Genomic DNA, 47,697 nt, shown 5'->3' with positions numbered 1-47,697 from the left:
GACCAGATGAACAACCCCTGCTGGGCCACATACGGCTGGTACAGAGTATGCAGGGCAAGTGCCATACCGACCGACGCGCCGACGGGACTGACGCCGTTGGACTGGTTGAAAATCCGCACGCCCTTGCTAAACAGATCCTGATACATCTGGTTATTGAGCAGTAGACTGTTGTCGGTAGTGCCGGCGGCCGCTACCTGCAAGAACGCGCCGGGAGCCACACCTGAAATACTCCCCGCCAGAACCTCCGCCACTTCCGTGCCATGGCTATTGCCGTTGGCGCCGCCGACGCTGTAGACCGTCTTGCTGATGCGTCCGGCCAGTTGCGGATCGCTGGTATCGAAATCGGTATCGACTATGCCGACCGTGATGCCGGCGCCAGTCAGGCCTTGGCTACGGGCAGCCTTGATATTGCTGGGATCCAGCACGTTCAGCATGACTGGCGGTGGCGGCGTTGCGATCGCTGGCGCTGTTGCTGCGGCATTGCCGCTGCCGTCGGCAGGTGGCGTAGCTGCCGCTGGCGGAGTGCTTGGGGCCGACGCTGCCGGGGGATTCGGATTGCTGCTGCCCCCCCCACCGCCGCCACAACCGGAAATCAATACTAATCCAGCAACAGAGATAATCGACAAGGATCTCCGACGAGACAATTCTTTGTCCATAACGACTCCCCCATATGTGCACTAACTTCAATCCGGCCAAGACCGGCATATCGGCTTGCTGCATTCACACATTCAGTCGCGCATTACTAGTAAGAATTTCTTTTAATTTCCTTTGTGCAATTTATTATGCTCGAGTTTATTGCAACATTCCCCTGTTTTTGTTCATTTATAGAAATTGTTTCTTTATAGATACATATTTAATCCGGCAAGTTGTTGTCGTAGAAAGCGTACCTGAGAGGGGATCGTGAGGGGACTTTTCGGCTGACATGATTTCCAACAGCGTCCTGGCCGCCAATGACTCAGAAAATTTATGGTTCGCCAACTTTAATACCGTAATTGCGACTGCTTTTGTTATTATTACTTTCCGGTAACCTTACCTAAATCCAAAGACACATATGCCGCCTCAAGAGGGCAGCATGTGATCGAAAAATCTCAGGGGATAAACATGACGTTTACAGAGTCAATTAAAGTCTGCTTTTCCAAGTACGCCGACTTCAATGGCAGGGCTTCCCGCTCCGAATATTGGTGGTTCGTGCTTTTTACGGTGTTGCTGTCGTTCGCCGCCAGTGCGATCAGCGACAAGTTCAGCCTGCTTGTTTCAGTTGCCACGTTGCTGCCATCCATAGCGGTTGCAGCGCGACGCCTGCATGACACGAATCGCAGCGGCTGGTGGCAGCTGATCGCATTTCTCCCGATCATCGGCTGGATTGTCATCATATATTTCCTGATTCAGGAAGCAAAAGAGCCGAACAATTTCGGTGCGGCACCGATGGTTCCAAACCTTCCGGAAACCTGAAACGACGCCGGCAACCGCCTCCTCCAAGCGTCGAGGCAGTGCGGTAACGACGGGAATTTCGTCGAAATTCCCGTCCCCATCTTCCCCGCAGGAACCCATGAAATCCGTTCTCCTAGTTATCGATGTCCAGTATGGTTTATTTGATGAAACACCGCGCCCGTTCGAAGCCGATGCAGTTGTAGAGCGCATCAACATCTTGACGGCCAGAGCCCGCGCTGCAGGGGTGCCTGTGGTGTTTATCCAGCACGAAGCCGGCGATATCGAATACAACTCCGCACACTGGCAACTCCAGCCCGGATTGCAGGTAAAGGAAGGCGACGTAAAAGTGCGCAAGACCACGCCGGACTCCTTCCTCCGCACTGAACTCGAAGCATTGCTGGCGTCATGGCACACTGAACACGTCGTGATCTGCGGTTACGCTTCGGAATTCTGCGTCGACACCACCACCCGCCGCGCCGCCGCACTCGGTTATCCTGTGACGCTGGTATCCGACGCCCACACCACCCACGACAAGGCGCATGCGACCGGGCTGCAGATACGCACGCATGAAAACGCGACGCTGCCCAACATCGAGAGTTTCGGCCCGGAAATCAAGGCGGTTGCCACCTCTGAATTGCATTTCACAAATTAGGCGCACAGGCAGGGAACCGTAAATGAAAAAACGCCGCAAACCTTGTATTTATCTGGTTTGCGGCGTTTTGTTTGCATTTACTGCAATGTATAGTGGTGCCCGAGGCCGGACTTGAACCGGCACACCCTTACGAGCGAGAGATTTTAAGTCTCTTGTGTCTACCGATTTCACCACTCGGGCAATTCTGCGGTTCCCAAGAAACGCGCAAAACATATATCTGCAGAGACTACCTGCGATACGGGACAGGGCCGCATTCTAACAGGTTCTTATTGCCAAGACCATCCTGAAGTCGGGCATTTTCCCAGCCATCATGTCATAACCAGTTTTCCAGCCGCAAAGCAGCAACTCTTTCAAACTCACGCATGTTATTCGTTACCAGTGTCAGCCCCTCGCTACGTGCGTGTGCTGCGATATGTAAATCATTTACCCCTATTGACGTTCCGCTGCGCTCGAGATTGGCGCGTATATCACCGTAATGGGCGGCGGCCTTGATCGTGTAATCTAAAACCTCCAGTCGAGAGCAAAAATCTTCGACGATACGTAAATTATGCTCTGGTTTGGCACTTTTCTCTGCGCCATGGATTAACTCGGCAGCGGTAACCACCGACAGCGACATTTGTCCGGAATGCGTATTGAAAACCTCCATCACTTCAATTGGACGACGCTTGATGACGTAAATAACAATATTGGTATCAAGCATGAATTTCAGCATTAAAACGTCTCTCTCTCTTGCTGTACCTGTTCAGCACGTACGCTCATGAAGTCATCAGTGACATTTTCATAATCTATGAAAAAGCTATCCCAAGTATTCATCAGAGGCGCAATCACTCGCTCCTTGCCTACAGCACGCACAGTGACTTTCTTTACGTTTTCAGGAAAGCGCAATTCTGCCGGCAGACGTACAGCCTGGGTACGGTTATTAACAAAAACAGTGCTTTGAGACATAGCTATCTCCTCGATTCATGTATATAGCCAAAGTATATAGCACATTCAAAACAAATTTCAAGGTCATCCCAATTTCGGAAAACAACACCCAGTACACACTGACATCAAGCTGAGCGAGGCCGACATGCCTGCACGTTCACCACATGCGAACCCGACCTGTCACTTTTGATAGGTTATCAAAAGGAGATTATTTACCTATTCTTGACTCAATTACGTTGCCCCGTTACCTAATGCCTTTTTTGGCCGGCAACGCCCTTCAGCCGCAAGTCTATTTCCCACGGTAACGATGCACCTCAATTCAAAGCAATGCCAACCTCTCCGGCGCGTTGGATGGCTTGCGCGCTGCAGCACAAAACCGGACCGACACGAGCCCATGACATTCTGATGCACGTACCAGGGTCACCATAATGAAAAAAATCAGCTACGAACAAGCGTCCGCCATAATGAACCTGCTGGTCGTACGCAACAGGACAGCGAAAGCGGACTGGATGATATCGAGCTATCCGCATATGCGCGGAGTGCTGGTAGAGGCCGTTGAAGCACTCGATCACTATGGCTGGAAATGGTGGAGCAAGCAGCCTCGCGATTTTACCCAGATACAGTTGAAACTCGTTGACATTCTGCACTTCACCCTGTCCCACATCTTGAGCGAAAACGACGGCAACCTGGATGCCGCTGCCATTACGCTTGTAAAGCGCTCCGACCCGGAGTTATCCAGCTGCCATTTCGATGGCCGCGAGTATGTAATAAGTAAATGCGACATTCCTCAACTATTAGAATTGATCGCCGCATTTGCTGTCAGTCGACGCAATAACTTGCCCTTGCTTGAGGTGACTTTTCACGCGTCTGGATTGGATTGGAACAAGGTCGTGAATCTATACACGGTCAAGCATGTACTGTGCATTTTTCGACAGAATAACGGATACAAGGAAGGCCGCTACGCCAAGATCTGGTGCGGCAAGGAAGATAATATCCATCTGCTTGAACTTGCCTCCACCCTTGATTCATCCGCTTCGGATTTCCAGCTTCAGTTGTATCAGCGGTTGGAAGAGCGTTATGTTTCGCTTTCGTCGGCGTTGGCGACGCCTTTAAAAAGTGGGCAGTGTTCGTGACGTATTTGCAAGCCATCCATATTGGCGTTGGCCAGAGCCCTGACCCTGGCCTCATATGCGCTAGCCCATGAACTTAGTCGTTGAGTAGTACTGTAAGCATTACCCGTTCCATGACCAGCCTGCGTAATATCTTCAAGAGTCACTCCCAACGCTTGACGCGCTGCTGGATCAGTTAAATCCAAAATATTATTAATGGAAATCTCATTGGTCACTAACACTTTACCCGCTAAAGGATTTACAGAGCCGGGCGAATAACTAGCAACTTCTGCGGCGGCAGTTTGCGATGTTGTTCCTGAGTAAATCGCCCCAACTCCTTCCGGAGAATAACGGAAATTAGCTTTCACGTTGCCCGGATATATTTGAAAAGTTCCTTCAGCAAATTCGGGGGAAGCATATCTATAAACTTTACCTGTGTAGTCAATACTGCTCGAGCCATCATATGTACCTCTCGCCCAAGCATAGGCCGCAGCCTCAGCATTAACCGCTCGAGTCGAGATAAAGCTCATAATTCCGGCCGGGGCGAGTCCGATTGCGGCATACGTATATGCAGCCGCCTGCGGACTTAGTCCCAGTGATTGAAGTGCCTGTTCTCCATATGTTACCGTGGGTTGCCCTGCCAGCTTCCCGCTACCGGCCACCAGATTGTCGGCTAAGACTGTTCCCGTCAATGCCGCCGCCGCACATCCAAGTCCTGTCGTACAGGCGAGTCCATCGCCAACTAATCCAGCTATGGAAGCCCCTGCTTGAACGGCACCTTCAAGTCGAATGCCTAGGCGACTTTGGGTCGCGGGATCACCAACGTACTGATCAAAACCGGTGTATTTAAACAAAGTGTCATAGCTCCGCCCCTCCCAGCCCTTTTGACTTGCTAACAATAACTTTTCATTTGTCATGCTCGCTCCGGCATCCTGCAAGGCTTTTAAATACGGATAGCTAGGATCGTCAGTAGGCACGCCATCTGCACAATGCGCCATTGCACAAGCCGCTGCTGTCAGTCTCGCTTCTTTTTGCGGGTCGCCGTTAGCCAATTTTTATCAGCGCCTTCGGTCAATAGAGGTACTTGGGTCGCAGCCATATATTTTTATCGCCTTCTTGTTTTCATATTGGGGATGTGGCTGCGCCCGCCACTGCCGGTGCGATGTTAACCGTCTGCCTGCCGCTACCGGCGGTATTGACCGTGGTAGCAGTTCCGCCGTCGCTGACGATGCCTGCAGCCCAGGAAAATCCGGATGTGCCAAGGCACAAACTGATCAGCAGCGCTAATGGCTTCCTGCATGCAATTTTTGTAAATCCGGCACGGCTGCTAACTGCAGATGCTGCGCACTGCCCCCACTTCCCCATGCATTACTTTCTTGATATTCATCGAATGGGGGAGATACTACGTGGCAACATGACAAGTGGACAACTGGAAAGTTCTTTGCTTGTTGAAAATTGGCAATAATTAACAAATATGTCAGATAAATGCCACAAAGAAATAGTATTTAAATAACATTAAAGTGTTATTCGAATAATTATTAAATCTGAATAGAAATTATGCAGCTGCCGCTGCCGGCGGTGCCGATGTCCCACTAGCCGCCCCCAAAGACAGCAAACGCTGCGCCATGCAAAAAACAAACAGCAGCACGCCGATCACAATCTTGGTCCACCATGAACTCAATGTGCCGTCGAAGGCAATCAAGGTCTGGATCAGACCGAGGATGAGCACGCCGGTCAGCGTGCCGGCGACGTAGCCGTAGCCGCCGGTGAGCAAGGTGCCGCCGATCACCACGGCGGCGATAGCATCCAGCTCCGTACCCTGCGCATGCAAGCCGTAACCGGACAACATGTAGAACGAAAACAGGACGCCGGCCAGCGCCGCGCAAAATCCGCTGAAGGCGTACACCAGTACTTTAGTGCGCCCCACCGCCAACCCCATCAGCAGCGCCGACTGCTCGTTGCCGCCGATGGCATACACTGCGCGCCCGAAGCGCGTGTAGTGAGCGATGTAGATTGCCACCGCAAGCATCAGCATCGCGATCACCACGCTAGGCGAGACGAAGGCGCCAAGAAATTCGATGCGGGCTTGCGACAGGGTCACATACAAGGGCTGGTCGATCGTAATCGAATTGATGCTGATCAGGTAGCACAAGCCGCGCGCCAGAAACATGCCGGCCAGCGTTACGATGAATGACTGCAGTTTGAAAAAATGTATCAATGCTCCCATCAGCGCCCCGAATGCGCTGCCGATCAGGAGCACGCAGCCGATCACCAGCAACGGCGGCCAATGCCACGACTGCAGCAGGTAGGCAGAGATCATGGTGGTCAAGGCCAGCACCGAACCGACCGACAGATCGATGCCGCCGGATAAGATGACAAAGGTCATGCCGATGGCAATCACCAGCAGGAAGGCGTTGTCGATCAGGAGATTCAACACCACCTGCAAAGAGAAAAATCCGTTATAGGTGAACGATCCCAAGGCAAACATCACGACCAGCAAGGCTACTGTCGCCAGCGAAGTGAAGTAAGGAGACGACAGTGACTTGCGAAAGAATCTCATCGTAGATTTCATTTCTTTTTACCGTTAGAAGAGCGCGACCGGCCAGCGCCGCCAAACAGTTCCGTCCCCAATCCGCGAAACTCCGGCGATTGCGAAAGGCACACCGCGAACACCACCACCGACTTCACCACCATGTTCACCTCCGGCGGCACGCCCATCGAATAAATCGTATAGGTCAGCGCCTGGATGATCAACGCGCCGATGACGCTGCCGACCAGGCTGAATTTTCCACCGGCCAGAGAAGTGCCCCCCAGCGTTACCGCCAGGATCGCATCCAGTTCCAACAGCAGGCCGGCGTTGTTGGCGTCTGCGCTCTTGATATTGGAACTGATCATCAATCCCGCGACACCAGCGCAGGCGCTGCAAAACATGTAGACGAAAAAAATCAAGGCGGCGGTCCTGATGCCGGCTAGCCGCGCCGCCACCGGGTTGATGCCAACCGTCTGGATGAATAAGCCCAGCGCGGTTTTACGCATCAGCAGCGCGACCACAATAAATACGCCTATTGCGATAAACAGAGAAAACGGCAAACCGAACAGATAGCCGCTGCCAATATAGAAAAACGGTTTGTAGTACACCGTGATGATCTGGCCATCGGTCAGTAATTGCGCCAGTCCGCGCCCGCCCACCATCAGGATCAAGGTCGCTATGATCGGCTGCAAACCGAGTGTGGCCACCAGGAAGCCGTTCCATACACCGCACAGGATGGCCCCCCCCATGGCGGCGGCAAGCGCCCATATCATGGGTATCCGGCTGGCATATTCCGGTACGCCGTTGTGCATTTCCATCGTGCCGCCTATCAGTAGTGCGGCTACGGTGCCGGAGATGGCCACCACCGCACCCACGGATATATCGATGCCGCGCGTCGCGATTACCAGGGTCATGCCGAGCGCGGTCAGTATCAAAGGTGCGGCACGGTTGACGATATCGATCAGGCTGCCGTACAGATGACCGTCTTTCCATTCAAGCCGGAAGAATCCCGGGATCATGAAAAAATCGACTGCCAGCAGCAGCGCCAATGCTGCCAGCGGCCGTAACAGCGGGTGACGCAGCAGCAACCGCAAAGATGTTAATGAATCTGAGGCGGCCTGGTTCTGCAACGTGGCGCCGGATAGCGGATCGTGATTCATCGGATCGTGATTCATCGGATTGGAATTCAATGGAATGCTCATTCGCACTCTCCTGCAATCACCTGCAACACCGATTCGTCGTCGAGCTCGCCACGCGAGTACTCGCCGCAGGCCTGGCGATCGCGCAATACCAGCATGCGGTCGCTGCAGCGTAGCACCTCGGGAATTTCGGATGAGATGAACAGGATCGCCATACCCTTGCGACACAAGGCGATGACGTGATCCATGATCTCTTGCTTGGCGCGGACGTCGATGCCGCGTGTCGGCTCATCTAGTATCAGCATGGCGGGATCGGTGGCAAGCCAGCGCGCCAGCAAGGCTTTCTGCTGGTTGCCGCCGGACAGGGAGCTGATCGGCGTCTCGATATCCGGCGTCTTGATGCCTAGCCATTTGACGTAATCGTTGGCGATCGCTTGCTGGCGCTTGCGCGGAATGACGCGCAGCAAACCGGCGCGCGCTTGCAGCGCCAGGATGATGTTTTCTCGTACCGACAGCGCAAGTATCGCACCTTCCGCTTTTCTGTCTTCCGAACAAAAACCGATGCCAGCTGCGATGGCGTCACGCGGCGAGTTGAATCTGACGGCTTTGCCTTTCACCGATATGCTGCCGCTATCGGCTTTATCGGCGCCGAACAGCAACCGCGCGGCCTCGGTTCTACCGGAACCGAGCAAACCGCAAAACCCGAATACCTCTCCAGCCCGAAAATCCAGATCCAGCGGCGCAAGTATTCCTTTGCGGCCCAGTCCGCACGCCTGCAACACAGCTTCGCCGGCGCCTGTTGCGCGTGGCTCTTTATCTGCGCCAGCTACCTCCGCCGCTGGCTGCGCCTGCAAGCCAACCATTTTATTCACCAGATCGAAACGACTCAACGCGCTGGCCATGTATTCGCCTTCGAGAACGCCGTTCCGCAATACCGTGATACGGTCTGAAATTTCGTAGGTCTGTTCCAGGAAATGCGTCACGAACAGGATCGCCATGCCCTGCCCTCGCAGCTTGCGCAAAACGTCAAACAACAAACGAACTTCGGCCTCATCCAGGCTGGAGGTAGGCTCATCAAGAATCAGGACTTTGGCAGAGACGCTCAGCGCACGTGAAATCGCCACCATCTGCTGGATCGCCAATGGATAGCGGTCCAGGGAAGCCGTCACATCGATATGGATTTGCAGGTCGCCTAGCAGACGCTGTGCCTGCTGCTGCATGGTTTTCCAGTCTATGCCAGTGTATTTTCTGGGATAACGGCCGATAAAAATATTCTCAGCCACCGACAAGTTCGGACACAGGTTGACTTCCTGATACACCGTGCTGATGCCAAGGTTCTGCGCCTCATGGGTGGAAGACGGCTGTATGGCATGGCCGTCCAGGCGAATTTCGCCGCTGTCGGGTGCATAGACACCGGTCAGTACTTTAATGAGAGTGGATTTTCCGGCGCCGTTTTGCCCCATCAGGGTATGCACTTCCCCGGGGTACAGACGTAAAGCGACATCGCTAAGCGCTTTGACGCCGCCGAATGCTTTATAGATACCGTTTAATTCCAGCGTCGGTGAAACCCCGCCGTTCACTGCTTGAGCAGAAGCGCCTGTTACCGTTTTATTCATCCGCTTGCGATCCCGAATTTCTCACGCGCAGTCCTGGAGACCTGCGCATGCCTGCAAAACGCCACGCTAATACGGCGGACGGGCTAGCCGCCCGCCGCCGTGCGTATCAAACTACAGCAAACTTGAGCAACAAAATTAGTACTTGCGGTTCGGGAATTCCTTAGCTGCCACTTCTGCCGGGAATACGCTTTCTTCCGTCGTAATGCGCTTAGGAACGGTCTCGCCGGCAAGCACTTGTCTGGCCACCTTCATGAGTTGCGGGCCCAACAACGGGCTGCATTCGACGGTGACGTTAAGCTTGCCAGCCATCATTGCCTCAAACGCGCCTTTGACACCGTCGACCGAGATCACCAGGATATCCTTGCCAGGCTTCAGACCCGCCTCTTCAATGGCCTGGATAGCACCGATCGCCATGTCGTCATTGTGTGCGTATAAAACATTGATTTTTTTACCATCGGTCTTGAGGAAGGCTTCCATCACTTCCTTGCCTTTGGCGCGGGTGAAATCACCGGTTTGCGAGCGGATGATTTTCAGATGGGGATTAGCGGCGATGGTTTCAGCAAAACCTGCCTTGCGGTCGATCGCAGGGGCGGAGCCGACGGTCCCTTGCAGTTCAACGATATTGATATCGCCCGCGGGCATGGTCTTGGCCCGTTCCAGCAACCAGCGTCCCGCGCGGCGGCCTTCTTCAACGAAATCGGAACCGATGAAAGTTACATACAGAGACTTGTCGCTGGCGTCGACCGCACGATCGGTAAGGATCACAGGGATCTTGGCGGCTTTTGCTTCACGCAGGACAGTGTCCCAGCCCGATTCAACTACCGGAGAAAATGCAATGACGTCCACCTTTTGCGCGATGAAGGAACGAATCGCCTTCACCTGGTTTTCCTGCTTTTGCTGCGCATCGGCGAACTTGAGCGTGACGCCGGCCTGTTTAGCCGCATCCTTGATCGATGCGGTATTTGCGGTGCGCCATTCGCTTTCGGCGCCAACCTGGGAAAAGCCAAGCACCAGCGGTTTTTCAGCAAATGCGCTGCCGGCAATTCCCAATCCGAGGCCCAGGTAAAGGGCTGCGCTCAATATAGTTCGGCGTGTCATTTTCATTGCTAGTCTCCGTTATTATGTTTTTGGATAGATAAAATCTTTGAAGGGCGCACCCATACTAGGAGCTAAACCGGCCATTTTCCAATGAATTTTTTGAGGTTTCAGATACATGTTTGAGTATCTGTGCGGCAATGCCGGGGCATTCGCTTGTCGGCTGACACAGATAGATCAGGCGCATTTTGGACAAAAAAAAGCCCGCTAACTTTCGTTGCGGGCTGAATCCAAACCTTGAGAGGTGTTGGAGGAGACAGAGACACTATATCGCACCGCAGCATATCAGTCTGCTTGATTGTCGTGATACCAGATATTCACCAGCCAGATAGCGTGATAATTAAATAGTGTGAAGTAGTGTGACGTGGTGCGGGATCACGAGTTACCGGGTTACTTACGCGCCGCGTCCAGTATCAGGCCGGCCAGGCGCTCGTAGTTGCCGTCGAAATGATGGCCGCCGGTCAGTTTCAGCAATTTGACGCGGCTTGCATCCAGGCTCGGGCAGGCGGAATCGGTTTCTTCGCTACCGTAGATGCACATTGCCAGGCCGGCAGGCAGTTTTGCGACTTCGGGCGGAATCGGCAGGCCATCATTGACGGAGCTGACCCAGTTGGTCAGATGGAACTGGAAATCGGCTTTTTTACCCAAACCCATCATGGCTACCAACGGCACGGACGCCAGCGCCTTGCCCGACAAGCGGCTAGCCACAAACGGCAAGACATCGGCTCCTTGCGAATAACCGATCAATATCACTTTGCTTTTCTTCCAGCGCGCCATATAAAACTGCATCAGGCGCTCTACATCTTTTGCGGTCGATGCCGGCGTACGTGTGCTCCAGAAATAGCGTAGCGAATCAATGCCGACTACCGGCACACCGCGCTTCGAGAGTGCGGTCGCGACATCACGGTCGATCCCGGCCCAGCCGCCATCGCCGCTGATCAGGATAACCATGGTGTCGGCATCACGGCCACGTTCTGCCTGAGGTTGATCTGGCGCGGCAACCTCCACTACCGGCAAATCGGACACCGCCGCAGGTGGCGTTTGTACCGCCACCGCTTGCTTCGCATTCAGGTTGGTATACACCGTTTTCAACTGTGCCAATCCACCTTGATCCGTGCCGGGCACCGTGATCACCTCTGCGCCAGCGACACTGCTGGCAAAGGTGCGCGTAACGCCAGCTTCGCAATGCCCTGCCCCGGCGGCTTTTTCATCGAGCAAGATGCGCCAGGCTGCGGGCAACCTGGACACCGGCAACAGATCCACGCCCTTGCCTTTTGCGTGCGGTTTGAAATGCACGTTCTCGCCCTTGCAAAGCGGTTTGCGCAAACTCAAGGCGGGACAGAATCCCAGCGATACGGCGCCGCTGAAAGTGTTCGCAGGCGCCTGTGCCAACATGGCGTAAGCAAAGCTGGCGCCGGAACCTTCGCCCACCAGAAGCGGCGGATAATATCCCGGCACTTTTTCATAGGCCTGCACGAAGCGGCTCAGGTTTTCCAGATCGCCGTCTGGAAATGCGCAGTCGCCGCCGTCGGCATTGAGGCTGGCAAATAGCTGCGGCGTGCTGATGCCTGCCACCAAAGCGCCTTGCTGCGCCAGGGCTCGCGCCTTATCGGCGGCGCTCTTGTCCCAGCCGGCGTCGCCGGAAAGCAGCAAGACGACGCCATTGATTGCTGCCGCTGGCCGGTAGACTTCAATATTCTTGAAGCGGCCGTGGCTTAAGCTGTGGTGCGCGTCGTTGGCGCTCGCTGCGCTTGCTGTATTTACTGCATTTGCCGCATTGCCGATGAGCGCCATTGCGCACAGCGCCAGGCATATGAATTTCTGTTTCCGATTCAGATTTGGACTCATTTACTGATGGTTCCCTTGAGGCCGCCGCTGATCAGCGCGGCGGTGTCGGTGAAAGCAAACAACGGTCCCAGGCCGCCCTTGGTTACCAGGTAACGCGCCTCCCACACCGGATCGAACTTGTCTTTGAAATTGCGCAGGCCACGGAAATTATAGAAACGCCCGCCGTGCATGAACAACATGCGGCCAAAGCGCTGCCAACGCGGCGCCAGCTGATGATCTTTCATGCCCGACATCGGCGCCATGCCCAGTCCAAAATGCTGAAAACCCCGCTCCTTGAAATACAGCATCAATTGAGAGAACAGGAAATCCATGGTGCCCGGCGGCGCATCCGGCAATTGCCGCATCAAATCGATGGCGGCTTCGATCCGCAATACTTCGGGACACATCAAACTGGCGAAGGCGATGATTTTACTCTCGCGGCGAATCACGGCAACCGGCTGACGCAGGATATAGGCTTCATCGAAACCACCCAGCGAAAAACTCTTTTCGCGCGTGTCTTGATCGGCCAGCCAGGCATCGGAAACCACTTTGAGTTGATCCAGCAATGGCGGCAACTGTTCAACCGCCAACATCTCGAAACTCAAGCCTTCGCGCTCGGCCCGATTGACGCCATGCCTGAGATTGGCGCGGCGCGGGCCTTGCAGGTTGAATTGATCCAGCGGCACGTAAGCCTCTTCACCCAGCTTATACACCCGCAAACCGGCATCCAGATATAGCGGTAAAGTTTGCGGCCGCACTTTGTAAAATGCCGCACGGCCGCCATGGCCATCGGCCAGTTCGATAAAGCGCCAGATCAGCTCCGACCATTCTTTCTGTTCGCCGACCGGATCGGACAACGCAACCCACGAACGCTTGTGCTTGGCAAACATGATGAAACTGTTGCCTGACGCAGAAAACAGCAGGCTTTTATCGCCCATCAAGGCCAGGCAGGCATCAGCCGCCGGCTGCTTGCGAACAATCTCGGCGGCACGCTGCAATTCTGCTTCGCCCGGACGCTCGGCGATACCCGTGGAGCGCCGGAACAATTGCCACAAGCCCAGGCCGAGGGCCATCACAGCCACCACCATCAGCGTCCGCATCGAGCGCGGTGCATAATCGTCAAACGCAAATTGCCACCACATGCGGTCGGCAAAATCAATATCGCGATAGGCGAACAACAATATCCAGCCGCAAGCCGCGAGCACGCAGGCAACCGCAATCAGCCAGCCCGGTTCGAAGGTTTGTGAAAACAAAGACGAGCGGCGGTCGAATTGTTTGCGCGAAATCACCAGCAGCGAGGCCAGCAGGAACAGCACGATGAATTCGGAAATCGCGATACCCTTAGGTAGCGCCAGGATCCCGGCGATCACTGTCAGCACCAGCGACGCCCACCAGGCCGCATCGAGCCGATGCAGCAAACCACGCGCCAGGAACAGCATCGCCAAACCGGCTACGCTGCCGATCAGGTGCGATGCTTCCACTACAAACAGCGGCACATGCAGTCTCAGCAGTTCTTCTGCATGACGGGTGGCAGGCGTCACGCCGGATATCAGCAACATGGTGCCGGTCACCAGTGTCAATGCAGTGAGCAGCCATGGCGACAATTTCACCGCCGCGCGCGCCACCGGTGCGCCGACGCCGGCGCGCATTTCAAATGCTGCGAGCAAGACCGTTGCCAGCAACAGCGGCAGCAGGAAGTAGACACCCCGGTACAACAGCAAGGCGGCGGCGATATCGCTGGTTGGCGCGTGATTGGCGCAAGCCAGCAAGATCACTGCTTCGAATACGCCGACGCCGCCCGGCACATGGCTGATCACGCCTAGCGCCATGGCTATCGCATAGAACGCGACGAAGGTCGACAAATCGATCATGCCGCTCGGCAGCAAGAACCACAGGGTCGCCGCTGCCGCGCTCAGATCCACCGCAGAGATCAGCAATTGGCGCAGGGCCAGGCCGGCCTCCGGCAAACGCAAATTCCAGCGCCCGAACAGCAGCACATCACGGCGCACGCGGCACAGGAGGATAAAAGCGGCGACGCCCAGCAACACCAGGCCGGCGACCGCCCGTAACAGCCAGCTCGGAATATGCGCCAGCGCCTGGACCTGCGGTGCGCCCCACAGCAAGCCGATGGCGCCGAAAGTAGTCATGCCGAGGCCGAACGCGCCGGCATTGAAGGCGATGGCCTGCGCCACCTGAGACGCTTCGACGCCGCTCGCGGTGTACAAACGCATGCGTATCGTGCCACCGGTCAGCACCCCGAGCCCAACGGTATTGCCGAGTGCGTAGGCAATGAATGAGGTCAAACCGATGGTGGTCCCTTTGACCTTGGCGCCCACGTATCGCAAGCTCGACACATCGTAGCCGGCCAGCGACAGATAACTGACCGCGGTCGCCAGCACCGCCAGTATAAGATTGCTCAGCGGCGTATGCCTGACCGCATGCACGATGCTGCGATAGTGCACATCGGCGAGCAAGGTATGCAGGGACTTGAATACCATGGCGCCCAGAATCAGCACCACCAGCACCGTCAGCCAGAAGCGCCAGCTTACGCCCGTCTTCTGGACAACAGGAGTGACGCCAGCATCAACTTCAGGTGTCGGATTGTCAGTTTGGGATGGGGATGAGTGATGTGCCATGAAACCTTTATCTATCCGGCTGAACCTCGATCAGTTCAGCCGTTGACTGCTGTAATAACTGATAAGAGCCAGTTTACAAAGCAAGGTTCGCTACAGCAAGTAATAAATTGACAAAGAAAAGTCCTGCAAAAACAAAAAAACCGCATCAGCACAAGGCTAGAAGCGGTTTTTTGTACGTTCCCGAAATTGCAGAACATGTTCTTGGAGGAGGCGGTGGGAGTCGAACCCACGATACAGGTTTAAGCCCATATGCTTCCTTAGCAGGGAAGTGCCTTCGACCACTCGGCCACGCCTCCAAACTTAAACGGCTTTTTTACAACGCCGCGTTAAGGACACGAATAATAACTTTTCATGCGGTTTTGGTCAATAACGCCATGCAAGATTATCAGCTTTTTTCGAAAATTTTTTCGATTAAGCGCGATTAAGTGCAATTACGCGCTTTCCAGCCCAAAAGCCTTGTGCAAAGCACGCACTGCCAGTTCCATGTACTTCTCGTCGATCAGTACCGAGATCTTGATTTCGGAGGTCGAAATCATCTGGATATTGATACCCTCTTCGGCCAGGGTACGGAACATTTGGGAAGCGATGCCGACATGGCTGCGCATGCCTACGCCGACTACCGACACTTTCGACACCTTGGCGTCGCCAGTGATGCTGGCAGCACCGATGTGCGCTTTGACCTTCTCGTTCAAGACATCCAGCGCCTTGGCGTACTCGCCGCGCGGCACGGTAAAGGTAAAGTCTGTTTTGCCGTCGACCGACTGATTCTGGATAATCATGTCGACTTCGATGTTGGCGTCAGCAACTGCACCAAGAATCTGGTAGGCGATGCCCGGGCGATCTGGCACGCCGAGTACGGTGATCTTGGTCTCGTCGCGGTTGAACGCGATGCCGGTAATGGTGGCTTGTTCCATCTTGGTGTCTTCCTCAAACGAAATCAGGGTGCCGGAAATTGCTTCTTCTTCCAACGGCATTAATGGGTCAGTCAGCGAAGACAGCACGCGGGTTGGCATCTTGTAGTTGCCGGCAAATTCGACCGAGCGAATCTGCAGCACTTTAGAGCCCAGCGATGCCATCTCCAGCATTTCTTCAAAGGTTACAGTCTTCAGGCGACGCGCATCCGATACTACGCGCGGGTCGGTAGTGTAGACACCATCGACATCGGTATAGATCATGCACTCTGCGGCATTCAGCGCAGCGGCTACGGCGACTGCCGACGTATCGGAACCGCCACGGCCCAGGGTCGTGATATTGCCCAACTCATCGACACCCTGGAAACCGGTGATGATCACCACTTTGCCGGCGTCCAGGTCTTGCCGCACCTTGACGTCGTCAATCGAGCGAATCCGGGCTTTGGTGTGGGCCGAGTCGGTTTCAATGGCGACTTGCCAGCCTGCGTAGGAGACTGCGTCCTTGCCTATCGCATGCAGGGCCATGGCCAGCAAGGCGACCGATGCCTGCTCGCCGGTAGCGGCCAGCATATCGAGTTCGCGTGGATCGGGCTGGGCGGTAATTTCTTTTGCCAAGCCCAGAAGACGGTTGGTTTCACCGGACATCGCGGAGGGCACCACGACGATTTGGTGGCCGGCGTCATGCCATTTGGCAACGCGCAGTGCGACATTCTTGATGCGCTCGGGTGAGCCCATCGAAGTGCCGCCGTATTTGTGGACAATTAAAGCCATAGGGAATGTAGGTGGGTGCTAGAAGCGGGTGTGGTGCAAAAAATAAAATCAACCCTTTAATGTACCCGCAACGGCCGATTATGACAAGAGGCTTACCAGAGAGAAAATGCGGCCGGCGGTGTCGTTCAGCTTAAGACGCCTTGCTTAAATACAACATCATCAGCTTGCCAGCGCAGGCTGACATGCGGCCCCGGCTCGCTTGCCAATTGCAGGCAATCCATGCCAATGCCTGCCGCAAACAGAATCTGCTTGCCGCTGCTTACCAAGGGCAGGCGTTCACGCTCCCAAGGCGGCACGTCGAAAGCCTGGTAATGATATTTGATGCTTTTTGTGGGACGATTCAATGCCAGCTTGAGCCGCTCGCCACCGGAGCGATATTGAATTTGCAACGGATGCGCGCGCAGCCAGTCGGCAGCAATACCCTGCTCCGCCTGGTCAAAATGCAGCACGCCGCCGAACTCAGGGAAATGCATCTCAGCTTCGCCGTTCCAGCGAAACGCTTGCGGTCCGATCTCAGAACGATCGATATCGTCGCGCGGCGTCAGGAACACGCGGTTCCTGTGACGGCGGATATGGCAATCCGGATGCGTCACGCACAACTGCGCATCGGCTTTAGCTTCCAGCAATTGCTGGCGCATTTCACTCAGCCAGGCGCTGGACGGCATACGCAAATGATGCAAGCCGAACCAGTAACGCAGAAGATTATCGATCCGCTCGCCCCTCAACTTCCGCACGTGTTCCAGATCGAGGCATGTGCCGTCGGCACAGATGGCCATGTCTTGCGCCGCCAGATCGATCAACAAGCGTTGGGTAGTCTGCATATGCCCGGAACTGCGCGAGAAACGCTCCTGGAATCCCGGGAAGTATTGGCTTAGCACCGGCATGACTTGCTGGCGCAAGGCGTTGCGGGCATAGCGTGGATCGTGATTCGATTCGTCTTCGATATACGTCAGCTGTTGAGTTGCGGCATATTTTGCTACATATTCTTCCAGCGCTGCACGCGACACTTTCAGCAACGGCCGCGCCATCAGCAATGTGGCATCGCCCAGCAAAGTCGGCGCCGTGTTCCAGCGATCCATGCCCGACAAGCCGGCAGCGCCGGAGCCGCGCAATAATTGCAGCAGCACAGTCTCGGCCTGGTCATCCAGGTGATGCGCGGTCAACAGCAAAGGAACCTGATGTTGGCGGCACAAATCGCCCAGCGCGGCGTAGCGGCTGATGCGGGCCGCTTCTTCTACGCCGCTCTTGTCGCGGTTGCGCAATTCGATACCACGGGTATCGAATTCGACATTCAGCTTTGCGCACATTTCTGCACAATGGATTTGCCATTGATCTGCATTCGGGCTGATGCCGTGGTGGATGTGAAAGGCGAATAGCTTGATGCCATGCGCGCTGGCGTACTGTGCGGCCGCATGCAGCAGGACGCTGGAATCCAGCCCGCCGCTATAGGCAATTGCCAGCCGCGCCGGCTGCTCTTGAACCGTGGCAGGAAACGCTTGCGCGATCTCCGCCAGGGTAGCTTCCAGGTACGCGTAGATACTTATACTTGCAGTAGATGAATTCGACACGCCTATTCTGCAGCCAGTACTTCCTTGAACTTACCGTAGCTCATCAGCTTTTCATGACGCGCGTTCAACAGATCCTTGGTCTTGACACCTTGGAACTGGCGCAAGGTATCTGCCAGTGCGCGCTTCAACAGGGAAGCCATCTGCTTCGGATCGCGATGGGCGCCGCCCAATGGTTCGCTGACGATCTTGTCAATCAGGCCGACTGCTTTCAAGCGATGCGCGGTCAGGCCCAGGGCATCGGCGGCATCGGAAGCCCGCTCAGCGGTTTTCCACAGGATCGAGGCGCAACCTTCAGGCGAAATCACCGAATAAGTCGCGTACTGCAGCATCAGGACTGCATCGCCGACCGCAATCGCCAAGGCGCCGCCGGAGCCGCCTTCGCCGATGATGGTGGCGATCAGCGGCACTTTCAATTCCGCCATTGCGTACAAATTGTGGCCGATAGCTTCCGACTGTCCGCGCTCTTCAGCATCGATGCCAGGGAACGCGCCGGGAGTATCGACAAAAGTGAAAATCGGCAGGCCGAATTTCTCTGCCACTTTCATCAGGCGCAAGGCCTTGCGATAACCTTCCGGCTTCGGCATGCCGAAATTACGCAATGCGCGCTCTTTCGTGTCGCGCCCTTTTTGATGGCCGATCACCATGCAAGCCTGGCCATTGAAGCGCGCCAGGCCGCCAACTATCGACTGGTCGTCGGCGTAGGTACGATCGCCGTGCAACTCATGGAAATCGGTGAATATTTCATTCACATAATCCATGGTGTACGGCCGTTGCGGATGACGTGAGATCTGAGAGACTTGCCAAGGAGTCAGTTTTGCGTAGATATCCTTGGTCAATTGCTGACTTTTTTTCGACAAACGGTCGATTTCTTCCGAAATATCTACCGCGGAGTCGTCCTGGACAAAACGCAGCTCTTCAATCTTGGCGTCTAACTCGGCAATCGGTTGTTCGAAGCCGAGAAATGTTGTTTTACTCATATTATTCCCTTGATTAAACTGCCACTGCCGATAATGTTACCGAAATAAGGTTACCTAAATAAGGTTACTTAAAATTAACATCGGCAATGACTTAATATTCTGCAGATACCGCATCCAGGCTACGCCATAGATACCAGGTCGCTACGGTGCGCCACGGCTCCCAGTTGGCCGATACTTCGCGTGCATCGCTACGCGAAACCGGCTCTCCTGAAAAATAATTGACACTAATGCCCTTGAGCAACCCCAGGTCATCCAAAGGCAAAATATTGGGCCGGAGCAAATTAAATATCAAAAACATCTCCGCTGTCCAGCGTCCGATGCCACGAATTTGCGTCAAATCCGCGATGACATCCTCATCGTCCATCTCCTGCCACTGCTCGGCATTGACCCTTTTCGCCTTGAAATGATCGGCCAGATCAAGAATATAGTCTGCTTTACGCTTAGACAATCCGCAAGCTGCAAGTTGCTCGGGGCCGGCTTTTAATACCTGGGCGGGAGTGGTCTTAGGACAGACTAACAGAAATTTTTGCCATACGGATTCCGCTGCCTTGACCGAAATCTGCTGGCCGACCACCGAGCGTGCCAGCGTGGTAAACGCCTCGCCGCGGCCAACCAGATGCAGGTCGCCGAATTGCGGAATGAGCTTACGCATGATGCGGTCACGCTTCATCAACTCAACTTTGGCATCTTCCCAATATGAAGGCACAAAGAAATTGTTGTCGACAGCTATCGCTTTTTGCATACGCTTACGCCCTTCGCCATTCGGTTTGACCACCGGGCTTATCTTCCAGCAAGATGCCATCGGCTTGCAGTTCCTTACGGATCCGGTCTGCTGCAGAAAAATCCTTGGCTATTTTTGCTGCTTGACGAGCTTGAATTTTGAGTAGGATATCTTGCTCTGACAAAGCAGCTTGTGCAATGCCATTTCCGACAACTTCATTACCGGCGAGTACACGGCCTTTCAAATAATCTTCAGGAGCACGCTGCAACAGACCCAGTACGCCGGCCAATGCCTTGAGCTGGCGTGCGGCTGCCGGCGAACGATTTTTGTTAACCTCATTGGCCAGATCGAACAAAGTTGAAATGGCCATAGGCGTATTGAAATCGTCATTCATGGCTTGCGCGACACGCTCGGCGTGGGCCTCGCTCCAGTCCAGCGGCAAGGCATCCGCCGCCACTTCCTTCAGCGCGGTGTACAAGCGGGTCAAGGCATGCTTGGCGTCATCCAGATTGGTGTCGGCATAATTCAATGGACTACGGTAATGCGCTCGTAGAATAAAGAAGCGCACTACTTCCGCATCATATTTTTTCAGGACGTCGCGAATCGTGAAAAAATTTCCCAAGGACTTGGACATCTTTTCATTGTCGATCCGCACAAAGCCGTTGTGCATCCAGTAATTGACGAACTGGTGGCCATGCGCGCCTTCCGACTGCGCGATTTCATTTTCATGATGCGGGAACTGCAAATCCTGGCCGCCGCCGTGAATATCAAACTGCTCGCCCAGCAATTGCTCCGCCATGGCAGAGCACTCGATATGCCAGCCCGGCCGGCCATGACCCCAGCGCGAGTTCCATTTAACTTCTTCCGGCTCACTCTCTTTGGCGGCTTTCCACAAGACGAAGTCGAGCGGATCGCGCTTGCCGAGATTGACATCGACGCGTTCGCCGGCGCGCAAATCGTCGAGCGACTTGCCCGACAACTTACCGTAGCCGGCAAAATCGCGTACTGAATAGTTGACGTCGCCGTCGCTGCCCTGGTACGCGAGGCCTTTATGCTCCAGCTTTTCGATCAGGGCCAGCATCTGCGGCACGAACGCCGTCGCGCGCGGCTCGTGATCCGGCTTTTGCACACCCAGCGCGGCAGCATCATCGTCCATGGCTTGAATGAAGCGGCCGGTCAGTTGCGAGATCGTCTCGCCATTCTCGACGGCGCGCTTGATGATCTTGTCATCGATGTCGGTGATATTGCGCACATAAGTAACGTCCAGCCCCGACTGGCGCAGCCAGCGTTGCACCATATCGAACACCACCATCACCCGTCCATGACCAAGATGGCAATAGTCGTAGACCGTCATGCCGCAGACGTACATGCGGACCTTGCCCGGTTCGATTGGAGAAAACAGCTGCTTCTCACGCGCCAGCGTGTTATATATTTTCAGGTCGCTCATGGGAAGTTACGGCTTAGGGCACAGAAATAAAGCACGGAAATATTGCACGCCGTTCCATCCGCCTGCACGCTTACCGTGCGAGACGTCAGGACAACTGAATAGCCAAAACTCTTTTGCAGTGCTTAGTTTGATAAAATGTTGCTTTTCGCCGCAGTATATCATTACTGAAATCCGAAAATGCAGCACATGAGACACGAAAACGGGTCCACTTACAAGAAGGAACTTTGATGCCAACACCCCTACGCTTGACTTTTCGCTTGCCACGCCGCAGCTTTACACTGGCGCTTGCCTCTACATTAACTGCTGTTTGCCTGCTAGGTAATCCGTCGTTTGCCAGCGCTGCCGACAAGCCGCATGTTTTGTTGAAAACCAATATGGGCGACATCGTCATCGAGCTGAATCCGGAAAAAGCGCCGAAGACAGTCAAGAATTTTTTAAGCTATGTGAACAGCGGCCACTATAACGGCACCATTTTCCATCGCGTCATCGACAATTTCATGATCCAGGGCGGCGGCATGACCACGGACATGCGTGAGAAACCAGCGCCGAACAAAGTCGAAAACGAAGCCAAGAACGGCCTCAAGAACGTGCCATACAGTGTTGCCATGGCTCGCACTGCGGATCCGCAATCGGCTGGCGCGCAATTTTTCATCAATGTGAACAACAATGAATTCCTCAACTACCCGGGCCGCGACGGCTGGGGTTACGCGGTATTCGGCCAGGTTATCAAGGGCACTGACGTTGTCGACAAGATCAAGAAGGTGAAAACCGCCTATCAAGACGTGCCGACTACCCCGGTTATCATCGAATCGGCTACAGTAACCAAATAAAACCGGCTTTTTACTGCCTTTTTTCAACTTCTTCAACCTCCATCAATCTATTTAATAGGAAATACCATGGCTGTCCTTCTCACCACCAACCACGGCACGATCAAAATCGAACTCGAGGCAGAAAAAGCGCCAAAGAGCGTTGAAAATTTCCTGGCCTATGTCAATGCCGGTCACTATAACGGTACGATTTTCCACCGCGTAATCCCTGGCTTCATGGTCCAGGGCGGCGGCTTCGAACCTGGCATGAAACAAAAGCCTACCAACGATCCGGTCGAAAACGAAGCCAAGAACGGCCTCAAGAACGAGCCGTACACCCTGGCGATGGCACGTACCTCGGCGCCGCACTCTGCTTCTGCGCAATTTTTCATCAACGTCAAGAACAACAGCTTCCTCGACTATCCAGGTCAAGACGGCTGGGGCTACTGCGTATTCGGTAAAGTAGTTGAAGGCACCGATATCGTCGACAAGATCGAAAACGTAAAGACCACGCGTACCGGCATGTTTGCCGACGTACCGGTGGATGACGTCATCATCGAAAAAGCCGAAGTAGTCGCTTAATCCAAGCTTAGCTTCTTCTTTTAGCGCATCCTATGACAGCTTCAGTCTCGAACCAATCCGGCGCCGCAGTTGCGTTGTTTATATCCGACCTGCATTTGCAGGCGGCACACCCGCGTACTACCCAAGCCTTCCTGGATTTTCTGCGGGAGCAGGCAACGCGGGTGCAGCAACTGTACCTGTTAGGCGATTTGTTCGAGTACTGGGCTGGCGACGACGATCTGGAAACGCCGTATAACCGCGAAATTGCCGAAGCGATCCGGCAAGTCAGCGATAACGGCGTGCAGGTTTTCTGGGTCGCCGGCAACCGGGATTTCCTGGTTGGCGAAAGCTTCGCGCAAGCGGCCGGCCTGACTCTGTTGCCTGATCCATCGGTAATTACCGTCGGTGGCCGCCGCCTGGCAATCGCCCATGGCGATGCGCAATGCACCGACGATCTCGCCTACATGGAGTTTCGCGCGCAGGTGCGCCAACCGCAATGGCAAGCGCAATTCCTGGCGCTGCCGCTGGCACAACGCAAGGCAATCATTGCCGGCGTTCGCAAGGAGAGCCAGGAAGAACAGCGCCACAAATCCATGGAAATCATGGACGTCAATCCGGCGGCTGTGGCCACCTTGTTTGACACTACCGCTACCACCACCCTGATTCACGGCCATACCCACAGGCCGGCACGCCACCATTCCGGCGGCGACGGCGAGGCCGCCCGTACGCGCTATGTGCTGCCGGATTGGGAGTATGACGTCAAGGCGCAGAGAGGCGGCTGGATTGCGATTGATGCGAGTGGCGTGATTCGGCGCTTTGGCCACGATGGCCACGAATTAGCCGATTGATTAGCCGATTGAACCGCCCGCTGAGCGATTAGTCGAACTGTCGCTTGAACTCGGCAAACTGCGCCGACAAATCATCCATCTGGCGCCGCAGGCTGACAACTTCTTCTTCAAGCTGGGCGATCCGGTCCTGGCTTCCACTTCTCACCACTGAGGCGCTGCCGGCCATGGCATCTGCCATTGCCTGCTGCTCCAGGATTTCCTCACCCGCCAACAAATGGGCATAGCGCGATTCCTTGGTGCCGGGCGCCTTCGCCAGGCGCGCCACCAATGGCGGATACTTATCGACCAGGAATTGCAAGGCCGTTTCAACCTCGCCGACAGAGGCGAAATCATGCAGCCTGCCACTACGGCTACGCAACTCGCCCGCCGTCTGAATCCCGCGCAGCATCAAGGTAGTCAGTACCGCCAGCTTGTCTTGCTCCAGCAGCCATTTGACGCGCATCCGGTGTTCGTATTTGGCCACCCGGGCGCCGGCCTGATTCACTTCCACCACCAGTTTGCGCAGCATCAGGCGCTGCAACACATCCAGCACCGTCGACTCGGCGATAGCCATCACCGGATCGCGACTGGACAACTGGTTGCAGCCATTGGTCAGCGTATTCAGGGACAAGGGATAGTTGTCCGGCGTCAGCGCTTCTTTTTCTGCAAGAACCGCCAGCACGCGAATTTCAAACTGATCGAGAAATTCATCGGAGCGGCCAGAATCCGCCGCCCGCTCACCATCATTATCGCCTGCCGGAATACCGTCTACTTCTTGATTCATCACACTCTCTCCTGGCTCACTGCGACCGTCTTGCTCAACCAGCTTATTCCACCAATTTATTGAGCTGGTCCGGATCAAATTTCTCGAGCTCAGGCAAGCTTTCGCAAGCGATGCCCGACTTCTTCAACAAGGCAATGATGCGGTCAATCTGATGCTCCTGCGCCGCGGCGTTGTCGATCAAACCGTGCAAAGCCTTGGACAAAGGATCGTCGCCGTTGGGCGTGACGCCGTAAGCTGCAAACATGCGGGCCGCAGCTTCATCCTTGCCGTTGTTGCTTTCTTTCTGCACGATGCGCGCAGGGTTGCCCACTGCAGTCGCTCCCGGCGGCACTTCCTTGACCACTACCGCATTGGAACCGATCTTGGCGCCCTCGCCCACGGTGAAACCGCCCAGCACCTTGGCGCCGGCGCCAATGATCGCTCCGCGCGCCAGTGTTGGATGGCGCTTGGCACCCTTGTTCAATGAGGTTCCGCCCAAGGTCACGCCTTGGTAAATGGTGCAATCGTCGCCGACTTCAGCAGTTTCGCCGATCACCACGCCAAAACCATGGTCGATGAATACGCGCCGGCCGATGGTTGCGCCGGGATGGATTTCAATTCCGGTCAACGTGCGGGCGATCTGCGAAATAAAACGTCCCGGCCATTTGAAGCCGTTATGCCAGCAATGATGCGCCCAGCGATGCAGGATGATGGCATGCAAGCCGGGGTAGCAAGTCAGAACTTCCCACTGGGTGCGAGCGGCGGGATCACGTGCCATGATGTTGGCAATGTCTTCACGAATGCGGCTGAACATAAGGATGTCGAATCAATGCGGAGGCGTAATGTTATTCCAAATTACGCCTGCCGTCTTTTACTGCGAAAGTCCGGAAAAACCGGCAGGCCGGTTTCAGGCTGGACTGGGAAACCCTGAATTGCCGCCATGCATGAAAAACCGGCGGCCTGATTCAGAATGGGTAAGGCGGAATGGAATCAACAACCCTTTACCATACGCTGGCGACGGGCTTCATACAGGCAGACGCCGGACGCGACCGACACATTCAGGCTTTCGACAGAACCGAACATCGGCACGTTGACCAGCACATCGCACGTTTCGCGCGTGAGGCGACGCATGCCTTCGCCTTCGGAACCCATCACCAGCGCTGCCGGGCCGGAAAAATCGGCTTCATACAAGCCTTTTTCGCCGTCTTCGTCAGTGCCGATCAGCCAGATTTCACGTTCCTTCAATTCGCGCAAGGTACGCGCCAGATTGGTCACGGTGATGTAGGGAACGGTTTCAGCGGCGCCACTGGCGACCTTGGCGGCAGTGGCGTTCAAGCCTACCGCACGGTCTTTCGGTGCGATTACGGCATGCGCGCCGGCGCCATCCGCCACCCGCAGGCAGGCGCCCAGGTTGTGCGGATCGGTGATGCCATCGAGAACCAGCAACAGCGGTGGCCCGACAATCGCATCCAGCAACTCATCCAGGTTACGTGCCAGCGACAACTCGCCGGCTTTTGCTACCACGCCTTGGTGGCGGCGCGTGCCGACGATATTCGACAAACGCGCGTCATCCACCGGAATCACGCGTACGCCAACCGCTTTGGCGGCATTCAGCAGATCTTGCATGCGGCGATCGACGCGGCTGGCATCCACATAAATCTCTTCCACCGACGATGCTTCGTGACGCAAACGCGCGGTGACGGCGTGAAAGCCGAAAATCATTTTACTTTTCATATTCTATCTATCAGGGTCAATCTATTACAGGGTCTATCTTTTGCAAGACTATCTTTTACCGGGTTTATCTTTTACCGGGTCTATCGTTTACGCTTACTGGACTTTGTGAATGCCTTCGGTGCACGCGTCTTTTCAGAAACGATTGCCGTCTTGGCATTCTTGGCTTTGGTCGCCTTACCTGGGCTGGTGGTCTTGGCCGCAGTGGTGACCCCACCGGTTTTTTTCGGTGGCGCCGCCTTGGCGCCACCCTTTGGTTTAGCGCTGCGTGCTTGCGCATTGTCCGCACGCCGTGCTTCATTTTTGAGTACGGTTTTAATACCTGGCTCGTTGACTAGGCGCAGATCGATCTTGCGTGCATCCAGGTCGACCCGGCTCACTTGCACCGTTACCCGGTCCGTCAACTGATAACGGATGCCGGTACGTTCGCCGCGCAATTCGTGACGCGCTTCGTCGTATTGGAAATAGTCGGCGCCAAGTTCGGTGACATGCACCAGGCCTTCGATGTACAACGCATCGAGCTGCACAAAAATGCCGAACGTAGCGACGCCGGAAATAACGCCGGTGAATTCTTCGCCCAGCTTGTCGCGAATGAAATAGCACTTGAGCCACGCTTCGACATCGCGCGAAGCCTCGTCGGCGCGCCGCTCATTGGCGGAACAGTGCACGCCGAGCGCTTCCCATATAGCCAGGCTGCCTTCGTTTTTCTTCTTGCCCGCGGCCTTGTCCTCCGCCTGCTTCTTGCGGCCTGCAGGTGACAGCATGGTATTCAGGGCGCTGGTGTCCAGGCCCTTAGGATCATAGCGCTTGCCTTGCAGGATCGCCTTGATCGTGCGATGTGTCAGCAAATCGGGATAACGGCGGATCGGGCTGGTGAAATGCGCATACGATTCATACGACAAACCGAAGTGACCGATATTTTCCGGGCTGTAGACCGCTTGCTGCATGGAGCGCAGCATCATGGTTTGCAGCAGCAAGGCATCCGGCCGTGCCTTGATCTTCGGCATCAGTTCGGCATAGTCGGAGGCCGCCGGCGTATCGCCGCCAGCTAGCGTCAGGCCTACCTGCTTCAGGAAGGTGCGTAGTATCGCCAGCTTTTCCTTGGTCGGATGCGCATGGATCCGGAACAGACCCGGATGCTTGTGACGCTCCATCAGGTCGGCGGCGCAGACGTTGGCCGCCAACATGCATTCTTCGATCACCTTGTGCGCATCGTTGCGGGTGCGCGGCAGGATTTTTTCGATCTTGCCGGCTGCATTGCAGACGATATAGGTCTCGGTGGTTTCGAAATCGATCGCGCCGCGCGCCTGACGCGCTTGCAGCAATGCGTGAAAGACTTCATACAAATGCAGCAAGTGCGGCACCAGGCCGGGACGCTTGGCTGCTTCCGGACCCTTGGTATTACCCAGGATGGCCGCCACTTCGGTGTACGTCAGGCGTGCCGCGGAATGAATCACCGCGGGATAGAACTGGTAAGCCTTGATCTCGCCCTTGGCGCTGATCACGGCATCGCACACCAGCGTCAGGCGATCGACGTCGGGATTGAGCGAACACAGGCCGTTGGATAATTTCTCCGGCAGCATTGGAATCACGCGGCGCGGGAAATAGACCGAAGTGCTGCGCTCCAACGCATCGACATCCAGCGCATCGTTAGGTTTGACGTAATGACTGACGTCGGCAATCGCCACAATCAGCCGGTAACCGTTGGCGCGGCCGATCTTGACCGGCTCGCAATAAACAGCATCGTCGAAATCGCGGGCGTCTTCGCCGTCGATCGTTACCATCGGCACGTCGCGCAAATCGACGCGATCAGCCAGGTCGGCGGCACGTACTTCGCCCGGCAGCTTGGCAGCCAGCTTCTTGGCGGCTTCGGAGAATTCATGCGGCACGCCGTATTTGCGCACCGCAATTTCGATTTCCATGCCCGGATCGTCAATATCACCCAGGATTTCGACAATCTTGCCGACCGGCTGGGTAAAACGCGAAGGTTGTTCGGTCAGTTGGACGCTCACCACTTGACCAGCCTTGGCCTTGCCTGGCGAACCTGCCAGGATGATGTCCTGTCCGATGCGCTTATCTTCGGGAGCGATCACCCAGACCCCGTTTTCATTGAGCAAACGGCCGATCACATGGGTATTCGCGCGCGATACCACCTCGACAATCGTTCCCTCGGGACGGCCGCGACGGTCGGTGCCGATGATGCGCGCCTGCACCCGGTCGCCATGCAGCACTTTCTGCATTTCCTTTTCAGGCAGGAAAACATCGTCGCCACCCTCGTCCGGAATCAGGAAACCGAAACCATCACGATGGCTGCTAACACGCCCCTCGATAAAGCCGGGTGAGTTGGTCAGTTTGTAGATGCCGCTGCGGTCGGGCTTGATTTGCCCGTCGCGTTCCATGGCATTCAGGCGGCGCGTCAAACCATCCATTTCATCGGGTTTGACATTAAGCGCGGCGGCTAGAGCGGCGGCGTTTTGCGCCTCGGAAGAGGTTCGCAGAAGGCCGAGAATTTCCTCCCGGCTGGGGATTGTGTAGGAATATTGGCTCAAAAGGCTATTTTCAACAGGTTGTTATTCATCAAGGCTTAGTGTAACGGAGGATTGTGACATTCTCCTAACCAAGCAATTTATATCTGCATATCGTTATGACTGAGTTGACTTATTTTCAGGTTAGCTTATAATCTTGCTCTCTCAAGCCCACGTGGCGGAATTGGTAGACGCGCATGGTTCAGGTCCATGTGCCGCAAGGTGTGGGGGTTCGAGTCCCTCCGTGGGCACCATATACCATAGACTAGACCCCTCCGGGGGTCTAGCTCTCCGCAAAATTCCCTGCATTGCCGAATTAATCGGGATGCCCAGTGGATATCAGTATTCAGTATTAACTGTGCATCAGCCAGCCATCACGATTCGTCACTTCTGGCGCATTCAGCTTAAATTCGGCGCGAACACGACGCATCATATCAGCAAATTGCAATAATCCGGACGCAGCTAGTCCCGGCTTGCCTTCAGCTCGCCAAGCCCGTCTGCCGCATTGTCGGCAGACGCGCCATCAATCTTGCCGACAACCAAATTCTTTCCAGATTCACCATATAATGGGCGGCGCCATGATCATCGTTTCCAGGATGACGCGGGCACCAACGCCATAAGGATATCTAGTGTGAAACTGACCAATCAATCTGTCATTGCATTGCTGTGGGGTTTGCTCTACCTGGCCACCGGCTACGTGTCGCATCAGCTCAATGGTCCGATTGCGGCGACCGGTTATATCTGGCTGCCGGCCGGCGTCACCGTGGCGGCGTTCATGTTGACCAAGACCGGACGCTGGCTGCCCGTGGCGATCGGCTTCGTGCTGGCGCAACTGCTTCTGGGCTGGATCGAAGACCGCAATCTGCTGCGGGTTGCACTGTTTGCCCTCGACGAGATCGGCGTCGCGGCAATCGTGGTGGCGCTGGTGCGCATGCTGCAATTACCGATGGAAGGTTTGCATTTCGTGCGCGGCCTGTTGATCGCGGGTGTCGCCTGCAGCGCCATCAGCGCAGCCATTGGCGCTGCCTGGTACTTGCTGGTGCAGCAGGTGCCGTTCTGGCCGACGGCGCGCATCTGGGCAGCCTCCGACCTGGTCGGCATCCTGATTGTCACACCTGTGCTGGCGGGCTGGTCGCGCTTCCACGCGATGCGTTCCGGCGGCATGGATCGCAGCGACTTCCTGCTCGGCCTGGCGGCGTTCGTCGCCCTGGGAGCGACTGCTTTTATCATCTTCGACGGTCACGGCATCAGCAATTTTTCTGCCGGCGTCAATTTTGCGCTGACTTATGTACCGCTTTTCTTCGTTGCCGTGGTAACCCTGCTGTGGGGCGGCCGCGGCGGCTCGCTGGCAGTCGCCATGCTGGCCTTTTTCGCCTTGTTGAACACGGTCCAGGGCGAAGGGCCGTTTGCCGCTTTTGCGGATACCTATTCCAAACATTCATTGCTGGAAGCCCAGCTCTATCTTGCTGTCGCCGCCCTGCTCAGCCTGCTGATCAGCGCCCTCAAGACTACCCGCGAACAACTGCATGAAGATGCCGCGCAGTGGAAAAACGACACCGAGCTAGCCCTGACCGCCAGCCGGCAACTGGTCTACAACATAGACCCGCATAGCAAAAAGCTGTGTTGGCACGGGGATCTGCAGGGATTGCTTGGCGTAACGAACACCGCCTTCAGCGACCTGGACCAGGTTCTGGCACACGTCCATCCAGACGATCGCCAGCCATTGCGCAGCCGTTGGCTCGACGACACCGACGACGATACCCGCCCCGACCTGAGTTTCCGCCTGCTGCTGCCGGCCGGGGAACAAAGCCAGGTGACCGACATGAGCGCCGTACTGCTCGACGCCGACGAATCGGTCGCCATGGTGGCTGGCGCCTGGCGCCTCAATCTCAAGGAGGATGCGCGGCAACGGGGCCGGATATGAGTGTTCGTACCGGCGCCTTGCTGATTCACGGCCTGGGCGGCACCCAATTCGATCTCGGCTCGATGCACAAAGTGCTGCAGCGCGCCGGCGTGGAAACTCACGCGGTTACCCTACCCGGCCACGGCGGCCAGCCTGAGGATCTGGTGACGGTAAGCTATGAGGACTGGCTGGACAGCGTCACCGCCAGCTACCGTGAACTGGCGCCGCAGTATGACACTTTCCATGTGTTGGGCATGTGCCTGGGCTCGTTGCTGGCGCTGGCATTGTGCGAGCGCGTGCAGCATGGGACAGGCGCAGGCAATGCCAATGGCAAGCTGGTGACCCTGGCGCCGCCGGTCTTCATCGATGGCTGGTCTACTCCCTGGTATCGCCAGTTGCGGCATCTGGTGTACTGGATACCCGGGATGGCGAACCGGATGAAAGTCGAAGAAGACGAGCCGTTCGGCATCAAGAATGCCATGGTGCGCGCCATCGTCAAGGCCAAATTCGCACGCGGCGACAATTTCCACTATCGCTGGGTGCCGCTGGCTTGTATCCGCCAGGTCGATCGCTTACGCAAGAAAGTACTGACGGGAGCCCACAGGATTGCCTGCCCGACCTTGGTTGTCCATGCGCGCGAAGATGAACTGACCAGCCTGAAATCGGCCGAATTCCTGCAAGCGACGTTGCCGGATGCACGCGTGGTGGTGCTGGAAAACAGTTACCACATGATTTGCGTCGACAATGACCGGGAACAAGTGGTCAACAGCGTGCTGGAATTTTTCGGCTATCCGCCGGCGCCGCCGCGGCGGGTGCGCGGCAGCGACAAGAGCTGATACCAAGAGTCGCCACCCTACGTCCTTCCTATTTTTACCGCCGTTTATCGGTAATCCGTTAAGAACCTTTAAAATACCCGGCCTAACTGCAAATACACGTTCCAGACCCCGCGCGGCGCAAGCGCCAGGCCGAAATACAACGGCCCCAGGAAGCTGCTTCCACCCAAAAACATGCTGGCGCTTTTCTTGTAAGGACCGGTACCAAAGGCTGTACGCGTTTGCCAGACGTCGCCCACTTCCAGGCTGGTGCCCAGCACCGTATTGCGTAATCCCGGCAAGTCCAGCCCCGGCATGTCGCGCAGGTAAGTCAAGCGTCCATATAGCAGGTAATTGCCGTTAAACTGGTCTGGGGCATACGCCGACAGATGCTGAAATCCTCCCAAGGAAAAACCAAGGCCGCCATTGCCGCTGGCGTCATTCGCTTCATTGCCGTACGTGCCCGCCGCTTCCAGCGCCACGTTAAGTGTGTTACCGCCACGGCTGATCGCCCACAGTGCCTTGCCTTGCGAATCGCTGTAACTGTTGTCTGCGCCACCGAAGCCAACATTGCTGACGACAGACAAGTAGTAACCTTTGCGCGGGAATAATGGGTCGTCAAGCTGATCGATCGTAAGTTGGGCACGGAATACTGGCTGCTTGATGCGGAATGACTGAAAAATCCCATCCGGCAGCTCATCACCAAGCGGAATATTGTACGAAGGCTTGGCTACCAGCCATTGATAGTTGATACCTGTACGGAATTCGCCGAGCCGGCCAATCGGTATGCCCAGATCGACACCGATCTTGGTGGTATCGACCCGATAAGCGGTAACCGGAACTGTAGATGAAGTGGCGTCATTGTCGGAGTACAGATCAAGGTGCCGACGCCCGAATTCTGCGTATGGCGCAACATATAATCCGACCTGGCCCCAGATCGGCTGCCGCAATTCGGTATGCAAGCTCGCTTGATTGCTGCCCAATACCACATCATTGCGCCATTCCAGGCCGCTTTCGGTAATCCACGGCAAACGATGGCCGATTTGCAGATTGAAGTCGCCGCGCCCGTCAAAATTATTCGACACGCCAAGGCCGAACAACAAGAAGTGCGGCCCCCAGGATTTATCGTCGGCATCGACCTTCAGCACATTGCGGCCGTTCTCGGTCACCAGTTCTTGCGTCACGCTTTTGAAATCGCCGTTGGTCGCCAGTCGCGCTACGTCTTTATTGAGTGCGACCGGGTTGTAGAAATCGCCTTCCTTGACGTCCAGCGCGCGCCGCACTACCGCTGCCGGCACCCGGCCGTTGCTCTTGATTTCAATTGCGTCAATGTGGGCTTCCTGCGCCAGCACCGGGCCACCGCTACGCGAAGCAAGATATTCTTTCCATTGCTGCGGCGGTAACGCCAGTGCTGCAAGTTTGGCGCGCTGGCGCTCGGCTGCATCGTAGCCGGCCTTGACGCCGTCCTTGCCGCGCGAAAAATCGGCAAAAGACAAATCGCCCAGTTCCGGCTCTATCAATACATCGTCTTTCTTGAGCGAATCGATCTGTTGCTTGACGTTTTGGTGAATCAGGATGGTCACCATCTGCTGTGCCACTGCGGTCGGCGAATCGAGCGTAGACGGATCTGCTAAATCGGTTGCGATATTTACCGCAATGATGATGTCGGCGCCCATGCTGCGCGCCAACGATACCGGCAGGTTGCGTACCAGTCCGCCGTCCACCAAAGTCCTGCCATCCAGCTTGAGCGGCGCGAACAGTCCGGGCACCGCCATGCTGGCGCGAATCGCACGCGGCAGCGAACCCTGGCTCAGCACGACTTCCTCGCCGCTGCCCAGATCGGTTGCCACGGCGCGGAAAGGCGTCGGCAATTTATCAAAAGAAATATTCGCCGGCAGCTGCGGGGTCCAGTTCTGCAATAGCAGCAGCAGGTTATTACCCTGTACCAGACCAGACGGGAGTTTCAGTTTGCCGTCGCCGTAGCCGGCCGACAAGCCGATGGGATATTGGAAATCGTCCTCGCGCTGAGTTTGCGGCAGTTCTGCCCGATCGTTACGGTCGAAGGCGATATCGCTAAGGTTGGTCTCGGTCAGGATGCGATCCAGCTCTTCCACCGACAGCCCGCTCGCGTACAAGCCGCCGACCACCGCTCCCATACTGGTTGCTGCGACATAATCGATAGGGATGTGCATTTTTTCCAGTGCTTGCAACACGCCCAGATGCGCGTAGCCGCGCGCACCGCCGCCAGACAGCACCAGGCCGATGCGAGGCCGGGCGGAATTTGCGTTTTTGGCGTCGGTAGCCGCTACCGGCGAGGCAGGCGCCGGGTTCGCATGGGCCAGACCGAAGAGCAGGCAACCCAGGAAAAGGCACAAGCTGCGGAACAGACGGGAAATGGCTTGATTTCGCTTCGAAAGAGGCATAACTAGCGGAAAAACATCTGATATTGTGATTGTGGAAGTAATTATTAGAGAATTAACTTCCGGATTATATTTGAATAAACCGACAGTTTCCTCAATACATCGCACGCTTTATGCAGGCCGGCTGCTATTGAAGCCGGCATCTGCGCCCCGATATACGTAAAAAGTGCGCCACTCGCCACTAGATCGTTAATGGTCGACAGCGTTCCATTCATTTCCATACATTCTTCTCACAGGTATCCTCATGCCCTCGCGCTTTGCCATCGTGGTTGTTCTGTCTTTGCTGGGCCTATTGCATGCGCTTATCGGCTGGCTCCTGATACCGGCGCTGTCGGCTATCCCATTCTTGCCAGTTTTGCTAAGTAGCTGGCTACTGCTGTCGTTCCTGCTGATTCCAGCCGGCCTGCTGGCCCGCGCCTTCCAGCGCCAGCCCCTGTCCGATCGCCTGGCATGGGCCGGCATGCTGGCCATGGGTGTATTTTCATCGCTGTTACTGACGACTCTGTTACGTGAGCTATGCCTGTGGCTGTCGCCTTGGTCCCCCCTGAATCAAGATCAATTCGCGTTCTGGAGCGCGGTGGCGGTGCTGCTCGTGACCGTCTTGACCAGCATCATCGGCTTTTTCAATGCGCGCCGCCTGGCTGCGGTGGTCGACGTCGATGTCCCGATCAGCGGCTTGCCCGCAGCCCTGCACGGCTACAGCATCGTGCAGATCAGCGACATTCATGTCGGCCCGACCATCAAGCATAATTACCTGGACGCTATCGTCAACAAGGTCAACACCCTCAAGCCAGACTTGATTGCAGTCACCGGCGATCTGGTCGACGGCAGCGTGCAGCAGCTGGCGGCACACACTGCGCCGCTGGCCAAGCTACGCTCCCGTCACGGCGCTTATTTCGTTACCGGCAATCACGAATATTATTCGAACGCACCAGAATGGGTAGCGGAAGTGCGCCGGCTTGGATTGACGGTGCTCATGAACCAGCACGTGGTGATCGACCATCAGGGCGCCTCACTGCTGGTGGCCGGCGTCACCGATTATAGCGCCCATCATTTTGATGAAGCCCAGCGCAGCGATCCGCATGCAGCACTGGCCGGAGGTCCGCGACACGTAGCGCTGAAACTGCTGCTTGCGCATCAACCGCGCTCGGCCGCGGCAGCAGCCGACGCCGGTTTCGACTTGCAGCTATCCGGCCATACGCACGGCGGTCAGTTCTTTCCCTGGAATTTTTTCGTACCGTTGCAACAGCCATATACAGCCGGCCTGCGCCGCTTGCGCAATTTATGGGTGTACACCAGCCGCGGCACCGGTTACTGGGGACCGCCAAAACGCTTGTTCGCGCCGTCGGAAATCACGCGCTTGCGGCTGGTGCCTGCCTGACCCTGGCGCAGAATGCGCCAATCGGGACCGCCGGCTTATTCAGAGAACGACCTTGCCGCGCATGGCTTTGTCTTTGCCGCGCCGGGTCTTGCTATCGACCCGCTTTAATTTTGCAGTCCGGCTGGGCGCCGTTGGCCGCCGCTTCTTGGGAATCACGGTCACGCTCAGCAATAATTCCTGCAAGCGTTGCAAGGCTTCGCTCTTGTTCTTTTCCTGGCTACGCGACTGTTGCGCCTTGAGAATCAGAACCCCATCCTTGGTAATGCGCTGGTCGTTCAACGCCAGCAGCTTTTCCTTGTAGAAGTCGGACAGCGACGATGCGCCGATGTCAAACCGCAGATGTATCGCCGATGAGACCTTGTTGACGTTCTGGCCGCCCGGCCCTTGGGCGCGGACGGCGCTTATCTCAATCTCACTCAGCGCAATGGCGAGTGAGTCGGTGATGCGCAGCAGCTTGTCGTCGTTAGATGGAAACATGCGCGATATTATGGCACGCCACCGCGCGCCTCTGCTTCACTTCGACGGCGCACCACGCAGATCTTCCAGCAACGTGCCTGCCGCGCTGGCTTCAGCTTCATGGCCGGGCTCACGCCAGGTTTCCGCCAGCGCATCGGCCTGCCACTCACGCATGGCCGGCAAATCGAGCAACCGCGTCACATAGGCTTGTGCCGCCGGGCTCAGCTTGAGGCCGTAGGTTTGCACCCGGAAAGCCACCGGCGCAAAAAATGCATCGACGGCGCTGAAGTTTGCACCGGCCAGGAAAGGTCCGCCAAAACGTGCCAGGCCTTCATTCCACAATTCGTCGAGGCGGGTGATTTCGCCTTGCAGCACTTCAGACACCTGTTCAAGCCGCACCCGGATGCCGCAATTCATGGTGCAATGCTGCCGCAAGGCGCCAAAGCCGGAATGCATCTCGGCTGCAGCGCAACGCGCCCAGGCCCTGGCTTGCGGGTCGTTCGGCCAGACGCCGCCATGGCGCTCGGCCAGATACTCGACAATCCCGAGCGAATCCCACAGCGAAGTGCCGTCGTGTATCAGCGCCGGCACCTTGCCGGATGGCGAAAAGCTACGGAACGTATCCCAGTTGGAGCCTGCCGCTCCGTCGGTAAACGGCACAATGTGTTCGTTAAACGTCAACCCGAGTTGACGCATCAGTACCCATGGCCGCAACGACCATGATGAATAATTTTTGTTGGCGATATACAGCTCATACATGATGGAAGGCGCTCCGCTTAGAGTTGCTACGATTAATCCCGGGTACAGACAAAGATTACAGACAACGGATTTTTGGCGTTGCTGCGAAAGAACTATTTTATATGCTTCCGGATTGGAATATATGTACTATCTGTATCGTTAAGCTTAGTAGAGAACCAAAAATCGAAGGCGATGCCTCACCATGCAAACCAGCGACAGTCAGATAGCAGTTCTGCAAAAGCAGTCGCCAAAGAAAAACGCTTTGCTGCGCTCTTTACTATTGCTGCTGATGCTTGGCAGCAGCGCCTGTTTCGCCGCAGACCGTTACCTGATTGATCCGGAACACACTTTTTCGTATTTCGAGTACAACCATTGGGGTCTGTCGAAGCAGCGCAGCCGCTTCGACACCACCACCGGATCGATTGAAATTGACCAGGACACACATAGCGGCAGTATCGACATCGAAATCGATGCGGCATCGGTCAGTACCGGCAGCGACCGCTTCAACCAGCTCATGCGCTCTGGCGATTTTTTCGACGCCGCCAACTACCCGAAGATCAGTTTCAAATCCTCCAGCCTGCATTTTGAAGAAACCCGGCTGACGCAAGTCGACGGCGACCTGACGATCAAGGGCGTCACGCATCCGGTAACGCTGGAAATCAGCAATTTCAATTGCCGCTTCATGCTCGCTTACGGCAAACAGGCCTGCGGCGCCAACGGCTCGGCCAAGATTCTACGCAGCGATTACAAGCTTGCGCGCTACGTACCCTTTATCAGTGACGCGGTGACCTTGCACATCAGCGTTGAAGCGATAAAGGAATATAGCAAGCCCGCGCCGGACTGAGCCAGGTTGCCCAGTCCGGCGTCACCATTTTCGGCGTGATAGATACCGGCTGATACCGGCGTCGAAATACTGAACAGTGCACCGGATGCCAATGACAATGCCGACATTTGCCGTCGCACCGAGTGCTGCCAATCGCAAACCGGACATGAGCGCCGCACTCCTTTACAGCAGCGCTACCTGCCTCATGTGAACGCCCCCCCTAAAAGATAAATATAAAATAGTCTGCATTATTTTTTTGATAAAACCAAACGAATGCTGCTTTTTAAGAATTGTCTTATCTGCTAAGTATCCCAACCGAATTTGCCCGATAGTTTACTCAAATGATATTAATCATTTAACATCAATCAAATGTAAACCTGACAGTGGCAAGAGAATGACAAAACCAGAAAAATCCAGCCGCCCGAGCCCCTTGCAACTCGACCTGGCGAATCGGCTGATCCAGCAGATAACGACCGGTGAATTGCCTGCCGGAACACATTTGACCGAAGAAGGCCTGGCAAATCAGTTTGATGTCTCACGGACTCCGGTCAAAGCGGCATTGCGCCTGATGGCGGCACAAGAGTTGCTGGAATACCACGTGAACAGCGGCTATTTCGTCAGCGCTAAAGCCACGCTCGGCAAAGCGGCGGACATGTTGGTTGACGGCGTCAGCGGCGATACCTTGTATCTGCGCCTGATTGACGATCGTACCAATAGCCTGTTACCCGACATGATGACGGAAACAGATTTTCTGGAGCGCTACTCGGTGTCGCGCAGCTTATTGCGGGGAACACTGGTACGCATGGCGGCAGACGGTCTGATAGAGAAACGCCGCGGCCAGGGCTGGAATTTTTCGCCCGCCATAGGCTCACCCGGCCTGATGGCCGAGAGCTATAAGTTTCGCACCATGGTGGAGTGCGGCGGACTGCTGGAAAATTCTTTCAAGATCGATGCCGCCCAGCTGCATAACTGCCGGCTTGCGCATGAAAAAATGCTATCTCAGACTCCGGCCGAACATTCCACCCAGGCGTTTTTCTCGCTCAATGCCGCTTTTCACGAAATGCTGGCGCGCTTCTCCAACAATCGCTTCGTGCTGCAGGCGGTACAACAACAGAACCAACTTCGGCGCCTTAGCGAACATATTGCGGTTTACCACGCTCCACGCCAGATCGATTCATGCAAGGAGCACTTGCAAATCATCCAGGCACTGGAAAGCGATAACAGGGAATGGGCATCTGCGCTGATGCGACATCATCTGAGCATCACGCGAAATTAATTGGCCATGCGTGGCAAAGCGTGACAACGCATGGCGATGCATTTATCACTCTAAAAGACCGAAGTAAAATTGCACGACATAGCTGCCGACATGCCTGTTGGTTCGCGTTACGCGTCAGGCACAATGAAATAAAAGGTTCTGGTCACGACAAACACAAGCATGGAATAATGCGTGAGCAACATTATCCGAATCACCCTACTCTCAACATTTTCCTGGCTCTCTCCATGCGCGACACCGATACCACCCGCACGCCGACAATCAACGATGTTGCGCGCGAAGCCAAGGCAGGGAAAACCAGCGTATCCCGCTATCTGAACGGCGAATTTGACAGCCTTTCCGATGTACTCCGGCTACGCATACAGCACGCCATCCGCAAGCTGGGCTTCCGCCCCAATCAAATGGCGCGCGGACTCAAGCGCGGCCGCACGCGCATGGTTGGCATGGTAGTCGCCGATATCGGCAATCCGTATTCGGTTGAAGTCATGCGCGGCGTCGAGGCCGCCTGTCAAAAACAAGGCTTCATGCTGATGGTCTGCAATTCCGATAACCAGCTTGAATTGGAAAAACGTTATCTGAATTTGCTAGTCAATTACCGCGTAGAAGGCCTGGTAGTCAATCCAATCGGTTTGCCTGAGGAAGATTTGGCGGCCATCAGCAACACCGGACTGCCGATGGTCATTATCGATCGCCGCGCCGATCGTTTGCAATGCGACATGGTCGGACTTGACAATACCCAGGCTGCAACCCTGGCGACCCAACATCTGATTGCCAGGGGATTTCACGCAATTCACTTTCTTACGGAGCCGATTGGCCAGGTCAGCAGTCGCAGCGAACGCGAACAGGCCGTCCACCAAGCGGTGAAGAAAGCCGGAAAACAATACGCCGCGATTACTGCAGAAGTTGAAATAACGGATGCCGCTGCATTGCAGTTAGCGCTACAGGCTGCGTTGCATAGTAAACAGCGCAGCGCAATTCTTGCCGGCAATGGCCGCATGTTGCTGAATGCCGCGCTCGGTTTGCAGGGCTTGGGCGCACACTGGCCGGATGATGTCGGCTTATTGGGTTTTGACGATCCTAACTGGGCTGTGTTGGCCGGCAGCGGCATTACCGGCATTCGTCAGCCGACCTTCGATATTGGTCATGCGGCGCTGGAATTTTTGGTGCAACGCATCGATGGCGCAAATTCCCCGCCGCGTTTTCTGGCGTTCCCCGGAGAATTGGAGATACGCGGCTCCACGGCAGCCCTGAAAAGTGTAACTTAGGCTTGACTGTCGATTTTTTTTGGATTAACTTGGAACCGGTTCCATAGATTCTTGTTCCCACTGCCTTGATCTATATATTCATTTAATAAATTATTGGCAATTTTTTTAATTTTACATGGAACCGGTTCCAATAATAAAAATATTAAAGCAACTAGAAATACTTAGGAGACAGATTTGCCATCTACCATGGATATCTTCATCGTGGCCTCAGCCTACGGCGTCGATTTTGTACAGAAGAACGGCCATGCCGCGCTAGTTCCGCTTGCGGCCGGCGCCAACGCCAATGGCCTCGAAATTCGCCGCGAGTTATTCCTGCACGCGGATGAGGAAATCGCGCTGGAGCTCGCCACCTTAAACCCGCTACTGGCTGCATACGGATTGCAAGCAGTGTATTCCGCACCGGAATCCTTGTTCCTGCCGGACGGCAATCTCAATCTGCCGGATCTGATTGCACGTCTGGCTGAAGCAGAAACGCTGGGAGCGGCGACCCTCAAATTACAAATGCATCGCTACGCCGGCCGCGTTGACGTAAAACTTCTGCAACAGGCGCTGAGCGACACGCCGGTTACGTTACTGCTTGAAAATGGCCAGCAAGATAGCGGCAGCCGGATCACGGAGTTCGCCAGCTTTTTTGCCGCATGCGAAGCGTATGCGCCCGCCATCCCTGTAGCCATGACTTTTGATATCGGTAATTGGAGCTGGGCTGACCAGAACGCCATCGAAGCCGCCGCCACGCTTGCTTCACACGTACGTTACATTCATTGCAAAGGGGTGCGAGGCGAAGGCATGCGCCGTTTTGCCGTGGCGCCCGACGATGGCAGCGTCGACTGGCGTGCCTGCCTGTCAAAGTTACCTGGTCATGTGTCGCGGGCAATTGAATATCCGCTGCCTGCCGGCGAAGAGGCACAGGCAGCGCATGTTGAACGCTTGCGTTCGGCTGGCAAGCCGACATTTGCGGCACTTGAAGGAGTAAATGCATGTCAATAACAGCGCTGTCCGCAAACGAACCGGCCGCAATGAAGAAACTGGACGTGGTGACTTACGGCGAGGCCATGACAATGTTTGTCGCCGCCGAAACAGGCGACCTTGCCAAAGCCAAAAATTTCATCAAACGCGCCGCCGGCGCCGAACTCAACGTCGCTACCGGTCTGGCGCGCCTCGGCTTTCAAGTTGGCTGGATGAGTCGCGTCGGCAAAGACTCGTTTGGCCGCTTCGTACTGGAGACTCTGGCGAATGAAGGCATCAATAGCGACGCCGTGACAATCGACGCGCGTTACCCCACCGCCTTCCAGCTGAAATCGCGCAACGACGATGGCAGCGATCCGGAAATCGAATATTTCCGCAAAGGCTCTGCCGCCAGCCACCTCTCGATCGCCGACTATCGGCCAGAATATTTCAAGGCTGCACGCCATCTGCATTTATCCGGTGTCGCACCGGCGATTTCTGAATCGTCGCTGGAACTGGCTTTCCATATCGCTACCGAAATGCGCGCAGCCGGCAAGAGCATTACATTCGATCCCAACTTGCGGCCGACATTGTGGCGCTCACGCGAGCTCATGGTGGACCGGCTCAACGCCTTGGCTTCGTACGCCGACTGGGTGCTGCCAGGCCTCGAAGAAGGCCGGATCCTGACCGGCTTGACGACACCGCGCGAGATCGCTGATTTCTACCTGGCGCGCGGCGCGCTTGGCGTCATCATCAAACTGGGTAGTTCAGGGGCCTACTTGCGCACCGCAGAACACGAAGCCACCGTTCCGGCGCCGCTGGTAACAAATGTGGTCGACACCGTTGGCGCCGGCGACGGTTTCGCGGTCGGCGTGATCAGCGCATTATTAGATGGACATGAGCCCCGCCTTGCAGTCGAGCGCGGCAATCAAATCGGTGCGATGGCAATTCAGGTAATCGGCGATAGTGAAGGATTGCCGACCAGAGCGCAGTTAGGTTGCAATTGAGTTGCAGTTGAGTTGCAGTTGAGTTGCAATTAAGCAGATAGCAGTCAGACAAGCAAAGTCGCTAAAAACAATACAGGTACAAACCTGAAAATCCGAAAAAATCTAAGGAGACACAACATGGAAACAAAAAAATTAGCAGTCCGGCGCTGGTGGTTCATCATGCCGATCGTTTTTATCACCTACAGCCTGGCCTATCTCGACCGCGCCAATTTCGGCTTTGCCAGTGCGGCCGGCATCAATCATGACCTGGGTATTACCCAAGGCACGTCATCATTGATCGGCGCCCTCTTCTTTCTCGGCTATTTCTTCTTTCAGATTCCCGGCGCCATCTACGCCGAACGCCGTAGCGTCAAAAAATTGATTTTCTGGAGCCTTGTGCTGTGGGGTGCTTGCGCCGCGCTGACCGGCATGGTCAGCAATATCCCGATGCTGATGGTGATTCGCTTTTCACTCGGGGTGGTGGAAGCCGCGGTGATGCCGGCAATGCTGATCTACATCAGCAACTGGTTCACCAAAACCGAGCGCTCCCGCGCCAACACGTTTTTGATTTTAGGCAATCCCGTCACCGTGTTGTGGATGTCCGTGCTGTCCGGCTATCTGGTAAACAGTTTCGGCTGGCGTCACATGATGATTGCCGAAGGATTGCCGGCGATTGTGTGGGCGTGTATCTGGTGGTTTGTGGTCCAGGACAAACCGGCAGAATCGACCTGGCTGAAACCGCAAGAAAAGGCCGATCTCAAAGCAGTGCTCGATCTGGAGCAGGTCGGCATGAAGCCGATGCGTAACTATGCCGAAGCATTCAAGTCGCCGGCAGTAGTCAAACTATGCGCCCAGTATTTTTGCTGGAGCATTGGCGTGTACGGTTTCGTGCTGTGGTTACCTTCCATCTTGAAAAACGCCGGCCATATCAGCATGGTGGAAACCGGATGGCTGTCGGCTTTGCCCTATCTTGTCGCCGTGATTGCCATGTTGCTGACTTCATGGGCTTCCGACAAAATGCAAAATCGCAAATTATTCGTCTGGCCGGCACTGTTGATTGGCGCCCTGGCTTTCCTCGGTTCCTATTTACTCGGCAGCAGCAGTTTTTGGTTGTCCTACGCCCTGCTGGTGATTGCGGGCGCTGCGATGTACGCACCCTACGGACCTTTCTTTGCCATCATTCCAGAGTTGCTGCCAAAGAATGTCGCGGGTGGCGCGATGGCCTTGATCAATAGCATGGGAGCGCTCGGTTCTTTCCTTGGTTCCTATGTGGTTGGCTATCTGAATGGAGCAACCGGTAGTCCGTTTGCATCCTATCTGTTCATGGCGGGTGGTTTATTGGCCGCTGTGGCATTGACGATTTCAGTCAAGCCGGAAGCAGCAGTTCCCGAGGTCGCCCTGGCTCACCGGTAAGTTGACATCCATCCCGAAGGAATTCTTATGCAAGAAAAAATAGTACTTTATAAAAAAGTCGCTGACGATGTCCTGGCGATGCTGCAGCAGGCGCACCGGGTTGTGCAATTTGACGACATCAACGCCGACAACCGTGCAGCCTTCGTGACAGAACTGCAAGACGCCGCAGGCCTGATCGGCGCCAGCGTCAAAATCGATGCCTCGGTTCTTGATCATGCCCCCAGGCTTAGGGCGATTTCCACTATTTCCGTCGGTATCGATCAATTCGACCCGGCCGACCTGAGCAAGCGCGGGATTGTGCTGCTAAACACACCGGACGTGCTGACGGAAACCACGGCCGACACAGGTTTCGCGCTGATCCTGGCCACCGCGCGGCGAGTGGTCGAAATGGCAGATTACGTCCGCCAGGGCCGTTGGACGCATAGCATCGGCGAAGACTGTTTCGGCACCGACGTGCAAGGAAAGACCTTGGGCATCGTCGGCATGGGACGGATCGGCGGCGCCGTAGCGCGACGCGCATCGTTAGGGTTCGGCATGCCGGTTTTGTACAATAATCGCCGCCCCGATCCGACTGCTGAAAAGGCCTATGGCGCGCGCTTCTGCTCGCTCGACACCCTATTGCAGAGCGCCGATTTCGTCTGCATCACGGTGCCGCTGACGCCGGAAACCCATGGCATGATAGGCGCGCAAGAATTGGCGCAGATGCGCCCCGGCGCTATCCTGATCAATATTTCCCGCGGCAGCATCATCGATGAAACTGCGCTGATTTCAGCATTGGAAAACGGCCGCCTGCGTGGCGCCGGGCTGGATGTGTTCGAGCGCGAGCCTGTGGCGCCGGATTCGCGCTTGCTGAAGATGCCGAATGTTGTGGCGTTGCCTCATATCGGCTCCGCCACTCGCGAGACCAGGCACGGGATGGCGGTCTGCGCAGCGCAAAATCTGCTGGATGCCTTGAGTGGCAACGCTACGCGCAATGTCGTTAATCCTGAAGTGCTGACTCCGCTGCCGACTTAGTTATTAATTTAATTACTAACTTAATTACTAACTTAGTTACCAGCTAAGCCATCAAGGCAGATGCGGCAATTTGGCATCCAAGGCGGCCAGCCGGGTTTCCAGTGCATGTATTTTTTCCAACAGATTGAGCGCCATCGCCACGCCGTGTATATCAAGCTCGAAATCGTCGCGCAAACGACGCGCGGTCCTGGCGAGCACGATGGTTTGCGCGGGAAACACACGGGTCGGCGCGGCGCTACGATCCGGCTCGATGGCGCCAATCGCCATCAGGTCCGCCAGCTCGTCCTGGCTAAGTCCGGAAAATTCCGCCAGCTCATCCAGCGAACACAACGCAATGTCGTTTAACCAAACGGCTTCTACTAACAGAGCAGTCATTGTCGCCCTCCTAAATAAGATGCTGACGCGGATTGAATTTCGATTCAGCCCCCAGTTGTTCAAATAGCTCGCGCTCGCGGGCAGTTGCCGCCGGCGGCACTTCTATCCTTATCACCGCGTATAAATTACCCTGCTCGCCATTGGCGGACGGCAAACCGCGTTTGGCAAAACGGAATTGACGATTCGCCGCGGTACCCGAGGGAATGCTCAGTTCGACCTTGCCGCCCAAAGTCGGCACCAGCACAGCGGCTCCCAGTACGGCTTCCCACGGCGCCAAAGGCAGGTCGATATACAGATCTTTCCCGCTTACCCGATACAGCGGATGCGGGATCACCTTCATCACGACATACAAATCGCCATGTTTTCCGCCATCCTGCCCTTGCCCGCCCTTACCCGACAAGCGCAGTCTTTGCCCGTCTTCCGCGCCCTTCGGTATCTTCACCCGATAAGTGCGCGGCGTCCGGCGCAAGGTGCCATGTTCATCGTACTCGGGCATGCTCAGGCGGACATCGGTTTCACCGCCTTCATAAATCTGCTCCAGGGTAATGGGCGCGTTGACTTCATAGTCTTCACCTCTGACCGGTCGCATTCTGGCTCCTGCTCCGCCACCATGGCGCGAAGCGGCAAAAGCGGCCAGGATATCGGCCATGTCGACATCGCCGAACGTCGCGCCGCCAGCTGCGAATCCTTGTTGCCAGGATTGCGGCGGCTCAACGTTTTCACCTTCATGATGGCGGCCCAGCTGATCGTAGGCAGCGCGCTTTTCGCTGTCTTTCAACGTCGAATACGCTTCCGCAATGTCTTTGAATTTCTCTTCGCCGGCCGGGTCTTTGGAGACGTCCGGATGGTATTTATGCGCCAGTTTGCGGTAGGCTTGCTTGATCTCGGCGGCACTGGCGTTGCGCTCGACGCCCAGGGCGCTGTAATAGTCTTTGAATTTCATTTCAGGTTTTTAAAAACTCCACAAAATTCCGGTTGAACTCCCTGAGTTGCTCGCGTACCTGCTCGTCAACCAACTCCCCATTTTCATTAAATACCTTCCCCGCGCGCGACACCATCAAGCGCCCGCCGAACCAGGGTTGCATGCCTAGCGTACGCAACACCGGCAACCAGGCATTTTGCGACAGGATCGTACCGAAGCCACCCGGCGACGCACCGATTACGGCAACCCGTCGACCGCGAAAGATGCGGGCGATATCGGCCGGCGGCCGCGACAACCAGTCGAGCGCATTCTTGAACACGCCCGGCATGGAATTATTATATTCCGGCGTCACCAGCAACAGCGCATCCGCGACCGCTATCTGCTCCTTCAGCAAGGTCACGGCCGCCGGAATCCCTTCTGCCTGCTCAAGGTCGCCGTCATATAAGGGGATCCCTTTGATCGTGCCAATTTCCAGTGTCGACCCCGCCGGCATCAACTCGGCCGCCGCCCGCAACAATGCAGCATTCAGCGAACCGCTGCGCAGGCTGCCTGCCACACCAATTATCTTGCTCATGCGCTTCTCCTTTGAGTTACCGGACCGAGTTGCTCAAGTGCGTATATCAAGTACGTATATCAAGTAAATATACTCAGCTACCAGGTCAAGCTTGTCCTTCAAGCCTGACCTGGCTCAACGTAGTCACAATTTCCGTACCCTGCCTGATGGTTTTGGTGACTGGCGTCTTTTCACAAATCTCGGCCAGCCTGGTTATCTGTTCCGGGCTAAGTTGCGCGCCGAAAGCGACTGTGCGGTCTATCTTTTCCCGTCCCTGCTCATCGCGCGAAAAACGCAACCGCACATCGATCAGGCCGAGATCCCATTGCTTGCGGTCGGCATACATGCGTAACGTCAGGGAGGTGCAGGCGGCCAATCCGGCCAGCAGCAATTCGTAGGGCGCGGGGCCGCTATCGGTACCGCCGTTGCTGAGTGGTTCGTCGGCACGCAACTGGTGCGACCTGGCTTGGATTTGCTGGGCAAAGCCGCTCGTGCTTTGTAAGTGTACAGACGCCATGCGCTCTCCATATCAAAGTGGAATTGCCAATCCACGAATGCCGGCTTGGCATGCGCGGATCTGATATAGAGACTATAGCTGTTTTAGAAGAAGTGGATATTGCTAATACGCTGCCGGGCAAGCGTCAGGTAAATACCGGCCATGGCAACACTAGCGCAAACACGCGCTGCATGAGCCTGCATGGACGCTCAAAGCAGTTCTATCTGCAGTCGCAACGCGGCACACGCCGCCGTGAGTTGGTCATGATCGACCGCCAAACCGGTGTTCAGGACAGCTTCAATGTGGAGCGCGGCGTTAACCGTCGCCGGTACGCGGAAAATCATTGCCGCACCTTTCAGGCTATGGACCGTTTGCTGTATGGCGCAGTAGTCGCGGCGAGCTAGCGCCTGCTCGATGCTGAGCAGATCTTGCCTTGCGCTGGCCAGGAACAGATCGTCAAGTCCAAGCTCGGATTCGCTCAAGGGCAATAGCGAATCTGGCTCCGGCCGGCTAGGTTTGCTAGGCTTGCTTTTGTTCATTTCGTCCACTCTAGTATTTATCCCTTGATGTCATCTTGACCGTCTGCAAACAGCCCAGAACGAAGCAAGCACCCTTGTATTCATCTTTTATCGCCAGATGAAGAGAGATAGCCTAGGTTTGGAGATTAATTGCCGCAATAGCAAACTTGTATATTTCACAATCCTTAACATTGCGTCGCAAAAAATACCGGTCTCATCAAGCGAAACCGGTGAATTTACAACAGATACTTTCCGCAAGGAAATAAAATTACAGTTTTATGCAATCCGCCTAGCTCAACGGACTGCCAGTCGCCATAAGGAAGTCAGTTCAGCGGCACGCGCCACATGGAGCGGATCGGCCTGATCGGAGACTTTCGGATGGTGCGGCCTGATATCGGTTTTCCCTAACACTTGCAGGCCTGCAGCATCAATCGCCGCCAGCAGCTCGGCGCGCGAACGCAATCCCAAGTGCTCAGCCAGATCGGACAGGATCAGCCAACCCTCGCCGGCAGGCTCCAGATGCTGCGCCAAGCCGCTCAGGAATCCGCGCAACATGCGGCTCTCAGGATCGTAGACAGCATGCTCAATGGGTGAACTTGGGCGCGCTGGAACCCAGGGCGGATTGCAAATCACCAACGGCGCACGGCCCTCGGGAAACAGGTCGGCCTGCACCAGGGTTACCTGGCCATTCAGATCGAGCCGCGTCAGGTTTTCACGCGCGCAAGTCAGCGCGCGCGGGTCCATGTCGGTGGCCACTACACGCTGCACGCCACGCTTAGCCAGCAAGGCCGCCAGCACCCCGGTACCAGTGCCGATGTCAAAAGCCAGCTTAATCGA

Annotated in this window: 45 protein-coding genes and 3 tRNA genes (1 of these 48 cut by a window edge); 18 read left to right on the top strand and 30 right to left on the bottom strand. The window is 55.8% G+C overall.

Going from position 1 to position 47,697, the window contains the following annotated elements; all coding sequences use genetic code 11:
- On the bottom strand, positions 1 to 626 hold a 626-nt coding region (locus BM029_RS13985), incomplete at its 3' end, for a S8 family serine peptidase (RefSeq protein ID WP_244545047.1).
- 448 nt (positions 627 to 1,074) lie between these two features.
- Here BM029_RS13985 and BM029_RS13980 point away from each other — a divergent pair.
- On the top strand, positions 1,075 to 1,452 hold the full coding sequence (locus tag BM029_RS13980) for a DUF805 domain-containing protein (RefSeq protein ID WP_371329122.1): 378 nt from the start codon (positions 1,075 to 1,077) through the stop codon (positions 1,450 to 1,452).
- 97 nt (positions 1,453 to 1,549) lie between these two features.
- A complete protein-coding gene (locus BM029_RS13975) occupies positions 1,550 to 2,083 on the top strand; it encodes a cysteine hydrolase family protein (RefSeq protein WP_092436962.1) in 534 nt (177 codons plus the stop codon).
- Between the two features lie 93 nt (positions 2,084 to 2,176).
- Here BM029_RS13975 and BM029_RS13970 read toward each other — a convergent pair.
- The 3 genes from BM029_RS13970 to vapB form a co-directional block, all read right to left on the bottom strand.
- Positions 2,177 to 2,263, bottom strand: a tRNA-Leu gene (locus tag BM029_RS13970).
- Between the two features lie 133 nt (positions 2,264 to 2,396).
- Positions 2,397 to 2,795: a type II toxin-antitoxin system tRNA(fMet)-specific endonuclease VapC gene (vapC, locus tag BM029_RS13965; protein ID WP_092436960.1), complete on the bottom strand. Its 399-nt coding sequence runs from the start codon at positions 2,793 to 2,795 to the stop codon at positions 2,397 to 2,399.
- Positions 2,795 to 3,028, bottom strand: coding sequence for a type II toxin-antitoxin system VapB family antitoxin (gene vapB, locus BM029_RS13960; protein ID WP_092436958.1), 234 nt, complete (start codon positions 3,026 to 3,028; stop codon positions 2,795 to 2,797). The genes vapC and vapB overlap by 1 nt, the downstream gene beginning before the upstream one ends.
- Positions 3,029 to 3,435: 407 nt before the next feature.
- Here vapB and BM029_RS13955 point away from each other — a divergent pair, with 407 nt between their 5' ends.
- The gene (locus BM029_RS13955) at positions 3,436 to 4,140 is read left to right on the top strand and encodes a dUTP diphosphatase (RefSeq protein WP_092436956.1); all 705 of its coding nucleotides are present in this window, start codon (positions 3,436 to 3,438) and stop codon (positions 4,138 to 4,140) included.
- Here BM029_RS13955 and BM029_RS13950 read toward each other — a convergent pair.
- Positions 4,083 to 5,168 carry an RES family NAD+ phosphorylase gene (locus BM029_RS13950; RefSeq protein ID WP_139217248.1) on the bottom strand — a complete coding sequence of 362 codons (1,086 nt, stop codon included), beginning with the start codon at positions 5,166 to 5,168 and terminating at the stop codon, positions 4,083 to 4,085. The genes BM029_RS13955 and BM029_RS13950 overlap by 58 nt on opposite strands.
- A gap of 32 nt (positions 5,169 to 5,200) precedes the next feature.
- Between BM029_RS13950 and BM029_RS25915 the strand changes: the two genes are divergently transcribed.
- Positions 5,201 to 5,581 carry a hypothetical protein gene (locus BM029_RS25915; protein WP_170851079.1) on the top strand — a complete coding sequence of 127 codons (381 nt, stop codon included), beginning with the start codon at positions 5,201 to 5,203 and terminating at the stop codon, positions 5,579 to 5,581.
- Between the two features lie 90 nt (positions 5,582 to 5,671).
- On the opposite strand, the gene yjfF is transcribed toward BM029_RS25915, so the two are convergent.
- The 12 genes from yjfF to cysS form a co-directional block, all read right to left on the bottom strand.
- On the bottom strand, positions 5,672 to 6,676 hold the full coding sequence (yjfF, locus tag BM029_RS13940) for a galactofuranose ABC transporter, permease protein YjfF (RefSeq protein ID WP_092436950.1): 1,005 nt from the start codon (positions 6,674 to 6,676) through the stop codon (positions 5,672 to 5,674).
- An 8-nt stretch (positions 6,677 to 6,684) separates the two neighbouring features.
- The gene (locus BM029_RS13935) at positions 6,685 to 7,806 is read right to left on the bottom strand and encodes an ABC transporter permease (RefSeq protein ID WP_092436982.1); all 1,122 of its coding nucleotides are present in this window, start codon (positions 7,804 to 7,806) and stop codon (positions 6,685 to 6,687) included.
- A 38-nt stretch (positions 7,807 to 7,844) separates the two neighbouring features.
- Positions 7,845 to 9,401, bottom strand: coding sequence for a sugar ABC transporter ATP-binding protein (locus BM029_RS13930; protein WP_092436949.1), 1,557 nt, complete (start codon positions 9,399 to 9,401; stop codon positions 7,845 to 7,847).
- A 135-nt stretch (positions 9,402 to 9,536) separates the two neighbouring features.
- Positions 9,537 to 10,505, bottom strand: a complete 969-nt coding sequence (locus BM029_RS13925; RefSeq protein ID WP_092436947.1) for an ABC transporter substrate-binding protein — start codon at positions 10,503 to 10,505, stop codon at positions 9,537 to 9,539.
- A gap of 381 nt (positions 10,506 to 10,886) precedes the next feature.
- Positions 10,887 to 12,344, bottom strand: coding sequence for an AcvB/VirJ family lysyl-phosphatidylglycerol hydrolase (locus BM029_RS13920; RefSeq protein WP_092436945.1), 1,458 nt, complete (start codon positions 12,342 to 12,344; stop codon positions 10,887 to 10,889).
- Entirely contained in the window at positions 12,341 to 14,959 is a 2,619-nt protein-coding gene (gene mprF, locus BM029_RS13915; protein ID WP_092436943.1) for a bifunctional lysylphosphatidylglycerol flippase/synthetase MprF, read from the bottom strand. The genes BM029_RS13920 and mprF overlap by 4 nt, the downstream gene beginning before the upstream one ends.
- 202 nt (positions 14,960 to 15,161) lie before the next feature.
- Positions 15,162 to 15,255 (bottom strand) — tRNA-Ser (locus BM029_RS13910).
- Between the two features lie 135 nt (positions 15,256 to 15,390).
- The gene (locus BM029_RS13905; RefSeq protein ID WP_092436942.1) at positions 15,391 to 16,641 is read right to left on the bottom strand and encodes an aspartate kinase; all 1,251 of its coding nucleotides are present in this window, start codon (positions 16,639 to 16,641) and stop codon (positions 15,391 to 15,393) included.
- 125 nt (positions 16,642 to 16,766) lie between these two features.
- Positions 16,767 to 18,209, bottom strand: a complete 1,443-nt coding sequence (tilS, locus tag BM029_RS13900) for a tRNA lysidine(34) synthetase TilS (protein ID WP_092436940.1) — start codon at positions 18,207 to 18,209, stop codon at positions 16,767 to 16,769.
- Between the two features lie 2 nt (positions 18,210 to 18,211).
- Positions 18,212 to 19,186, bottom strand: coding sequence for an acetyl-CoA carboxylase carboxyltransferase subunit alpha (locus BM029_RS13895; protein ID WP_092411921.1), 975 nt, complete (start codon positions 19,184 to 19,186; stop codon positions 18,212 to 18,214).
- A gap of 91 nt (positions 19,187 to 19,277) precedes the next feature.
- Positions 19,278 to 19,928 carry a DNA-3-methyladenine glycosylase family protein gene (locus BM029_RS13890; RefSeq protein ID WP_092411922.1) on the bottom strand — a complete coding sequence of 217 codons (651 nt, stop codon included), beginning with the start codon at positions 19,926 to 19,928 and terminating at the stop codon, positions 19,278 to 19,280.
- A gap of 4 nt (positions 19,929 to 19,932) precedes the next feature.
- Entirely contained in the window at positions 19,933 to 21,354 is a 1,422-nt protein-coding gene (cysS, locus tag BM029_RS13885) for a cysteine--tRNA ligase (protein WP_092436938.1), read from the bottom strand.
- A 227-nt stretch (positions 21,355 to 21,581) separates the two neighbouring features.
- On the opposite strand from cysS, the gene BM029_RS13880 reads away from it, so the two are divergent.
- The 3 genes from BM029_RS13880 to BM029_RS13870 all read left to right on the top strand — a co-directional run bounded on the left by BM029_RS13880 (position 21,582) and on the right by BM029_RS13870 (position 23,569).
- Positions 21,582 to 22,184: a peptidylprolyl isomerase gene (locus BM029_RS13880; protein WP_092436936.1), complete on the top strand. Its 603-nt coding sequence runs from the start codon at positions 21,582 to 21,584 to the stop codon at positions 22,182 to 22,184.
- A 66-nt stretch (positions 22,185 to 22,250) separates the two neighbouring features.
- Positions 22,251 to 22,742 carry a peptidylprolyl isomerase gene (locus BM029_RS13875; RefSeq protein ID WP_092436934.1) on the top strand — a complete coding sequence of 164 codons (492 nt, stop codon included), beginning with the start codon at positions 22,251 to 22,253 and terminating at the stop codon, positions 22,740 to 22,742.
- A gap of 32 nt (positions 22,743 to 22,774) precedes the next feature.
- On the top strand, positions 22,775 to 23,569 hold the full coding sequence (locus BM029_RS13870) for a UDP-2,3-diacylglucosamine diphosphatase (RefSeq protein ID WP_092436932.1): 795 nt from the start codon (positions 22,775 to 22,777) through the stop codon (positions 23,567 to 23,569).
- 28 nt (positions 23,570 to 23,597) lie between these two features.
- Here BM029_RS13870 and BM029_RS13865 read toward each other — a convergent pair whose 3' ends face one another.
- From BM029_RS13865 to rnr, 4 genes are all read right to left on the bottom strand, one after another.
- Complete coding sequence (locus BM029_RS13865) at positions 23,598 to 24,332, bottom strand: YceH family protein (RefSeq protein WP_092436930.1); 735 nt, start codon at positions 24,330 to 24,332, stop codon at positions 23,598 to 23,600.
- A 43-nt stretch (positions 24,333 to 24,375) separates the two neighbouring features.
- Positions 24,376 to 25,125, bottom strand: a complete 750-nt coding sequence (gene cysE, locus BM029_RS13860) for a serine O-acetyltransferase (protein WP_092436928.1) — start codon at positions 25,123 to 25,125, stop codon at positions 24,376 to 24,378.
- Positions 25,126 to 25,301: 176 nt separating this feature from the next.
- Positions 25,302 to 26,045: a 23S rRNA (guanosine(2251)-2'-O)-methyltransferase RlmB gene (gene rlmB, locus BM029_RS13855; RefSeq protein ID WP_092411929.1), complete on the bottom strand. Its 744-nt coding sequence runs from the start codon at positions 26,043 to 26,045 to the stop codon at positions 25,302 to 25,304.
- 80 nt (positions 26,046 to 26,125) lie between these two features.
- On the bottom strand, positions 26,126 to 28,591 hold the full coding sequence (gene rnr / locus BM029_RS13850) for a ribonuclease R (RefSeq protein ID WP_092436926.1): 2,466 nt from the start codon (positions 28,589 to 28,591) through the stop codon (positions 26,126 to 26,128).
- A gap of 145 nt (positions 28,592 to 28,736) precedes the next feature.
- Here rnr and BM029_RS13845 point away from each other — a divergent pair.
- The 3 genes from BM029_RS13845 (at position 28,737) to BM029_RS13835 (ending at position 31,306) form a co-directional block, all read left to right on the top strand.
- Positions 28,737 to 28,821, top strand: a tRNA-Leu gene (locus BM029_RS13845).
- Between the two features lie 377 nt (positions 28,822 to 29,198).
- On the top strand, positions 29,199 to 30,491 hold the full coding sequence (locus BM029_RS13840) for an MASE1 domain-containing protein (RefSeq protein WP_092436924.1): 1,293 nt from the start codon (positions 29,199 to 29,201) through the stop codon (positions 30,489 to 30,491).
- Positions 30,488 to 31,306, top strand: coding sequence for an alpha/beta hydrolase (locus BM029_RS13835; protein ID WP_092436922.1), 819 nt, complete (start codon positions 30,488 to 30,490; stop codon positions 31,304 to 31,306). The genes BM029_RS13840 and BM029_RS13835 overlap by 4 nt, the downstream gene beginning before the upstream one ends.
- Positions 31,307 to 31,374: 68 nt before the next feature.
- Here BM029_RS13835 and BM029_RS13830 read toward each other — a convergent pair whose 3' ends face one another.
- A complete protein-coding gene (locus BM029_RS13830) occupies positions 31,375 to 33,705 on the bottom strand; it encodes a patatin-like phospholipase family protein (RefSeq protein ID WP_092436920.1) in 2,331 nt (776 codons plus the stop codon).
- Positions 33,706 to 33,946: 241 nt separating this feature from the next.
- Here BM029_RS13830 and BM029_RS13825 point away from each other — a divergent pair, with 241 nt between their 5' ends.
- Positions 33,947 to 35,083 (top strand): metallophosphoesterase, encoded by a 1,137-nt coding sequence (locus BM029_RS13825; protein ID WP_092436918.1) that lies wholly within the window; start codon positions 33,947 to 33,949, stop codon positions 35,081 to 35,083.
- A gap of 39 nt (positions 35,084 to 35,122) precedes the next feature.
- On the opposite strand, the gene arfB is transcribed toward BM029_RS13825, so the two are convergent.
- Both arfB and BM029_RS13815 read right to left on the bottom strand, forming a co-directional pair.
- Positions 35,123 to 35,560, bottom strand: a complete 438-nt coding sequence (gene arfB / locus BM029_RS13820; RefSeq protein WP_211482479.1) for an alternative ribosome rescue aminoacyl-tRNA hydrolase ArfB — start codon at positions 35,558 to 35,560, stop codon at positions 35,123 to 35,125.
- 36 nt (positions 35,561 to 35,596) lie between these two features.
- Positions 35,597 to 36,298: a glutathione S-transferase family protein gene (locus BM029_RS13815; RefSeq protein WP_092436916.1), complete on the bottom strand. Its 702-nt coding sequence runs from the start codon at positions 36,296 to 36,298 to the stop codon at positions 35,597 to 35,599.
- A gap of 181 nt (positions 36,299 to 36,479) precedes the next feature.
- Between BM029_RS13815 and BM029_RS13810 the strand changes: the two genes are divergently transcribed.
- The 7 genes from BM029_RS13810 (at position 36,480) to BM029_RS13780 (ending at position 43,996) form a co-directional block, all read left to right on the top strand.
- Positions 36,480 to 37,121 carry a YceI family protein gene (locus tag BM029_RS13810; protein WP_244545045.1) on the top strand — a complete coding sequence of 214 codons (642 nt, stop codon included), beginning with the start codon at positions 36,480 to 36,482 and terminating at the stop codon, positions 37,119 to 37,121.
- Between the two features lie 373 nt (positions 37,122 to 37,494).
- Positions 37,495 to 38,376, top strand: a complete 882-nt coding sequence (locus BM029_RS13805; protein WP_092436915.1) for a GntR family transcriptional regulator — start codon at positions 37,495 to 37,497, stop codon at positions 38,374 to 38,376.
- Positions 38,377 to 38,543: 167 nt separating this feature from the next.
- Positions 38,544 to 39,638 carry a LacI family DNA-binding transcriptional regulator gene (locus BM029_RS13800; RefSeq protein WP_244545044.1) on the top strand — a complete coding sequence of 365 codons (1,095 nt, stop codon included), beginning with the start codon at positions 38,544 to 38,546 and terminating at the stop codon, positions 39,636 to 39,638.
- A gap of 174 nt (positions 39,639 to 39,812) precedes the next feature.
- A complete protein-coding gene (locus BM029_RS13795; RefSeq protein WP_139217247.1) occupies positions 39,813 to 40,625 on the top strand; it encodes a sugar phosphate isomerase/epimerase family protein in 813 nt (270 codons plus the stop codon).
- On the top strand, positions 40,616 to 41,590 hold the full coding sequence (locus BM029_RS13790) for a sugar kinase (RefSeq protein WP_371329121.1): 975 nt from the start codon (positions 40,616 to 40,618) through the stop codon (positions 41,588 to 41,590). The genes BM029_RS13795 and BM029_RS13790 overlap by 10 nt, the downstream gene beginning before the upstream one ends.
- A gap of 117 nt (positions 41,591 to 41,707) precedes the next feature.
- On the top strand, positions 41,708 to 42,982 hold the full coding sequence (locus BM029_RS13785; RefSeq protein ID WP_092436910.1) for an MFS transporter: 1,275 nt from the start codon (positions 41,708 to 41,710) through the stop codon (positions 42,980 to 42,982).
- Between the two features lie 27 nt (positions 42,983 to 43,009).
- Positions 43,010 to 43,996 carry an NAD(P)-dependent oxidoreductase gene (locus tag BM029_RS13780; protein ID WP_092436908.1) on the top strand — a complete coding sequence of 329 codons (987 nt, stop codon included), beginning with the start codon at positions 43,010 to 43,012 and terminating at the stop codon, positions 43,994 to 43,996.
- Between the two features lie 51 nt (positions 43,997 to 44,047).
- Here the strand turns inward: BM029_RS13780 and BM029_RS13775 are convergent, their stop codons facing one another.
- From BM029_RS13775 to BM029_RS13750, 6 genes are all read right to left on the bottom strand, one after another.
- The gene (locus tag BM029_RS13775; protein ID WP_092436906.1) at positions 44,048 to 44,371 is read right to left on the bottom strand and encodes a chaperone modulator CbpM; all 324 of its coding nucleotides are present in this window, start codon (positions 44,369 to 44,371) and stop codon (positions 44,048 to 44,050) included.
- A gap of 10 nt (positions 44,372 to 44,381) precedes the next feature.
- Positions 44,382 to 45,314 (bottom strand): DnaJ C-terminal domain-containing protein, encoded by a 933-nt coding sequence (locus BM029_RS13770; RefSeq protein WP_092436904.1) that lies wholly within the window; start codon positions 45,312 to 45,314, stop codon positions 44,382 to 44,384.
- Between the two features lies 1 nt (position 45,315).
- The gene (locus BM029_RS13765) at positions 45,316 to 45,867 is read right to left on the bottom strand and encodes an NADPH-dependent FMN reductase (protein WP_092436902.1); all 552 of its coding nucleotides are present in this window, start codon (positions 45,865 to 45,867) and stop codon (positions 45,316 to 45,318) included.
- An 85-nt stretch (positions 45,868 to 45,952) separates the two neighbouring features.
- Complete coding sequence (locus BM029_RS13760; RefSeq protein WP_092436900.1) at positions 45,953 to 46,363, bottom strand: OsmC family protein; 411 nt, start codon at positions 46,361 to 46,363, stop codon at positions 45,953 to 45,955.
- Positions 46,364 to 46,551: 188 nt separating this feature from the next.
- Positions 46,552 to 46,881 (bottom strand): Hpt domain-containing protein, encoded by a 330-nt coding sequence (locus tag BM029_RS13755; RefSeq protein ID WP_139217246.1) that lies wholly within the window; start codon positions 46,879 to 46,881, stop codon positions 46,552 to 46,554.
- A 273-nt stretch (positions 46,882 to 47,154) separates the two neighbouring features.
- On the bottom strand, positions 47,155 to 47,697 hold the end of the coding sequence (locus BM029_RS13750) for a methyltransferase (RefSeq protein ID WP_092436896.1). The gene runs 615 nt beyond the window's last position; 543 of the gene's 1,158 nt are visible here — the last part of the coding sequence; its start codon lies off the right edge, out of view; it ends in the stop codon at positions 47,155 to 47,157.

The sequence above is a fragment of the Collimonas sp. OK607 genome, assembly GCF_900111995.1.
GTDB lineage: Bacteria > Pseudomonadota > Gammaproteobacteria > Burkholderiales > Burkholderiaceae_D > Collimonas.
The sequence above is the reverse complement of the archived record's forward strand: the minus strand, read 5'-3'. Positions and strand labels throughout refer to the sequence as shown.

Coding starts and splice junctions, on each gene's coding strand:
- vapB (WP_092436958.1), bottom strand. CDS start 3,028: ATGTCTCAAAGCACTGTTTTTGTTAATAACCGTACCCAGGCTGTACGT.
- BM029_RS13880 (WP_092436936.1), top strand. CDS start 21,582: ATGCCAACACCCCTACGCTTGACTTTTCGCTTGCCACGCCGCAGCTTT.
- BM029_RS13805 (WP_092436915.1), top strand. CDS start 37,495: ATGACAAAACCAGAAAAATCCAGCCGCCCGAGCCCCTTGCAACTCGAC.
- BM029_RS13890 (WP_092411922.1), bottom strand. CDS start 19,928: ATGCAAAAAGCGATAGCTGTCGACAACAATTTCTTTGTGCCTTCATAT.
- yjfF (WP_092436950.1), bottom strand. CDS start 6,676: ATGAGATTCTTTCGCAAGTCACTGTCGTCTCCTTACTTCACTTCGCTG.
- BM029_RS13755 (WP_139217246.1), bottom strand. CDS start 46,881: ATGAACAAAAGCAAGCCTAGCAAACCTAGCCGGCCGGAGCCAGATTCG.
- BM029_RS13835 (WP_092436922.1), top strand. CDS start 30,488: ATGAGTGTTCGTACCGGCGCCTTGCTGATTCACGGCCTGGGCGGCACC.
- BM029_RS13930 (WP_092436949.1), bottom strand. CDS start 9,401: ATGAATAAAACGGTAACAGGCGCTTCTGCTCAAGCAGTGAACGGCGGG.
- BM029_RS13790 (WP_371329121.1), top strand. CDS start 40,616: ATGTCAATAACAGCGCTGTCCGCAAACGAACCGGCCGCAATGAAGAAA.
- BM029_RS13765 (WP_092436902.1), bottom strand. CDS start 45,867: ATGAGCAAGATAATTGGTGTGGCAGGCAGCCTGCGCAGCGGTTCGCTG.
- BM029_RS13770 (WP_092436904.1), bottom strand. CDS start 45,314: ATGAAATTCAAAGACTATTACAGCGCCCTGGGCGTCGAGCGCAACGCC.
- BM029_RS13760 (WP_092436900.1), bottom strand. CDS start 46,363: ATGGCGTCTGTACACTTACAAAGCACGAGCGGCTTTGCCCAGCAAATC.
- BM029_RS13815 (WP_092436916.1), bottom strand. CDS start 36,298: ATGTATGAGCTGTATATCGCCAACAAAAATTATTCATCATGGTCGTTG.
- BM029_RS13785 (WP_092436910.1), top strand. CDS start 41,708: ATGGAAACAAAAAAATTAGCAGTCCGGCGCTGGTGGTTCATCATGCCG.
- BM029_RS13780 (WP_092436908.1), top strand. CDS start 43,010: ATGCAAGAAAAAATAGTACTTTATAAAAAAGTCGCTGACGATGTCCTG.
- BM029_RS13865 (WP_092436930.1), bottom strand. CDS start 24,332: ATGAATCAAGAAGTAGACGGTATTCCGGCAGGCGATAATGATGGTGAG.
- BM029_RS13975 (WP_092436962.1), top strand. CDS start 1,550: ATGAAATCCGTTCTCCTAGTTATCGATGTCCAGTATGGTTTATTTGAT.
- BM029_RS13800 (WP_244545044.1), top strand. CDS start 38,544: ATGCGTGAGCAACATTATCCGAATCACCCTACTCTCAACATTTTCCTG.
- BM029_RS13920 (WP_092436945.1), bottom strand. CDS start 12,344: ATGAGTCCAAATCTGAATCGGAAACAGAAATTCATATGCCTGGCGCTG.
- cysS (WP_092436938.1), bottom strand. CDS start 21,354: ATGAGCGACCTGAAAATATATAACACGCTGGCGCGTGAGAAGCAGCTG.
- arfB (WP_211482479.1), bottom strand. CDS start 35,560: ATGTTTCCATCTAACGACGACAAGCTGCTGCGCATCACCGACTCACTC.
- BM029_RS13935 (WP_092436982.1), bottom strand. CDS start 7,806: ATGAATCACGATCCGCTATCCGGCGCCACGTTGCAGAACCAGGCCGCC.
- BM029_RS13775 (WP_092436906.1), bottom strand. CDS start 44,371: ATGACTGCTCTGTTAGTAGAAGCCGTTTGGTTAAACGACATTGCGTTG.
- BM029_RS13825 (WP_092436918.1), top strand. CDS start 33,947: ATGCCCTCGCGCTTTGCCATCGTGGTTGTTCTGTCTTTGCTGGGCCTA.
- mprF (WP_092436943.1), bottom strand. CDS start 14,959: ATGGCACATCACTCATCCCCATCCCAAACTGACAATCCGACACCTGAA.
- BM029_RS13955 (WP_092436956.1), top strand. CDS start 3,436: ATGAAAAAAATCAGCTACGAACAAGCGTCCGCCATAATGAACCTGCTG.
- BM029_RS13925 (WP_092436947.1), bottom strand. CDS start 10,505: ATGAAAATGACACGCCGAACTATATTGAGCGCAGCCCTTTACCTGGGC.
- BM029_RS13875 (WP_092436934.1), top strand. CDS start 22,251: ATGGCTGTCCTTCTCACCACCAACCACGGCACGATCAAAATCGAACTC.
- BM029_RS13830 (WP_092436920.1), bottom strand. CDS start 33,705: ATGCCTCTTTCGAAGCGAAATCAAGCCATTTCCCGTCTGTTCCGCAGC.
- cysE (WP_092436928.1), bottom strand. CDS start 25,125: ATGTTCAGCCGCATTCGTGAAGACATTGCCAACATCATGGCACGTGAT.
- BM029_RS13895 (WP_092411921.1), bottom strand. CDS start 19,186: ATGAGTAAAACAACATTTCTCGGCTTCGAACAACCGATTGCCGAGTTA.
- BM029_RS13870 (WP_092436932.1), top strand. CDS start 22,775: ATGACAGCTTCAGTCTCGAACCAATCCGGCGCCGCAGTTGCGTTGTTT.
- BM029_RS13810 (WP_244545045.1), top strand. CDS start 36,480: ATGCAAACCAGCGACAGTCAGATAGCAGTTCTGCAAAAGCAGTCGCCA.
- rlmB (WP_092411929.1), bottom strand. CDS start 26,045: ATGAAAAGTAAAATGATTTTCGGCTTTCACGCCGTCACCGCGCGTTTG.
- vapC (WP_092436960.1), bottom strand. CDS start 2,795: ATGCTGAAATTCATGCTTGATACCAATATTGTTATTTACGTCATCAAG.
- BM029_RS13905 (WP_092436942.1), bottom strand. CDS start 16,641: ATGGCTTTAATTGTCCACAAATACGGCGGCACTTCGATGGGCTCACCC.